32 protein-coding genes and 2 pseudogenes are annotated in these 46782 nt (G+C 65.4%); 10 read left to right on the top strand and 24 right to left on the bottom strand.

The genetic code is table 11. The features are described 5' to 3' along the window. The 4 genes and pseudogenes from QK287_RS16260 to QK287_RS16275 all read right to left on the bottom strand — a co-directional run. A pseudogene (locus QK287_RS16260) lies at window positions 1-769 on the bottom strand (heavy metal translocating P-type ATPase); the annotation flags it as partial. A 264-nt stretch (window positions 770-1033) separates the two neighbouring features. Then, window positions 1034-1606: a sulfocyanin-like copper-binding protein gene (locus QK287_RS16265; RefSeq protein WP_226776034.1), complete on the bottom strand. Its 573-nt coding sequence runs from the start codon at window positions 1604-1606 to the stop codon at window positions 1034-1036. Next, window positions 1603-1860: an SHOCT domain-containing protein gene (locus QK287_RS16270; protein WP_226776035.1), complete on the bottom strand. Its 258-nt coding sequence runs from the start codon at window positions 1858-1860 to the stop codon at window positions 1603-1605. Before QK287_RS16270 ends, QK287_RS16265 begins: the two co-directional genes overlap by 4 nt. A gap of 375 nt (window positions 1861-2235) precedes the next feature. Then, a complete protein-coding gene (locus QK287_RS16275) occupies window positions 2236-2664 on the bottom strand; it encodes an ester cyclase (protein WP_226776036.1) in 429 nt (142 codons plus the stop codon). Between the two features lie 431 nt (window positions 2665-3095). On the opposite strand from QK287_RS16275, the gene QK287_RS16280 reads away from it, so the two are divergent. After that, window positions 3096-3827, top strand: coding sequence for an FCD domain-containing protein (locus QK287_RS16280; protein WP_226776037.1), 732 nt, complete (start codon window positions 3096-3098; stop codon window positions 3825-3827). A 151-nt stretch (window positions 3828-3978) separates the two neighbouring features. On the opposite strand, the gene QK287_RS16285 is transcribed toward QK287_RS16280, so the two are convergent. The 7 genes from QK287_RS16285 to QK287_RS16315 form a co-directional block, all read right to left on the bottom strand. Further along, entirely contained in the window at window positions 3979-4665 is a 687-nt protein-coding gene (locus QK287_RS16285) for an N-acetylmannosamine-6-phosphate 2-epimerase (protein ID WP_226776038.1), read from the bottom strand. A 45-nt stretch (window positions 4666-4710) separates the two neighbouring features. Beyond that, window positions 4711-5649: an ROK family protein gene (locus QK287_RS16290; protein ID WP_226776039.1), complete on the bottom strand. Its 939-nt coding sequence runs from the start codon at window positions 5647-5649 to the stop codon at window positions 4711-4713. Between the two features lie 44 nt (window positions 5650-5693). Next, window positions 5694-6611 carry a dihydrodipicolinate synthase family protein gene (locus QK287_RS16295; RefSeq protein WP_226776040.1) on the bottom strand — a complete coding sequence of 306 codons (918 nt, stop codon included), beginning with the start codon at window positions 6609-6611 and terminating at the stop codon, window positions 5694-5696. 46 nt (window positions 6612-6657) lie between these two features. Beyond that, a complete protein-coding gene (locus QK287_RS16300) occupies window positions 6658-7464 on the bottom strand; it encodes an ABC transporter ATP-binding protein (RefSeq protein WP_226776041.1) in 807 nt (268 codons plus the stop codon). Further along, window positions 7461-9551, bottom strand: a complete 2091-nt coding sequence (locus QK287_RS16305) for a dipeptide/oligopeptide/nickel ABC transporter permease/ATP-binding protein (protein ID WP_282360791.1) — start codon at window positions 9549-9551, stop codon at window positions 7461-7463. The genes QK287_RS16300 and QK287_RS16305 overlap by 4 nt, the downstream gene beginning before the upstream one ends. 3 nt (window positions 9552-9554) lie before the next feature. Beyond that, window positions 9555-10511 carry an ABC transporter permease gene (locus QK287_RS16310; protein WP_226776043.1) on the bottom strand — a complete coding sequence of 319 codons (957 nt, stop codon included), beginning with the start codon at window positions 10509-10511 and terminating at the stop codon, window positions 9555-9557. A gap of 114 nt (window positions 10512-10625) precedes the next feature. Further along, a complete protein-coding gene (locus QK287_RS16315; RefSeq protein ID WP_226776044.1) occupies window positions 10626-12269 on the bottom strand; it encodes an ABC transporter substrate-binding protein in 1644 nt (547 codons plus the stop codon). 110 nt (window positions 12270-12379) lie between these two features. On the opposite strand from QK287_RS16315, the gene QK287_RS16320 reads away from it, so the two are divergent. Further along, the gene (locus QK287_RS16320; protein ID WP_226776045.1) at window positions 12380-13333 is read left to right on the top strand and encodes a DUF4862 family protein; all 954 of its coding nucleotides are present in this window, start codon (window positions 12380-12382) and stop codon (window positions 13331-13333) included. A gap of 110 nt (window positions 13334-13443) precedes the next feature. Here QK287_RS16320 and QK287_RS16325 read toward each other — a convergent pair whose 3' ends face one another. The 3 genes from QK287_RS16325 to QK287_RS16335 form a co-directional block, all read right to left on the bottom strand. Further along, window positions 13444-22521, bottom strand: a complete 9078-nt coding sequence (locus QK287_RS16325) for a neuraminidase-like domain-containing protein (protein WP_282360792.1) — start codon at window positions 22519-22521, stop codon at window positions 13444-13446. A 25-nt stretch (window positions 22522-22546) separates the two neighbouring features. Then, on the bottom strand, window positions 22547-30679 hold the full coding sequence (locus QK287_RS16330; protein ID WP_282360793.1) for a SpvB/TcaC N-terminal domain-containing protein: 8133 nt from the start codon (window positions 30677-30679) through the stop codon (window positions 22547-22549). Between the two features lie 132 nt (window positions 30680-30811). Further along, window positions 30812-31165 carry a hypothetical protein gene (locus QK287_RS16335; protein WP_282360794.1) on the bottom strand — a complete coding sequence of 118 codons (354 nt, stop codon included), beginning with the start codon at window positions 31163-31165 and terminating at the stop codon, window positions 30812-30814. A 444-nt stretch (window positions 31166-31609) separates the two neighbouring features. On the opposite strand from QK287_RS16335, the gene QK287_RS16340 reads away from it, so the two are divergent. After that, window positions 31610-32614: a trypsin-like peptidase domain-containing protein gene (locus QK287_RS16340; protein WP_282360795.1), complete on the top strand. Its 1005-nt coding sequence runs from the start codon at window positions 31610-31612 to the stop codon at window positions 32612-32614. Between the two features lie 189 nt (window positions 32615-32803). Here QK287_RS16340 and QK287_RS16345 read toward each other — a convergent pair whose 3' ends face one another. Next, window positions 32804-33625 (bottom strand): MBL fold metallo-hydrolase, encoded by an 822-nt coding sequence (locus QK287_RS16345; RefSeq protein ID WP_282360796.1) that lies wholly within the window; start codon window positions 33623-33625, stop codon window positions 32804-32806. 82 nt (window positions 33626-33707) lie between these two features. Next, window positions 33708-34670, bottom strand: coding sequence for an IS481 family transposase (locus tag QK287_RS16350; protein WP_282360797.1), 963 nt, complete (start codon window positions 34668-34670; stop codon window positions 33708-33710). Between the two features lie 279 nt (window positions 34671-34949). On the opposite strand from QK287_RS16350, the gene QK287_RS16355 reads away from it, so the two are divergent. Both QK287_RS16355 and QK287_RS16360 read left to right on the top strand, forming a co-directional pair. Continuing rightward, on the top strand, window positions 34950-35714 hold the full coding sequence (locus tag QK287_RS16355; RefSeq protein ID WP_226775747.1) for a type 1 glutamine amidotransferase domain-containing protein: 765 nt from the start codon (window positions 34950-34952) through the stop codon (window positions 35712-35714). A gap of 141 nt (window positions 35715-35855) precedes the next feature. Beyond that, window positions 35856-36911, top strand: a complete 1056-nt coding sequence (locus QK287_RS16360; RefSeq protein WP_226775748.1) for a DNA polymerase IV — start codon at window positions 35856-35858, stop codon at window positions 36909-36911. Between the two features lie 34 nt (window positions 36912-36945). Here QK287_RS16360 and QK287_RS16365 read toward each other — a convergent pair whose 3' ends face one another. Then, window positions 36946-37737, bottom strand: coding sequence for an alpha/beta hydrolase (locus tag QK287_RS16365; RefSeq protein ID WP_226775746.1), 792 nt, complete (start codon window positions 37735-37737; stop codon window positions 36946-36948). A 57-nt stretch (window positions 37738-37794) separates the two neighbouring features. Continuing rightward, window positions 37795-38583, bottom strand: a complete 789-nt coding sequence (locus QK287_RS16370; protein WP_282360799.1) for an isocitrate lyase/phosphoenolpyruvate mutase family protein — start codon at window positions 38581-38583, stop codon at window positions 37795-37797. A gap of 137 nt (window positions 38584-38720) precedes the next feature. On the opposite strand from QK287_RS16370, the gene QK287_RS16375 reads away from it, so the two are divergent. Next, on the top strand, window positions 38721-39185 hold the full coding sequence (locus tag QK287_RS16375) for a phage tail protein (protein WP_253032922.1): 465 nt from the start codon (window positions 38721-38723) through the stop codon (window positions 39183-39185). 88 nt (window positions 39186-39273) lie between these two features. On the opposite strand, the gene QK287_RS16380 is transcribed toward QK287_RS16375, so the two are convergent. Next, a complete protein-coding gene (locus QK287_RS16380) occupies window positions 39274-39558 on the bottom strand; it encodes a DUF1905 domain-containing protein (RefSeq protein ID WP_226775743.1) in 285 nt (94 codons plus the stop codon). 73 nt (window positions 39559-39631) lie between these two features. After that, window positions 39632-40075, bottom strand: coding sequence for a YdeI/OmpD-associated family protein (locus QK287_RS16385; protein WP_226775742.1), 444 nt, complete (start codon window positions 40073-40075; stop codon window positions 39632-39634). 706 nt (window positions 40076-40781) lie between these two features. Between QK287_RS16385 and QK287_RS16390 the strand changes: the two genes are divergently transcribed. After that, window positions 40782-41132 carry a hypothetical protein gene (locus QK287_RS16390; RefSeq protein ID WP_226775741.1) on the top strand — a complete coding sequence of 117 codons (351 nt, stop codon included), beginning with the start codon at window positions 40782-40784 and terminating at the stop codon, window positions 41130-41132. A 209-nt stretch (window positions 41133-41341) separates the two neighbouring features. Here the strand turns inward: QK287_RS16390 and QK287_RS16395 are convergent. Further along, window positions 41342-41600, bottom strand: a pseudogene (locus QK287_RS16395) (pyridoxal 5'-phosphate synthase lyase subunit PdxS); the annotation flags it as partial. A gap of 68 nt (window positions 41601-41668) precedes the next feature. Then, the gene (locus QK287_RS16400) at window positions 41669-42064 is read right to left on the bottom strand and encodes an HsmA family protein (protein WP_282360801.1); all 396 of its coding nucleotides are present in this window, start codon (window positions 42062-42064) and stop codon (window positions 41669-41671) included. A gap of 65 nt (window positions 42065-42129) precedes the next feature. Here QK287_RS16400 and QK287_RS16405 point away from each other — a divergent pair, with 65 nt between their 5' ends. Beyond that, window positions 42130-42582: a hypothetical protein gene (locus tag QK287_RS16405; protein WP_226775739.1), complete on the top strand. Its 453-nt coding sequence runs from the start codon at window positions 42130-42132 to the stop codon at window positions 42580-42582. Between the two features lie 143 nt (window positions 42583-42725). Next, complete coding sequence (locus tag QK287_RS16410; RefSeq protein WP_282360802.1) at window positions 42726-43286, top strand: TM2 domain-containing protein; 561 nt, start codon at window positions 42726-42728, stop codon at window positions 43284-43286. Window positions 43287-43628: 342 nt separating this feature from the next. On the opposite strand, the gene QK287_RS16415 is transcribed toward QK287_RS16410, so the two are convergent. Next, a complete protein-coding gene (locus tag QK287_RS16415) occupies window positions 43629-44156 on the bottom strand; it encodes a DUF427 domain-containing protein (RefSeq protein ID WP_226775737.1) in 528 nt (175 codons plus the stop codon). Window positions 44157-44375: 219 nt separating this feature from the next. On the opposite strand from QK287_RS16415, the gene QK287_RS16420 reads away from it, so the two are divergent. Then, window positions 44376-44756, top strand: a complete 381-nt coding sequence (locus QK287_RS16420; RefSeq protein WP_226775736.1) for a bleomycin resistance protein — start codon at window positions 44376-44378, stop codon at window positions 44754-44756. A 109-nt stretch (window positions 44757-44865) separates the two neighbouring features. Here QK287_RS16420 and QK287_RS16425 read toward each other — a convergent pair whose 3' ends face one another. Further along, window positions 44866-46647, bottom strand: coding sequence for a molybdopterin-dependent oxidoreductase (locus tag QK287_RS16425; RefSeq protein ID WP_282360803.1), 1782 nt, complete (start codon window positions 46645-46647; stop codon window positions 44866-44868). Window positions 46648-46782 lie beyond the last annotated feature (135 nt).

A 46782-nucleotide genomic window follows, 5' to 3' on the forward strand; every position in this document is an offset into this window, starting at 1 on the left:
CGGATGAGCGAAGGACGGTCCTGGATTCCCCGGTGATCATCGATTCGTCGAACTCTGCCTGGCCGTCAACAATGGTGCCGTCGGCCGGCATTCGGGCTCCGGAGCGGACCAGGACGGTGTCCCCCGCCGCAAGCTCGCTGACTTTGACGGTTTCCGTACCCTCAGCGGTAATCCGGTCTGCCTCGTCCGGCAACAGAGCCGCAAGAGCGTCCAGGGCACCCCGTGCGGAGCCGAGTGCGCGCATCTCGATCCAGTGCCCCAGCAGCATGATCGCCACCAACAGGGCCAGCTCCCACCAGAAGTCCAGGTCGAACCCGCCGATCCCGAGGCTGGTGATCCAGGAGGCGATGAATGCGACGCTGATCGCCATGGCGATCAGCAGCATCATGGCCGGTTTTCGGCTCTTCAGTTCCTCCAGGCCACCTTTGAGGAAGGGCTGCCCGCCGTAGAAGAAGATCACGGTGCCCAGCGCCGGCGGGATCCAGGCCGAGCCCAGGAAAACCGGGGGTGTATAGCCCAGCAGCCCGCCGAACATGGGGCTGAAGAACACGACAGGCACGGACATGGCCAGCGTCAGCCAGAACCTGTTCTTGAACATCGCGACGCTGTGTCCGGCGTGTTGGCCCTGGCTGTGCACCATGTGCTCATCATCCATGCCGCCGCCATGGCCGGGGTGGGAGTGAGGAGCGTTGCCGACGACGGACCTGCTGAGGGGAACGCCGGACGTGTCCTGCCGGGCGGCACGTCCGTGGTGGTGGTCGTGGTCCATGGGTGTACTCCTTATGTTGTTTCCCCGGCTGCGGGCGGCTCGGACAAAGCACTTCACTGACAACATCCCAAACATACCCCCAGGGGGTATAGCTGACAAGCAGGTCCGGATGTCTGTCCCCTTATCCGATGCGTCGACGATGGGCGAGAGAGTGGATTCTCGCCTGGGGTGGAACCTGCCGTGTTGAGTCGATGGCACGAGCCACGTCTTGCGAACCGAGCACTGGACAGACCGCCGCGTGGTCGCTGGCTGTGGTGCGGGAGCCTAGTTCACCGTAATTTGTGTGTACATCCCGGCGGCGTAATGGCCCGGCAGATTGCAGACCAGCTCATAGCGTCCGGGCGGGAGGGTGACGGTCACCCAGCCTGTGGTTCCGGGCAGGATCCCTTGACCGGTTCCTTCGGCGCAGGTATTGGATGCTTCCCCGAGGCTGTCGGCCTCGTCGATTTGTCCGTCAGCGCCGATCGGGCGGGTGCCGGGGATCTGGTCGGCGGCGAGGGGCAGGATGACCAGTTCGTGGCTGAGGGTGCCGGCATTGGCGGCCAGGAAGGACACCGCGCCGTGCGCAAGCGTGCTGCGGTCTGCCGTCATCCGCATGGCCCCGCCCATCCCGCCGTTGCGCGCGCCCATCATGGGACCGCCCATGTTGGTCAGTGACACGCTGATGACCGGCCCGGGAAGATCCGGGGCGACGCACCGGTTCCGGGCCGGAAAACCGGTGACCCCGGGATTCACCAGTCCGCCGAAGAGTCCAACAGCGACGAGGGACAGTGCCGTTAGAAGAATCGTGGCGGCGATCCCGAGGAACAGCTGCCCGCGGCGGGATATAGCCTTCATTCCTGGCGCCTGAGCGCCGCCCGCCGGGCAGTGAACTCCTGTTCGTCGATTTCCCCGCGGGCAAAGCGCTCATGGAGAATACGCTCGGCGTTGTGGTGCGGCGGCAGGGGCGCGCCTGCACCATCGCCGCCATGGGGTCGCCGGACCAGCAGCACCACCACGGTCACCACGCCGCCCCAGAAAATCAGCATCAATGCGGCCATGGCCACCCATGCGCCGATGCCCCAGCCAGACCCGTACCAGCCATCCATCATGATCAAACCTCCTGCAACAACGCTATGGCCCCGCAGAGCCTTGGAACAGAGGCTTACGCCCCGAGCGCCGCGGGTGCAGACCGGGGGCGTTTGGTCCGTGGAAATGCCTTAAGGATCATTCCTTCCACGTCATTGAGACGGACGAGGGGGTGACGGCTGAGCTGGACTTCGTTATGGTTGGCGCCGGCGTCGATGGGCTCGAGTCGGAACGATGTGCCGCCGCCGTGCGACGGCGTGGGTGAACCGGGAATTGTTGCAAGGTCTGGAACCCAAAGGCTTTGGCAGGTCCTATGCGTGGCGACATGTACTCGGGAGCGGCCCTGACGGCGGATTACCTGGCCGGGATGTTCAACGACTGACCGGTGTGTGCGGAGATCAGTCAGCGTGGAGTTCGACGCGGGCGCCCATCGCAGTGAGCGCTCCATAGAGGTCAGGCACGCCCCACCATTCGACAGCTAGTCCGCCTTCAAAGCGGAGGATGTGAATGGAGGCCACCGTCACGGGTTTATTGCTGGCCGCCAGGCCTAGAAACGGCCCTGTATGCGTCCCCCGCCATGTCATCCGGCCTGCAACTTTATCGCCCTCCGCGACGGTATCCTCGATCGTTCCCGTGAGGCCGGAGAGGCCGGCATGCATTCCCTGCATCCAGTGAATAATTCCAGCCGAGCCTGGAAGCTGGCCTGGATCGGCGCTATGGTCCACGATGTCGGCGCTGACGACCCGGGCCAGCGCATCCTCGTCATTCGCCGTGACGGCGGCGATGAGGCGCCCGTATGCCTGCCGCAGTTCGTCTTTGTTTCCCATCGTTTCTCCCCGGATCGGCTCCTGCAACTAAGTCTGGTCGCCGCAGCGGATGCAGGCAAGGGGGGCGTGACCCCGCTGATAGCTCCGAGCGGGTGGCGTCTTGGAACTTCTCTCCCGGGAGCCGACGCGGGGATAGGAGCGGGGTGCGGTGGCTCTCGCGGCGTTAAGTTGCCGCGGCCGGTACACGGCAGTGAATAACTTACCGGAAGGCGGCGGTTCCGCATTCCGGCGGCCAGGCTTGAGGCCCCTAAACGCACATCCTGGTGGCGGGGGCCGGGCGCCGGTTCCGGCCACCCTGGATCAGCAGTGCATCGGCGCAGGGGTCAGAAATATCTTCGAGTCGTCGCAGGGGAACTGGACATTGGACGTCCCATCTCCTGTAGGCTGACTAATAAGAGTGGTCGATCACAGCCACGGCCAGAAGGAGCGACATGAGCATCGAATCCCAGGTAGTGTCCCCGGCCCGTTTCAGCGCTCAGATCAGGTCCCATGCGCTGCAGACGCGCATCATGGACCTCATCCTAGAACAGGGACTGGACGTTGGGGACGCATTGCCGACTGAAAGTGAGCTTTCGGCGGTGCTGGGTGTCGGGCGTAACACTGTCAGGGAGTCCCTGAAGGTGTTGCAGGCGCTTGGTGTGATAGAGATCCGGCACGGTTTTGGCATGTTCGTGGCACCTAACAACTTCAGTGCACTGACCGACGGGCTGGCGTTCCGCGGCCGTCTGTCGCTGCGGCACCGGGGTGAAGAGGCCATGGAGTTGATTGACGTGCGTCAGGCGCTGGAATCCGGACTCATCGGGTCCGCGATCGACCTCATGACCGAGGAGCACCTCGACGGTCTCCGCACCACCATGGAGCTGATGGACGCTGCCGCGGAAGCAGGCGAGCCGCTGGCCGAACTGGATGCGGAGTTCCACCGCAGGCTCTACGCGCCCCTGAACAACGAGCTTCTCATCAATCTCATGGATGTCTTCTGGAAGGTCTACCGGCAGATCCATCAGGCTTTGGGCTCAGGACCCGTGGATCTGGGCGATCAGGCCCGTGTCCATTGGGAGATCTTCCAGGCCGTGGTCGACAAGGACAAGCCGCTGGCCTCCGAGCGGCTCCAACGCCACTTCGACGGCATCCGCCGGAAGCTCAAGGACGTCGCGGCCAGCTAAAGGCCAAGGCGGGCCAGGCGCGTTCGCATCAATCCGAACCACTGGTCGGGGTCCCGGAGCCATGCCGGGTTTGGCGCGCCGCAGCGGGCGTGCGGGAGGAACGCCCTTCGGAGTTGATGCCCGCGATGAGTCCGTGCCATGGCGCCAGTCCTCAGCAGTGCAGCGCGGCAGTGAACCATCCGGTGATGGTGGCCGGGTGGGTAATGGCGGTGCCGACGACGACGGCGAACGCGCCGGCGCCGAGCGCCTGGCGGGCTTGCTCCGGTGTGTGGATTCGGCCTTCGGCGATGAGCGGTTTCCCGAAGGCTGCAGCGGCGATCCGTTCGAGGAGTTCAAGGTCAGGGCCTTGGGTCTTGGTGCGTTCACTGGTGTAGCCGGCGAGGGTGGTGCCGATCAGGTCGACCCCGGCGTCGACGGCCGCTGCAGCGTCGTCGTAGGAGCCGCAATCGGCCATAACGAGCGCGTGGGAGCCGCCACGGATGCCGGCGACTGTCGCTGCCAGGCTCAACCCGTCCGGGCGCTGCCGGCGGGTGCCGTCGATGGCCACGATATGCGCTCCGGCATTGGCGACTGCTAGGGCATGCCGCAGTGTCGGGGTGATCAGGACGCCGTCGTGGCCATCCTTCCAGAGCCCGATGACCGGGACCTCGACGGCGGCCCTGGTGTGCTGGATATCGGCCAGCCCCTGGACCCGGACGGCTGCGGCACCGCCGATGACGGCGGAGGCCGCGAGCTGCGCGGTGGTGCGGGGATCCCGCATCGGCTCGCCAGGGTAGGCCTGGCACGAAACGATAAGCCTGGAGCGGAGGGACTCGAGGCCGTCGGGGGTCAGGATCATAAGTGCCTTGTTTCTGTGTGGCCCGGTGTTGGCGGACAGGTTCGGTCAGTTGAAGACGAGCTTTGCGGCGCCAACGACTGCCGCGGAGTTTTGCAGTGTGGCGCGGAGGACGGGCATGCGGGCGAGCGGGGCCAGCAGTTCCCGGCGCAGGGCTGCCTCCATGGGCTCCCACCACAGCTCGCCGGCGTCGGCCAGCCCGCCGGAGACTACCAATACCTCGGGGTCCAGGATATTGAGAAGCCCGCCGGCCGCCTGGCCAGCCGCAGCGGCCGCGGTGCTGACGGCCTCTCCCGCCGCAGGATCGCCGTCGTGCGCCAGGGCAAAGACTGCTCGGGTGTCCGGGACTGCAGGGGAGCCGCCCAGCCGCAGGAACGCCGCGTGGATGGCCGGCCCGGAGGCCACGGCCTCCACATGGCCCGAGTTGCCGCAGGAACACGGCAGCGCCTCGCCGCCGGAGTACGCGTACGGGGATGCGAGGTGCCCCACGTGACCGCCCACGAAGCGGTGGCCGAGGACCGGCGTGCCGGCCAGGACCAGGCTTCCTCCCACACCGGTTCCGAACGCGATCAGCAGCGAACTCGCCGTCCCAGCCGCGGCACCGCGCCACGCTTCGCCGAGTGCATGGGCGTGAACGTCGTTCACGGCACGGACCGCGGCCGCGGGAAGCCCCAGCCGCCCTGCAAGGCCCTTGGTCAGCGCCGTCCGCGCCCAACCCCGGATCGCGTCGGTCGCGGAAACCACAACGCCACGCCCTGCGTCGATCACGCCGGCGGAGCCCACCCCGACGCCAATGGTGGTGATGCCGTTGGCTTGGGCCCGGAGCCGTATCCTGGACACCAGCGCCGCGGTGGCGTCCAGGACAGCCTCGCCGCCGGCACGGCTGAGTGTTGGGGTGGTCTCCGAGAACAGCAGCTTGCCGTCTTCCGAGACCAGTCCTGCTGCAGTCTTGGTGCCGCCAAGGTCCACACCGATGGCGTGCGCCATGTTCCTCCTCAATCCAAGTTCCCTAGGTCCGTGAACACTGGAGCCTAGAGCAGGCCGTTGCGTTCAAGGATGACCTTGATGGCGGTGGTTTCGTCCTCGTTCAGGGAAGGCATGGGTGTGCTCATGGTGTTGGACTCGATGACGCCCATAAGCTGCAGGGCCGTCTTGAACGCGCCGAGGCCCGCCGCGCCGCCGGAGACCCGGCCGTTGGGGGTGTAAACGATCTCGAAGAGGTCGGCAATGCGGTCCTGCTCGGCAGCAGCCTTTGCCCACTCGCCGGCTGCTGCGGCGTCCATAAGGCTCCGGTAGCCGCGGGGGTCCACGTTGCCCAGGCCCGGGACGACACCTTGGGCGCCGCCGAGCAGGGCGCCGTCGACGACGACCTCGTGACCGGTGAAGATGTCGAAGTTGGGGATGTCCCGGGCGGCCAGCAGGAGCTGGCGGAAAGCGACGTCGTCGCCGGAGGAGTCCTTGACGCCGGCGATCACGCCGTCGCGGCCGAGCCGGACCAGCAGGTCAGTGGGCAGTTTGAAGTGGGTGCGGACGGGGACGTCATAGGCGAAGATCGGCGCGCTGACGGCGTCGTGTACGGCGCGGAAGTGGGTTTCCGTCTCCTCGGCGTTGCCGATCGCGTAGTACATCGAGGTCACAACGATCGCATCGGCGCCGAGGTCGATGACCTTCCGGGCCTCCTCGATGACGCGGTTGGTGGTCTGTTCGTTGGCGCCGACGATCAACGGCACGCTGCCGGAGTTCGCATCGGCGATGGTGCTGACAACGAGTTCGCGCTCGGCATTTGTCAGGTAGGGGACCTCGCCGGAGGATCCGAGGACGAAGAGGCCGGACACCCCGCCGTCGAGGAGGTGCCGGGTGAGGTTCTTCAGCGAGTCGGTATCGATGCTGCCGTCGGTGTGGCGGGGGGTGACGACCGGGGGAATGACGCCCTGGAATTGGGTAGACAAAGGTATCTCCAATGATGGTTTGGTGAGTTGGGAAAGGATGGGGGGATCAGGGGTGCAGCAGGCTGGGTGCGGCGCCGAGCAGTTTCTTGGTGTAGTCGTTGCCGGGATGGTCGAAGACCTCTCCGGCGGGACCTTGTTCCACGATTTCGCCGAAATACATAACGCAAATCCGGTCCGAGACGTAGCGGACCGTCTGGATATCGTGGGAGATGAAGACCATACCGAGGTTCAGCTGAGTCTTTAGGTCCGAGAGCAGGTTCAGCACCTGGGCCCGGACCGAGACGTCCAGCGCCGAGGTCGGCTCGTCCGCCACAATGATGTCCGGGTCCAGGGCCAGGGCGCGGGCGATGGCAACGCGCTGGCGCTGGCCGCCGGATACCTGCGAAGGCGTGACCTCGGCGGCGGATGACGGCAGCCCGACTAGTGCGAGGAGTTCCTTGACTTTCGCTGCCCGCGTCGCCGCGGTGCCGATCCCGTGGATCTTGAGCGGGTCGGTGAGGATGTCCTGGATGGTCATCCGGGGGTTGAGCGCAGTGGACGGGTCCTGGAAGACCACCGATACTGCGCGGCCAAATTCCCTGCGCAGGGCGGCGTTCCGCTTGATGGCGGGCTTCCCGTGGAACAACACCGCACCTGAGGTGGGGGTCTGCAGTCCCACCAGCACGGAGGCAAGGGTGGATTTGCCGCAGCCGGATTCGCCGACGATCCCCACGGTCTCGCCGCGGCTGATGGTGAAGTCCACTCCGTTGACTGCCTTGACGATGTTGGGCCGGAAGAGGCCGCCGGTTCGGGCCCGGTGGTGAACCTTGACGTTCTTCAGTTCAATCACGGGCTTGCCGGTTGGTGTGCTCACTTGGCATCCTCCTTGAGGTGGCTGGCCCAGTAGTGGTCGCTTTTTTTGTCAACTGGGGTCAGGACGAGCCGCTGGTCCGGGTCGGCGTCGGGCCGCAGCGAACGGGGAGCAAACCTGTCGCCGGTGGAGAACGCCCTCGGTGATGGTACTGTGCCGGGGATCTGGTGCAGGCGGGCGGCGTCGGCCTCAATGGAGAGCACGGCGCCGAGCAGGCCCCGGGTGTATTCGTGCCGCGGGTTCTGGAGCAGGGCGGATGCCTGCGCGGACTCCACGACCTGCCCGGCATACATCACGGTGATGCGGTGCGCGAGTGACGCCACCAGGGCGAGGTCATGGCTGACGAACACCATGGCGAAGCCCAGTTGCTCGCGCAGCTCGTTGAGCAGCTGCACCACCTGGTGCTGGACGGTCACGTCCAGTGCGGTGGTGGGCTCGTCAGCGACGACGATCCGGGGCGAGCGGGACAGTGCCATGGCGATCAGGACACGCTGCCGCTGGCCGCCGGAGAGCTCGTGCGGGTAGCTGGCCAGGGTGCGGACGGGATCCAGCTTGACCATTTTGAGAAGCTCGGCCGGGGTCTTGCGACCGCCGCGGCGGGTGAGTTGCTCCAGCTGGTCCTTGATTTTCATCGAGGGGTTGAGCGAGCTCAGCGCGTCCTGGTAGACCATGGCGATTTGCTGGCCCCGTAGACCTTGGTAGGCCTGGGTGCTGCCGTGGCCGGTTGAGGGGTCCAGCAGTTCCTTGCCGTTGAAGGTGATCGAGCCGGAGATCTTGGCAGTCTTGGGCAGCAGTCCCATGATGGCCAGGGACGTGATGGACTTGCCGCAGCCGGATTCGCCGACGAGCCCCATGGTTTCGCCCTCGCGGACGTTGAAGGAGACGTTGTCCACGATGTCGGTGTCGCCGAAGCGCCCCGGGAAGCGGATGGATAGGTTCTTGACCTCGAGGACCGTGCGCGCGGTGTCGGGGACCTGGGGGAGGCGGTCGGTCCGTCCGGCTTCGACGGTGGCGAGCAGTTTCAGCTCCTGGTCCAGCAGGGCGTGGGGATTGGCCGTTGGGACCTGCCTGTCCTGAGGGCATCCGGCCTCCGGGACAGCATCGGCCACAGCGGCGCGGACGACGTCGAGCTCATGCTGCTCCAGCACGGAGCCTTGGGCTACCGAGGTGCCGATCTCGGCGTCGACGGCCACAGCGGCGGGGGATGACCCGTCGTCGTCCTTGACAACGGGTGCCCGGCGGAGCTTCGGATTGACCATGGCATCCGTGAGGCCCTCGGCCAGGATGTTCAGGGCGAGCACTGTGAGCAGGATGGTGAGGCCGGCGAACGTGGTGGCCCACCAGCCGCCGGACAGGACGAGGTTGCGGCCGTAGGAGATCACATTGCCCCAGGACGGCGCGGGGTCCTGGACGCCGGCGCCGAGGAAAGAGAGCGAAGCCTCCAGGATGATCGCGTCCGCGACCATCACTGTGGCGAACACCAGGACCGGGGCCGCGGTGTTGCGCACGACGTGCTTCAGCAGGAGGTAGAAGCGGCCGGCGCCAATTACCCGCGCGGCGCGGACATAGTCTTCGCCGTATTGGGAGAGGACGTTGGCGCGGACCACCCGGGCGAGCTGGGGCGTGTAGATCACCGCAATGGCCACGATGATGGTGGGCACTGTATTGCCGAATGCCGCCAGCAGCACAGCGGCCAGGGCGATGCCGGGGAACGCCATAAGAATGTCCATAAGCCGCATGATCAGTTCGTTGACCGGTTTGCTGGAGGTCGCGGCCAGGGAGCCGAGCAGCGCGCCGGCAGCCATGGCCAGCGACACGGCGCCCAGGCCGATCATCAGGGAGGACTGCGCGCCATAGAGCAGGCGCGAGAAGATGTCACGTCCCAGCCGGTCGGTGCCGAAGAGGTGCTCCCCGCCGGGCGCCGTCGCCGGGGTGAAGGATTCCAGGGGGTCGTGCGGGGCGATGAGGGGCGCCAAGATGGCGGAAACGGTGATGGCCATCAGGAAGAGGAGCGCGAGCCGGGAGGTCCATGGAAGGGCCTTGAACCGGATTCCGGGGGCGCTGAGGCGTTCAGCGAGTTTGCTGCGCATGGGTCAGACCGTCCTGATTCGGGGGTTGATGAGCAGGTAGAGAAGGTCGACGGCGATGTTCACGATTACGAAGGTCACTGAGATGGTCAGGACCACCCCTTGGACGAGGTTGACGTCGAGGTTGGTGATTCCGTTGAGGATCAACTGGCCCATGCCGGGCAGGGCAAAGATCATTTCGATCACAACGGCGCCTCCGAGTAGATAGCCGATCCGCAGTCCCAGGACCGTCACCGGTGTGACAAGCGCGTTCCGGAGGACGTTTTTTGATACGACTTCCCGGTAGGGGACACCGTTGCCGATTGCTGTCCGGACGTAGTCGCGGTCAAGTTCCTCGACCATCGAGGTGCGGACCACACGGATCAGGGAGGCGGAGACCGGGATGGCGAGGGCAAGGGCCGGGAGCGTCATCGAGTTCAGCCACCCGCCGAAGCCGGATTCGGGTGTTGCGAGGCCGCCCGAGGGGAAGGACGGGCTGGCGCCAAGGGCGAACCACTGGATCAGCAGGATGCCCAGCCAAAATGACGGTGTTGCCACGGCGGCGATGGAGAACACCCGGACCAGTTGGTCCTGCCATTTGTCCCGGTAGAGTGCACCGATGATGCCGAAGGGAAGCGAGAGCAGAACGGCGATCAGCACCCCCAGGAAGGTCAGTTGCAGGGTCAGCGGAAACGCGGCAGCGATCATGTCGGCCACCGACTTTGCCGGCGGCGTGGTGACCCCGAGATCAAACTGGAGCAGCTTCCCGAGGAACCGGAAGTACTGCAGAACCAGGGAATCGTTGAGCCCGTTGTTCTGGCGGTACTGTTCCTTGGCTTCCTCACTGGCACCGTCGCCCAGGGCGCTGCTCGCCTGATCGCCTGGGGCGGCCTGAAGGACCAGGAACACCAGCAGGGTAATGCCAAGGATCATCAGGGGCAGCGCCGCAAGCCTGCGGCCCAGCAGGCGCAATATCGTGACCAAAATTGTCTCCGGAATTCGTGGAAGTTTGTCCCGGCCTCAGCCGGCACCGGGGGGCAGGTCATCCAGGTCCGGGCGGGAGGGGGCCCGCCCGGACCTGGACTTATTCGGCCGGAATCAGGCCGTGCGCCCGACGCCGATGAAGCCGACACCGGTGGTGGGCAGCGGCTTGAAGCCGCTGAGCTTCTTGGCATCCCAGGCGCTCGGAAGCTGGCGGTGGAAGATCGGATACAGCGGGAGCTCTTCGGACACCAGATCCACGATGTCGCCGGTCACCTTTTTCGCTTCAGCCTTGGTGGACCGCCCGGCTTTCGCCATGAGGTCCACAAGTGTCGCGCGTTCCGGGGTGGCGGCCCAATACGCGCGGCCCTTCATCCAGGTGTCGCCGGCGTAGAACCAGCTCAGCAGCAGGTCGGCGTCGTTGCCGAAGACGGACGGGTCGCCCGGGGCGGCGACGACGGAGAAATCTCCCTTGCCCACCCGGTCCGTGTACAACGCACCGGATTGCAGGTTCTTTAGGGTGACCTTGACGCCCGGGATCTTGTTCCAGGATTCCAGCATCAGCGGGGCCACATCCTTGACCCAGGCTGTGTCCGTGGTGAGCAGTTCAAATTCGAGGTTTGTGACGCCGGCCTGCTTCAGCAGATCCTCGGCTTTCCCGGGGTCATAGCCGTAGACATTCTTGGCCTTGACGTAGTCCGGGTGCCCTTCCTGGAAGTAGGAGCTGGCGGCCTTGGCGTTCCCGAACAGTGCCTTCTTAATGATGGAGTCCTTGTCCAAGCCGTAGTGCAAGGCTTGGCGGACCAGCTTGTTGTCGAACGGGGCCCGGGCGCAATTGAACATCATGAAGAGCAGCCCAAAAGACTGGACGGATTCCACCGTCGCCTTCGATTTCAGTCCGTCAATGTCAAGGTACGGGACATCCTCGATCGCCTGCACACGACCGGACTGCATCGCCGTGACGCGGGCGGCGGCGTCGGAGAGCAGGAGCCAGTTCATGCCCTTGGCCAGTGCCGGCATGGGCCCGTTGTAGTCCGGGTTTGCCTCGAAGACAATCTTGTCGTCCTTGACCGCGGACACCAGTTTGTAGGGGCCGGTACCGACGGGCTTGGCGTCGAATGCTTTGAGCTGATCCGATCCGAGCGGGAAGTTGGCCAGGGCCTTGGGAACGACCTTGACGACGGAGATGCGCGGGCCGAAGCCCGGGAACGCATATTTCAGCGTGAACTCGACGGTCTTCGCGTCGATGGCCTTGACGTCCTGGATAAACGGGATGAATTGGGAGAAGAGCGACTTGTTCGCCGGGTCCATCACACGGGTAAAGGAGAAGACCACGTCTTCGGAGGTGACCGGGGTGCCGTTGTGGAACGTCGCGCCATCGCGGAGGGTCACCTGGTACGTGGTGTCGTTGACTTGCTTCGGATCGGCCGCGGCGAGGGCGTTGTACGGCTCGCGGGTGGCGGGATGAAGTTCCACCAGGCCCTCGTAGACATGGAGGTTGGCGGCCAGCGGCGTTGCCCCGGAAGCGGACAGCGGGTCGAACCCGGTAGACAGGGCGTAGGAGATGCCCGCTTCGATGATGAGGTCCTTGTTGATCGGTGCAGTGTTTGCCCCCGGTCCTGCCGTTGTGGTGGCGGCTCCGCCGCAGGCGGCGAGAGAAGTGGTGAAAGCCGCGGCCATGCCCAGGGCGCCCGACAACTTGAGGAAGCTCCGGCGGCTGGCGTCATTGACCAGCGGCAAGTTCATTGATGTCCTGCTCATAATTTGCCTCACCATTCGAGTATATTTATCGGATGTAGGACGTCCGATGCTTGTAGTGAAAACTGTAAGGGGCATCACACGGGCCCGTCAAGCGGGTGTAGAACCGCAAGTTGGCGAACCCCCCGGGCGACGTACGCAGCATCCAGATCGAAGGAGAGAATGTGTCACTGATCGTCGGCGCCTATCCGGCCCAGCCCGAGGGGCTGCTGCAGAGTCAGTTCTTCGAGGAACTCGCAGCACTCGCCGCTATCCGCGGCCTCGAGCTTCCCTACCGCGCCTGGGGCGGCGACCCGTGGCCTGCCGGGGCGAACGCCGACTGGTCAGCGGTGGTCACCGCAATTCCCGGAACCATGCAGAGAGCCGGCGCAGACGCGCGGTTCGGACTCGCCTCCACGGACCGGGAAGGGCGTCGGGCCGCCGTTGACTTCACGGCAGGGATCTTGGGCTATGTCGCAGGCCTTCGGGACCAGGGGCACCGGGTGGAGGCCGTCGCGTTGCATTCTGCTCCGTCCGGGCATGGCACTCCAGCGGCCTTCGCGGAGTCGCTCTGGGAGATCCTAGGGTGGGACTGGCAGGGCACCTCCCTAGTGGTTGAACACTGCGATGCACCGCGTCCCGGACGGGTTCCTGAAAAGGGATTTCTTTCATTCAGCGACGAAACCAACCTCGTCCGGGCGTTTCGGGAGCAGGGCCAGGACATCGGAATGCTCGTGAACTGGGCCCGGTCCGTCATCGAGACAGGTCAGCGGCGCACGGCAGCAGCCCATGTGGCCGAGGCGCGCGAAGCGGGAGTTCTCAACGGCCTGATGTTTTCCGGGTGTTCCCCCGAAGCCACCGAGTTCGGTTACCCGTGGATCGATGCCCATCTGCCTGCCGTCGAGGTCGAAGGAGCTCCGGCCAGTTCCCTGCTTACCACCCGCGAAATCGCCGGATGCCTTCGCGAAGCCGGCAGGCCGCCGATCATTGGTCTCAAGATCGGCCTGCCAGGGGCCGCGGCGTCACCCCTTGAGCGGGCCGCACGGGTGCGTCAAATGTGCGACCTCGTGATGGCCAACGTCGGGTAGATGGAGGTTCCTGAACATCAAAATGGAACACTCGCCCAAGATCCACGTCGGCACTGACGTATGCGGCCTCTTCGACGAAGGCTGCAATCGCCCGGCCCGGACCACAGCCATTAGGCGACCGCCAGTTCCAGCACGAACATCACATCCAACAGCTCGGTCCCATCCAGTGCCGATTGATCACCGGCCACCGGGGCAGCAGGCGCCAGCCCGCCAGCGGCAACAACCCGAACGACGTGTGCGTCCGCGAAACCGTTGGCGAAGGTTCCGGTGACGTCCACGGACGGCAACCCGCCCAGCGTCGGATCCGCGGCAAACGCACCGGTGGGTGTCCCGTCCACCGAGAACTTCAGACCCGCCAACGCTGGCCCGCCCGGCTTGGTCCGCAGCGCCAGCTTCGCCGAGCTCACCGTGACGCCTCGGCCGTTGAGGAAGTACGGCAGGTGTGTGCTCATCAGCGTGAATCCGGCATCGGTAGCGGCAGGGGAGTGCAGCAACGCGTTGAACGTGTTGGAGAACTGGTTCCGCAGCGACACCACGTGCTGCAGCGGATTGTTAGCCAGAACGTTCAGGATGGTGCCCTCGGTGGCGGCCTGCAGCGCCTCGGTCTTGTCCCGCAGCACACCGTCGTACTTCGAGGTGTACGCCAGCCGGAGCACAACATCGTTGATGGTGCCGTAGTCGAACTGCCGGAAGCTCTTCGGTAACGTCAACTGCCAGCTGCTGATGGCGCCCGCCCCCTCGAACGGCATGTACCGCTCGTCCCGGAAGTTCAGTTCGAACACCCCCGGGTCGCTTTGCGCGGTACTGGTGGCGATCAGGGCGGCCCGCGCGTCGGGCATTTGCGTCACATTCGCGGCCCCCAACTTGGCCTCCTTCCGGATCCAGCTCTCATTCAGTTGCAACGTGGCGCTGACGTTCGCGAACGGTCCCGTGACACAGGGAATGGTGATCCGGGCGGACTTGATCCGGCGGAAGTAGTGCCCGGGGTAGACCACATCGAAGAGCACCTCGGGAATGTCGAAGGCACACTCGCCGGTGGTTTTGAGCTGCACCAATGCGGTGGGATCCAGTTGGCTCACCGAGAATGATTGATCGATCTCAAGATCCCGGATATTGGTCTCCACGTAGCGCCGCTCCAGCTGCTGCAGGTCCACCACCAGCTGTGCCCCGGCAGACAGGCCCAAATACTCGCTATCCCAATACGAGCCGCCCAGCCGATAGGAATCCTCGCCCCGCTCAAACCGGAACGCCTGCTCCGCCATCCGCGCCATGGAGAGCGCCGTATTAAACGCCTCGCGGTGGAGCCGCTGCAAGGTGGTGGCCAGGAAGGCATAGAGTCCCACGCCGGTGAAGTGATTTTCGTACAGGTCCAGGACCTCTTCAGCCTGCTCGGCGGCCCTGGTATGGATGGTGATGTTCCGCTCCGCAATGTCCCGGCGCAGCTTCATCCCCGTCAGCTGCAGATCGATCTCGGCCAAGTCATCCGCTGCCGCATCCACCTGTTGCTTCCAGCCCTGCTCCCGCCGGTCGAAGCCGGCCTCGACGGCGGCGCTCGTGGCCAGCGCATCGGCGAAGTCGCCCGTGGCCCGGGTTCCGACCGCGAAGTTGTGGGCGCTCCAGCCGGCCTCCACGCCGCCGTACTTCATGGCGAACGGGGAGCCCAGTTGGGGGATCAGGTGCAGCGCGCCGGAGAGGAAGCCCAGCGTGGCTTCGGTCATCCGTGCGCCACTGGCAATGTGCTTGCTGATCCGCTCCGTCCGCTCGGACGCCGTGAGGCTGCCGTCCACCAGCCCATCGAAATAGGCCTTCCGGTTGGCCACAGTGGTTCGGTGCCGCTCCAGGCTGGCCACCGCGTTTGCCGCCGCGTCCCGTTCCTGTTCGCGCGTGCGGGTGGTGAGGTCCAGGATCTGCTGCTGATGCTGGGCCCGCAGCAGGTTCAGCTGTTCGCCGTCGCGCCTTTCCACCGCCGCCTGCAGTGCGTTGCCGAAACCCTGCACCGCGGTGGCTTGGCTCTTGGCCTTCTCCAACAGGAACGAGAACCGATACTGCGGCACGTCACCATTGAGGCTGGTCAGCGCGTCCTGCAAGGACATGCCCTCCGCCCGTGCCCGGACCAATGCCATCGGATCGATCTCCGCGGCGAACAGCGAGAGCTTGCGAACCGCGCCGCTGATGTCGCGGCAGTTGCGCAGCTTCCACAGCCTGTCCTCGAGCCGGTCCCAGTAGGCCAGCAGGTCCTTGTTCGGCGGGATGCAAAACACCGGGTTGACCTGGCGAATGAACGCCACCCCAAACCTTCCCGGCCGCCGCTTGTCCGGCCGCACCCGGGTGGGCCGGTCCTTCCCGTCCGGCCGCAGCCGGTTTTTGCCCTCGTAGGCGCCCAGCCGCTTCCAATCCGGCCCGGCGCTGACGGCGGCTGTGTCCGGTTCGAATTCCCGCAGCCCCTTCCGAGGCGGCACGGCAAGTACCCGGGTCCCGGCATCGACCGATCCCACGGACTTCACAAACACCTTGTCGATGTCCGCCCGCTCGGTCTCGCGCTCCTTGATCGCCTCGGGGTACAGATCGTCCGTCCCGGTGCGGCCCAGCCCGGCCAGACCCGCGGGCGAGTCAATGTCGGCGGTCTCGAATCGTGGAATTCGGTTGGCCATCAGCCTGGCCCGGATCGCCAGCCCGGCCACCGGCAGTTCCGCGCGCCGTTCGAACAGCCGCCGCGGGTCCGCCGGCTGCCGGCCCGGCGGCGCCGGGGCGGGAGCGGCGACGGCGGCAGCGTCCTCCACCAGCATGGCCGCGGCATTGCTGGCGGCGAAGACAGCCTTGGTTGAGTCGGGTGCCACCCGGCCCGCGTCCTCGATACTGAACACACCAGCAGCCTTCAGCCGCTCCGACGAGAGCGCCCGCTTGGTGATCCGCTCAAAGGACACTGAATCCAGCACATACTTGTGCCGGCTGCCCATCTCCTTGGTGCGCTTTCCCTGGATCACCAGGTGCTCGGCCTCGACCAGGAACTCCGAGCCCTTACTGATCAGCGGCTGGATCTTCTCGTAGGTGCGGGGGTCCACCGCGTCTGGGCCGCACGAGCCCAACTGCGCCGGCCGGTCGCCCAGGATGTCCGCAACGGTGGCGTAGTGGATGAGCGCCTCGTTGACCGTCTCCATCTGGAACTGCTCGAACAGGGAATCGGCGAGGTCCAGCTTGTTGTCGATGTACCGCATCACGATCGACTTTTGGTAAGCGCTCAGCCGCAGCCGGGCAATGGCATGCGGGTTGAACGGATCCTTGTGGTAGGCCGCGATCGCCGAGGAATCCGTGAGGATGGCGCGCATGGTTGGCAACGTCAGGCCGCGGAATTCCAGGTAGCGCCAGTTCCGGTCCCGGCGCCGGGCTTCATTGGCCGATGCGGAGAGCACCGGGTCAGGCGTGACCACCTCAGAGGTGGTGGGGTCGAAGATGTGCTGGTACCAGCGCTCGGCCTGCGCGTACTTGCCCTGGCTGTTGCAGTGGTTGCCGATCAGCGACGGGATGTGATGGAAAATCTCCCGGTAGTACGTGCCAAACGGCCCGGTGAAGTCCAGCCTCCCGGACACCACCCGGTTGACGATCCGGTTCCCGGACAAACCAAATGCCAGCGGCGCCTCGGCAAGCGCTCGCTGGGTGTCCAGGTCCAGCAGGTGTTCCACGCCGCCGGTGAACAGTTCGCGGGCCACCCGCCGCGCCAGCGTGGTGCCCAACCTGCGCAGCGCCCAGCTGGCCGCGTTCGAGGCGGTGGCCTGCAGCAGGTACAGGTCCCCGCCGGCGTCGATGATCCCGTCCGACAGCGAACCGTTGATGGGCATCAGCCGGCCCGCGCCGATATTCGCCAGCGCACCGACGTACAGGTTCTTGGTGATGATGTTCTTCACCGGCGTGGACCAGTCCACCAACACGCGGTCCAGCCGGATCTTGTCGGCGGCAAGCCCGGCGAGGGCGTAGTTATCGAACAAGGAGGCCGACGGCGTCCCGTAGTACAGCGTCCCGTTCTTCTTGGTGAGAATGGGCGAGTGCGGGGTCAGGTTCCACGTCACTGCCTGCCGGCTCAGGTGCAGGCTGGCGGCCGTGGACGTGGACTTGTCGAACGTGTCGATGTAGGCGCGCATCTGGTAACCGGCACCGGCCACAAACAGCGAGTTGCCCTGCACCTCCGGGTACAGCTGGGTCCACTCCAGACCGCGCAGGGTGTACCCGTCGCGGGCCTTGACGTGGACGTCGTCGTCATATCTGGGCGTGATCAGGCGTTTTTGGGCGGCCGTCAAACTGGCCACCGACGAGGAACCACCGAACAGACCCCAGCCCAACAGCCCGCCAATGGCGCTCAGGAAGTCCTGCCACTCCTCGGGCTCGGCCAGCGGATCCTCGATGACGCCGTCGCTCTCGCCAAATGGATCGGTGCCGTACAGACGCACCCGCTGTGGCGCGGTCCACCTGCCATCCAGGCGGAGGGTGGTGAACTTGATGATCAGCTTGTGGTTGTACCCGGCGAAGCGGGATCCGGCGTCGGCCACTTCATTGACCGGTGAAGTTGTGATCTCCGCCCACAGCAAGTGCAGCCGGCCGTTGTGAACCACCGGGGATACTTCCCGGACCGGGATGGCAACGTCCACCTTTTGCCACGGACCCCAGACGGTGCCACCGGACTTCCGGCCCTGCGGCGCAGCATTTTCGACGCGCCGGTAGTAGAAGGTAGCCGGGTCGCCGGGGGTGACCCCGAAGAGGTGCAATACATCGGAATCGGCGCGGGGATCCACCTCTTGGTAGGACCCGGCGATGGTCAAGCTGGCCAGTTCCTGAAAACCGTCCAGGTACGTGCCGTAGGCATCCAGTACCGCCTGCTCGTCGATGTCGGTTTGCAGCAGTTCCTTCTCGAGGTCCTCGAACAAGGGGGTCTTGTCATCCCGCAGGTCCGGGAAGAGGTAGTTTTCCGGCCACAGGAACACCTTGCGATTGGCTTCCCAGACCCGGTAATGCATCCGCCATTCCCACTCGTCGCGCGGCACCTGGGTGGGCTGGACGTGCACGTTTCCGGCCCGGTCCTGCTCGAGGTTCATCAGCACCCGGTGGACGTACATCTGCGCGCTTGAAATGGCGGACACCACGCGCGAGGTGAGGAAGCAGCCCTCCACCTCGGGATCGATCAGGAAGTACCGGAACAGGTCTTCCAGCCGTTCAAATTCGGGGTGCAGCGCGTGCACCAGGTAGTTCGCCAGCGCGTCCCGGCAGCGCTCCAGGAGCCGGGCCCGGAACGGTCCGTACGCCTTCTGCCACGCGGTTTCGTCCGCATACTTGGCGCGGAAAACGGCGAAGAGGGCATCGGCGCCTTGGCTGAGGAGGTCGTAGTCGTCCTCGGCTACCAGGGCGAACGCTTCGCCGCCGATGCCTACCGCGGTGGCCACAGCGGCGGCCTCGGCGAGTAGGTCCAGCGCGTCCAGCGCGTCGGCGGGCAACGCCAGGTTGGCTTGCAGGGAGACGGAAACAGCACGTTCGGCGGCGAGGAGTGCCGCGAGGGTGTCCTGATCGGCAGCGCCGAAGTGGGCGGCATTGGTGAACGCGCCGGCCACTGCCGTCAGTGCCGCGGTGCCCGCGGGATCCGTGCCAAGATGCCGCCGGAACTGGTCCACCTTGCGGGCCGCCTCGATGGTCAGCGCGTTGGGTGCCTGCAGCGCAAACATGGATGCATGGGCAGCAGCAAACTCCACCGCCTCCGCACCGAGGGCTTTGGCGTTGAACAGCGTCACCAGCGGCAGGATGGGCCCGACGGCGGCACTCAGGGCGGCGATGGAGCCGTTGCCCAGCGCTTCGGGAACGATCGCCGCTGCGTCCAGGTCGGCACCGGCAAGGGCGGCGATAGCGGCCAGCTTGGCCACCGGCACCTTGAGCAGGGCAGCCAAGGCCGGCTTCAGCAGCGTGCCCGCGTGGTGGGTGAGGAGGACCGCTCGAAGCTCCGGCTCCGCAACGGTGACGGCGGCTGGCACCGTGAGGACAGTGGTCGGGGTGAACGCGGCGCTCAACGCCAGCTGGCCAGCCGAGGCATCGAAGGCGGCGGGGTTGGCCGCCACCAGTGCGCGCGAGCCGGCCTCGGATACGCCGGCCAGCGTAAACACTGTGTCGGTGAAGGTCAGGCTGCGGTCGGCGGCGAGCCGGTCCAGGGCACCCTTGGCCAGCGCGTCGGCGGCGGGATAGGCTGCGGCGTTGGTTACCGCCGCGCCGGTGATGCTGGCAAGATCGTCAACTGAGCGCTTGGCGCCCCTGGCCCAGGCGGCAGTTGCCAGCAGCACGCGAAGGTCGTTGAGGCCGCCCACGTGGGTCAGCGGTCCGCTGGGCAGCAGGGCCAAGAGCCGGAACAGGTCCGGCAGCCTCATCTTGAGGAGTTTTGCGAGCCGGGCGTGCCGGACCAAGAGCGCCAAGTTGCTGGCGGTCAGGGCAAAGCCACGGGCCGCCTCTGCTGCGGCGGCGGGGTTTGCGCCCAATGGAACGGCTAGGCCCGCGATGAGCTCGAACAGTCCGCTGGCATCGGTGCGGGTGGCGGCGAGCAGCCGGTGCAGCATGTGATCCGAGGCGGCCACTGTGGGATCATCCCGCAGTGCAGGATGGACAAACCGGGTGCCCGGCAACGGCAGCGGGCCGTCCATGGCCACCAGGTCGGGAAGGTTGAACAGCCGGTCAAAGAGGCCAGGTGCCGAGCTGCTGACGGGGCTGGTGGGTACCTCGGTGAACAGCGGGAGCAGGTCCTCCACCGACCCGCCGAGGCTCTGTTGCAGGGCTTGGAGTTCGGCAATCACGCGCACGGCCGCGGCGTCGATCCCGGCAGCCAAGCCGGCATCCGTGAGCGCTCCCACCACGAGGTCGAGCTCGCGAATGGACCAGCCCGGGCAGGCCCGCCACAGCCGGGTGAACCGGTGCATCCTGTCCAGCGATTCAGGCTTCAGCCCGGTGACCCGTTCAATATCGTTCTGCACGCTGGCAGCGCTGAGCTTGCCGCCCACGATCGTGACCGGCTCGGCGCCGCTAGCCGAGACGAACCGGGTGGACACAAGTTGGGCCAGATCGGTCTGCGCGATGGACATTGGCCGGAGCAGGGTCTGTGCATCGAACGGTGTGACTCCTGCCGGTTTGTAGTCGAAACCCTGCCCGTACATGGTGTCCAGGAAGGCGTGGGCAGTGTTGGCCGTGGTGATCAGGGTGGCCTCTTCTAAGCTGAGCCCCAACCCGGCTATGGCCACTTGGTCGGGGGTGCCACCGCTGAGCCGGACAAACGTGGAGCGTGGCACGCCGAAGTGTTCCAGATACGTCTGCGTGCGGTAGAGCGGCCGAGAGAAGGGGAGCCCAAAGCAGACCTTGGCGGACGCCAGTTTGTCCCGGTATACGGCGCGCTCCACCGCGATCCGGTCCGCGGTGTCCCCGGCGAAGCCCGTCCGCTTGGCCAGGTACGTCTCCAGGATCTCGTTGACGATCACCAGCTGCGGTATCTCATTAGTGGTGTTATCGCAGGTCAGCGGCAGGGTCCACAGCTCTGGCCGGCGGGTCTTCAGGTTCAGGACATGATCCGCCAAGGCTCCGGTGAAGACGCGGCTGAGCAGGTGTTCCTCGATGAAGTGCATTAGGTCCACAAAGTAGGCAGCGGGTCCGGTGATGGACTTGCAGTTTTGGCAGGCGCAAAAGGCTTGGCTGCCAAACAGGTCCTCATAGCCATCGATCTGTTTGAAGTAGTCCTCGATGCTGGGATCGGCGTTGGCCACAGTCAAGAGCCCGAAGCCGCCGTGCTTCATATCGATGATCGAGCCCACCAAAGCCGAGGCCGTACCCACTGTCATGGTCACGGTGTCGTAGTAGCGGGAGGCTACGGCCTCGCTCAGCCCGGTCCGGGTGATCACATCGGCGAGCTGCGCCGACGCCAACGCGGTGGCCGAATCGAAGCCTGCGCTCATCAGTTTGGCCGCGTCAGTAGCGTCTCCGGTGATGGCGAAGACGCGCTGCATCACCTTGGCGTGCCGCAGCATCAACGGCCGCTCCGCTTGCGCAACCCCGCCAAAGTCCAACGCGGCGACGTCGGCGCTCTCGGGGGTGAGGTCGAGGTCGACAAGTTCCACGTCGGCGTTCTTCGCCAAGAAGCTGTCGAACTGTGAGACCCGCTGGCCCACCTTCTTGGCACGCTCGCCGGCGGAGAGGGTCGCGTCAGCCATGATGGCTTCGAGTCCCAGCCCGCGGTGCGCTCCCGCCAAGCCGGCCAGGCTGCCTAACGCCGCTTGGACGTTGGGCAGCGATTGGGCGGAGACCCCGGAAAGGTCAGGGGTACCCAAAACATCAGCGCCGACGTCTAGCACTGCTTTCGCCGTGGTGATCGCGGCGGAGACGTCGTTCGTTACCGGAGCCGCCAGCCGGGCCCGGACCGCGCCGGTGGGGTAGGTGGCCTCCACCCTTGCCGCGAGCAACAGCGCGTATTGATCTGCGTCCATGCCGCCCGGCGGGGTGATGCCCGCCGTCGCAATGGCCGCTTTCCAGCCCTCCGTGTTCAAATCGACGAGATCGCGCACTGTCGCCACGGCGCCGCCGGCCGCACCAGTCTTGAGGATGGTGCCGGCCAAGGCGGTGTCCTCGTCCACCAGCCGGTAAATGCTGGTGGCCAAACCAATTGACGTCGCCTCGGCGACGGTGAGCAGCCGGTGGCCCACCAGGTCATCGAGCTGGGTATCGTCGATGTTGCTCAGCCGCAGCCCGCCCTCCACCAGTTTGGTGGCACGGTCTGGATCAAACACGGCGATCTCGGCCAGGCGATGCATGCGGGCAGCGGCCACATCGTCGCGGACCAGCGGCCCCGCACCCAACGGGAGGTTTGCCAGCGCCAAACCGGCGGACTCCACCGCGTCGATCTGTGCTTTGGCCTGGGCGATCAACTCAGGCGGGGCCTGCCGGGCCAGCAGTCCCTTCATTAGCGCCGCACCCGGGCCTTCCGCGCCGGAAAGATCGATATCCTTGGCCGTTTCCCACAAGCGCGGCGGCCCGGAATTCTGCATCTGGTCCGCCAAGGCGGCACCGAGCGCCGCCCGCTGGGCGTCCTGGACCGCAGCCACCACCTCGAGGTCCTTGGCGTCCACCACCTCGCCCGGGGCGAGACCCGCAATCCGGTCAAGGCGCAGCAATTCGTCTCGGTTCATAGCTCCTCCTAAGGGTGGAAAATGCTCATGGCGCGGCTGCAGGGGCTGGGGCCGGTGCGGTTCCGGGTGGATCTCGTAGGGGTTCCAGGGCGTAGTCCCACAACTTGTAGAGGCCGTAGCCGCCACCGGCATAGGTCCCGTAGTTGAAGACCGCCGAGACGGCTTTGTTGTTGTAGAGCCACGTGTTGAACCAGCCTTTGATGGGCACCACGTTCCAGCCAGCGTCGCCGAGGCCTTGCATGATCCGGTTCATTCGTGTGCCGTAGCGGAAGAAGGGCGGTTTCTTCCCGACGGTGCGGTACCAGCGCTGTTTGATGATCATGTGCTCCATGGACCAGCCGGAGCCCTTCGCGATGCTCCAGCGCTTCCGGAAGTCCTTCCACATCCCGAAGCTGCGCCGGTCCTCCCAGAAGAACCGCCCCAGGCGGCGCAGCAGCGGGGTGCGTTGTCCCGGAGCCGCGCGCCGGAACAGTCCCAGCAGCGCCGTCCCCATACCGCGAAGCCCGCGGCTCACCACACCCTTTAGCGAGGTCATCCCCGCCTTGAGCGCATTCTTGAGGCCCACCATGGCGGCCTTGAACTCGCCAAGTGTCAAGACTGTAAGCACAATGTCGACCACAGTCAGGGCCAGGAAGGCTACCTGTGCGCCCCAGCCGGACAGGAACCCCATGCCGCCGGGAATGCCGCCGGAGACGCCATCGGCGCTGCCGCTGAACTCGAGATGCCAGTAACCGGCGATCTTGGTGATCTTGTCCAGCGTGGTGGGTTCTTGATTGCTGCCTGCAGGGCCGCTGCCCGAGGTTCCCGTCCCGGTGCCCGTATCCGCGGGCTCGCTGTCCCCGGTCTTGGTGCCCGCGCCCGTCCCGCCGCCCGGACCGGACTTTTCCGTGCCGTGCTTAGTGGGGTCCTTCGAGGGGCCGTCCCCCTGGCCGGTGGCACCGCCGTCGGCCGTTCCATCTGCCGACCCGGTGGGGCTGCCGCCTTCGGCCGGGGTGGTGCCATCGCCCGTGGTGTTGCCATCGAGTTTTCCGTCAACGCTGCCGGTGGGGCTGCCATTGACGTTTCCGCCCACCTGGCCGCCAGGAGCGCCGCCTTCGGTGCCGCCGTCCACGCCACCCTGCGCGCCGCCGGGGCTGGTGCCCTTGCCGCCCGTGCCCGATCCGCCTGCCTTGCCGCCGCCGGTGCCCGGCGTGGTGCCACCGCCGGTGCCGCCCGGCTCGGTGGGGGTCTTGCCGTTGCCCGGTCCGGTGTCCGTCCCCGGCCCGGTGCCTGGGCCGTTGCCATTGCCCGGACCCGCGCTGGGGCCGGTGGCCGCCTCGCCCATACCGCCGCCGCCGGGACCCGTGCCCTTGGTGCCGGAACCGCTGCCGGTGCTACCGGGCGCGCCGGGTTGGGTGGCCGTGCCCGAGCCGCCGTCCTTGCTGCTGTTCGAACCGTCGGCACTGTGCGCATTCCCGGTGGCCTGATCCCCGGTTGGCGCCGTCTGGGCACTCGTGGCGCCACCGCCGTTGCCGGCACCAGTGGCGGGCGGGGCCGGCGTCGTGGGCGGATCTCCCGCCGGCGCGTCAGAAGCTGGCACGGCTGGTTCGTCCAGTTTGAGCTCGTCAAACATCTTTTCGATGTCGTAGAGGGCCCCGGCCTTTTCCACGTTGCCGCCGTTTTCGGCGATCATTTGCTGCAACCGCGGCGTGTAGTTCTCCTGCCGGACAATCATCCAGTTGTTGCCGCTGCGCTTGACTTCCAGGGCCCGGATGCCCAGCTCCCTGCCGCGGCCATTGTTGAAATGGCGCATGGCTTGGGCGCCGGTGTAATTGGCGGGCACGCTGTCCAGTCGGCTCATGGTGCCGGTGGCCTGCAAGCCGTTCGGATCCACCAGGTTCACCGGGTTGTTCTGGACGAACTCGTAGAGGTTCAAGGATGCGGCATTGCCCAGCGGGTCCGGGCTGAGCCAGCCGCCAATCCAGGACGCGTAGTACCGGTAGCCGAAGTAGTAGAGGCCGGTAGCGTCGTCGCGCTCCTTGCCCGTGTAGCGCCGGTCCCGCAGTTTAGTGCGGCGCAGCGCGGCCCCTGCGATGAAGCAGGAGCCGCCGTAGCTGAAGTGTTCCTCGTAGCTGAGGACCACGCCGTTGGAGTCCAGTTCCATGGCCGTGGATCCCAGGTCATCGGGGATGAGGAAGCGGACTTCGGCGGTGCCCACGGTGTCCGTTTCGGCGGCGCTGGTATCGGCACTCCAACGGTAGACGGTGGCCAGGCAGCGATCGTCGTCCTCAATCAGCGCCACGGTGCGTTGGATTGCGGTGATGCCGGCGCGGGTATGGAGGAACAGTTCGCAGCCTTCGAGGTAGATTTTCTCGGTGCGTTCCAGCCCACCTGCCGTGAGCCGTTCAGTGACTTTCCGGACGCGGCGGCCTTCGGCGTCGTAGGCGTAATGTTCGACGTCGTTCGGTTGGCCTTGGGCGCTCCGGTCAATGATGGTGGCGGAGCGGAGGCGGTTGCGGTGGTCCCAGACGATCGCGGCCAGGTGCGGCAGCGAGTTCGTGTTTCCGGCGGCGTCGAACCGCCCTTCCGGTGCGGCGATGGGAACGCCGTTCGTGTCCAGGGCCGGGAGACGCCGGTTGGAGGTGGCCGAAACCCAGATGTCCTGTGTCCACGACCGGGTGGTCCCAGTGTGCTTGATCTGGTCCAGGTTGCCGGCGACGTCGTAGTGGAAGCGCTGCGTGAAGCGCTCCACCGCAGCGCCGTTGGCCAGGCTGAGGTGCCGGGTGCCCTGTACCACGCCTGCCGCGCCGGACCAGGCGTCGGTGGGCAGCAGAGCCTGGTGCACGCGGCCGGTGGCCTCCACCACCTGGTAGTAGGGGTCGTAGCGGTACTCTCGGGCCGGCGTCACCGTGAGCCCCTGCAGGACCGGGGTGGGGTGCGCCGGTTCCTGGGCGTGATCCAGCAGCCAGGTGATGTTGCCTGCCGGGTCCCGGACCACCTCCACGTCCCGCAGTGTCTGCGCGGCGGCGCCAGCGGAGGCAGTTGTGGAGCGGGTGAGCTGTCCGGTGGCGCGGTCGTAGCCGTTGATCGTGGTGACGCCGTTGCCCAGCTCGACGCGTTCCTGCTGGCCGCGGGCGTTGGCGCTGCTGCCCGCCAAGATGGACCGGTTGCTGAGCTGACCGTCAGAAGTGGAGACGGTGATGGTGTCCATCCCGCCGGCGCGGCGGTACTCGAACATGCGGGTGGTGCCGTCCGGGGAGGTTCGCCGCAACGGCCTGCTGAAGGCGTCATAGGCGGAGACGGCGGTGTAGGTGGTGGCGTCCAGGGCCTCGCCGCCGGGAGCGGCCCAGTCAGGTTCGCGGTCCACCACTGTTCGCAGCCGATGCGAAACCTCCAGCGGGTTGCCGTCCGGGGTGAAGCGCAGGGCCTCATGCCGCCCGGCCGAGTCCTCGTGGACCACCAACAGCCCGCGCGCGTTGCGGGCCACGGCCGCCGGCACCGCAGGATCCTCGCCGTAGGTGAGCCGTTCCACCATGTGGTTCAGGCCGTTGCCGGACACGCGGATTTCCGTGGGCCGGCCCGCGGCGTCGTAACTGGATTGGATCCGGTACGCCCGCGGATCCCAGCGCTGCACCTCCCGGTCCAGCGCGTCGAGGAAGAAAACCGTCTCGCCAGCGTCCACGCTGCGTTGGCGCAGCAGCCGGCCAGCCATGTCCAGGTCCACCTGGGTGATCATCACCCCGCGGGCATCCACGACGGCGGTGACGTTGCCGTCGTCGTCCAACGTCCGGCGGCAGCGGCGTTCCTCGGCCGCGGCACCGCGGCGCACCTCCAGGACGGTGCGGCCCATCGGGTCCACGTGCACGGTGGTGGGAGTGCCAGCGTGGGCTCTCGCGCGCTCGAGCGCGCGGCGTTCGGGATCGCCGGCGGGCAGGGCTTGGCGTTGCAGTTCATAGTCCGAGCCGGTCACGGTGTCATTGGGGTCCGCGGAGGTGGTGGACCAGGCGTCGGTGGTGACTTGCGTGCGGGTGCCGTTGGGCAGACTGACTCCAATTTCCCGGCCCAGCGCATCGTAGCGGTGGCGCACGGCGGTTCCGAACGACTGCAATTCGGGATCCGGCTCGTAGCGGGGCGTGGTGGTGTGGAAGGGCTCGAACTCGAGGACAGCCTGCTGCTTGGAATCGAACACCACGTGCCCGGATGCCCGCCAGCGTTGGGCGGCGGGGGCCTCCACCGGCACCCCCTGGGCATCCACGTCGATACTGCCGTCCGGGCGGCGGACCACCGCGGGGCCCGCGTCCACGCGCTGCTTACCTTGGATGGGCCGGCCGAACCCGTCGAAGTACTGCACGGCCACCTGCAACTCGCCGTTTTGGGCCGGGCCGCCCGCGCCGTCGTCCACCAGCGACTCGCGCGCCACGTCAACGCTGCAGATCGGCTCACCCCGGTCCCGGAAAGCGGCGAGGTCGCAGAAGGCAAAGGTGCTGGCCTGTTCGACGGCGCCAGCCGGGTTGGCGAGGGCCGCCGTCACGGTGCCGGGGAGCCCGCCCGGGTGGGCACTCAACGGCCGGGCCCCGTGTGCCTGGGAGGTGCCGCCGTCGTCCAATGCCGTGCCGTGCCCGGACGTGAGAACGGTGAACCCGAAGGCGTCATAGCGCGCCTCGAAGGTGGCCTGGTTGGCGTCGGTGATCCGCCACGGGGCCATGACCTGGTAGTCGAGGTCCGCGGTGGTGGTGTTGCCCACCTCGTCCGTGAAGCTGAGCCGTGACAGCGCGGCCGGGTCCCACACCCACGCGGTTTGTGCGCCGTCGGCTTCCAGGGAGCCTTCCGGCAGGCTGAAACGGGCGGCGGGGAGCAGTGCGGCCACGGGTCCGCGGGCCCACCAGTAGCCATCCGCCGCTACATAGTGGGCGGCGGTGAGTGCCGCGGCGTTGACCCGGGCAGCATAGATGCGGGCCACCTCGGAGGCCGCGAAGCAGGCGTGCTCCTCGTGGTGGACCAAGCCCTCAGCCCCCGGATCGCCGAGCGGCCGGGTGCCGGTTCGGGCGGCGTCGCGGTACAGCGTGCGGTCCCAGGACACGCGGCGCAGCTCCGTGCCGGCGGTGAAGGCCGCGCCGTTCTCAAGCGGGGCGGCCAGCGCGGCGGTGGCTGCGGCGCGCGCTGCGGTGAAGCTGAGCGTGCCGGCGTCGCCTAATCCTCTGCCCTCGAATGCTTCCTCCTCGACGGGGATCGCCAGCAAATAGCTATCCTCGGTGTCCACGTGCGTGACCCGGCGGCGGGTGACCTGGGAGATGGGCACACCCTGGCTGGGATCGGCCGCAGGCTGGCCGGGGCGGCGCGGGCAGCCCAGGTCCAAGGTGAGCAGTTCGCAGCCCACCACGTCCCGGGCCAGGACCACGCGCTGCTCCACCCGGGGATCTGCGGGTTGCTCCTCGTAGCTGGCTTCGAGGGTCTCTCGTTCGCGCACGGTATAGGCGGCAGGGCGCCCGCCCAGCGCGGGCTGGAGTTGGTGCACGGCGTAGCCGGTGGTGGAGACGCTGAGGGGGTGCGGGTTGCGTTGGCCGGTGCGGTTGACGGCGAACAGTTCGTCCCGCAGCGGCCAACCGGCCAGGGCGCGGTGGGCGTCGGGGTCTTCGGTGGGCGCGTCAGGGCCGCTGGGCGGGGTGGGCGCGTCCGGGTCTGCGGCCCAGCAGCGGGTGCGGAGCCGGGCGTCGACGTCGGGGTCCCCAGAGGCGTGCCAGAGCCGGTGGCAGGAGGCAGCGCCGAGGTCGTCAGGGGGCAGCTCATCGGGGCGGAGGGGCCGGATTTCGGCCACGCCGGGGGCGCCCCAGCCGGGCCGGTGGAAGGAGCCGGAATCATGGATGTCCACGTGCAGGAAGCCGCGGAAGACGCGCTCGACGGAGTCGAAGTAGCCGCAGTGGTATTCGTAGCGTGCCACGGAGCGGGTGTTGGCTATGTGGTCAATGAGGAAAACACGGTCCACCACGGTCACGTGCTGGGGGAGCCGGGTCAGCCAGGGTTCGTCCCCGGCTTCGTCGCGGCGGTAGTGCACGGCGGAGGAAGAATATTCGACGACGGTCTCCGCACCGGCGTCGCTGGCGACGGACACGAGGCGGCGGGGTGGGCCGTCCGCCATCAACCGGACGTAGCGCAGGGGAGCGGAGCTGTCTCCGGCGAGGACGGAGGACCAGACAATGCTGAGGGTGCCGTCGCCCAGGAGGTCCAGGACCTGGGCGCTGCAGAGGTCATCCGCAGCGGGCAGGCCGAGGACCTGGCCGCCGGAGACAAAGCCGTTGCCGGCGGCGTTCCGCCACCACAGCAGGTAGTCCACGCCCACGTAGACCAGGTCCGCGGTGCCGGTGGAGTCCAGGTCCGCAAACCGGATCCGACGGGTGTCCAGTGTGGTGCCGTCCGGGAGGCTGGGCGGGTTGAGCATACTGATGGGGTTGCCTAAATCGCCGCCGGGCAGTCCGGGCCAGTATTCGATCCGGCCTTCCTGGACCTGGACCAAGTCCAGGAGGCCGTCGCCGGTCATGTCCGCCATAAAAACGCCCACCTCCGGACGCTCGGCAAGGAGCGGGACGGAGGTCGCTGCGTGCTGGGGGAGATTGGTGGGGGCGCCGTAACCGATCTTGCCCAGGGCGGGAAAGCACAGGGAACTTTCGCCCAAGGCGAGGATCGTCTCCGGCAGCCCGTCGCCGTCGACGTCGACCCAGTCCTGCCGGCCGGGCCCGGCGAAGACAGGGACCTGGCCAAAGGGCTGGAAGGCATGCCAGCTGCGTTCGTCCCTGTTGTATTCGCTGAAGCCGGCGTGGCGGCCGTCCAGGACGGCCACGTTGAAGTTGCCGTCGCGGTCGAAGTCCGCCAGCAACGACCCGGCGGTGCGGTCCGAGGGGGTTTCGGCGAGCCGTTCTTGCGGGCCGAAGATACCGCCGCCCAAGTTTGGTTTGTAGTACCAGGCGCCGTCCGCCACGGTGAGGACACCGGGCAGGCCCTCGCCGCGGACGTCCGCGAATCGGTAGTCGGAGCCGTGTAGGCCCTGGGGTAGGTTTTCGAGACTGGCGGAGTCCAGGGTGCGGAGCCGCTGTTCCACCACGCTGTCGCTATAGCGGAAGGTAACGCCGGGGAGGGATTGGACGGTGACGGTGGCATCATGCCGGAAGCCTTGGACTTCGATCCGGTGCAGGAATGTCCCGGTGGGTGCCTGGTCGTGGATGAGGTTGACGGCGCGGGTGAGGACGGGGGCGGGGCCCAATGCGGCGAAGCGGTGGAACACGAGGATGCGGCGGCACAGCCGGTAGGTGCGGACTTCGAAGCCGGGGCGGCGGCTGGAATAGGGATCTTGCCGGACCAGCCAGTCTTGGTCTGGTGCCGGAGTGGCAGCCTGGCCGGGGGCGTGGTCGCCGTAGTCGAGGACCACCTCCAGATGCCAGTTGGCGGCAGCACCGTCGTCGTTCGCGTCCAGCGGATCCTGGTTGAGGTACCGGACGCGCTTGAGGAGGCGTTGGGCGTGACCCGCGGGGTTGAGGCGCGGGAATTCGGCGGGGGAGCTCCAGTCCACGGCGGCGCCGTCCTCGGCCGCGTAGTCATAGCGGATGGCGTTGCCGAAGCGGTCGTACTGCGCCTCGAGGAGCCACTCGTAGATCCGGGACGGACGTTCGGGGTCCCGGATCCGGCCGGATCCATCAGTGCGGCGGCCGAAAATGGCCACGCTGCCGTCTGGTCGTCGCACCCGCCAGTGCACGTCGCCATCCGCCGTCGCGGTCCATTGTTCCACCCGGGCGAAGGTGGACTCGTGCCGGCTGCGGAAACGGCGGACGTGGTGGGCGGGGGCATCCCATTCCAGGGCCGTCTGCCCGCTCGGACCTGATGTGAGGGCGGGCACAAGCTCTTCCCCGGCGAGGGAATAGCGGTCCGTGGCGTCATAGCGGGGCACATCACGCCGGTCAAAGACGCTCACCGAGGCCATTCCGCCGAGCGCCCAGCCGAACCCGAACGGCGAGTTCCCCGCTGCGTCCTGGTAGTTGAATGCCAAACCGGGGCCGAAGCCCAGGCGCCCGGACGGCAACGGCAGCGGGTAGGAGTACGACGCGGAGCCGGTGGAGGCATCCACGGCCACATCGAAGGGCGGCAGCAGGTCCGCCACCTCAACCAGGGCCGGGGTAATGGGGCCGTTCACGGCCGGTCATTCACCCCGACGGGACGGTGTAAAAGCATAACCTCATACAGCACGGGTGCCCCCAATTTCTCGAGGTGAGAGTCATATGCCCTTGGTCTAGCACTTGGAAGTGGTTTCGTCGAGGGGAAAACTTTAGCGACAGGTCAGGGCGGGCCCTGAGGCGGCGGGTATCAGCCGTATGTCCCTAGAAATGGGCTGACTGTTCCGCAGGAAGATGAGCCTGGCCGCTATTCCTGGCGACGGAAGATGCCAGGCCGCTGCCGGGTCAAAGAAGTCGACGACCGAGGGCTCCTGGGTCGTATCGACCTGCAGGACGAGGGCGCGTTTACCCGTGTGCCGCTCATGGTCGGCGATCTTTTCGGCAGCGTCCCGGTCCCGAACGTGGGTGATGACGCCGTCGTGTTCCTCCGTCGCCAGCCGGCGACTGATTGCAGCGCCGATTCCGCGGCGCCACCGGTGACCACCGCTCGAAAACCGCCAATCCATTGGCTTTCCTGATCGACGCTGACAATTGGCCACCCGCCGCAGGGTTGCCGGACAAGGAAGCGCATGCACCCGAACCCGCCGGTGCGAGCCGAAACGATCGCAATAATTGAATGGCTGAACCATGGGATATCACCGCCGTGAGGACTAGCTTGAAGGCAGCCGCTTTCCGCGGCTGCCTGCTGAGCGTCAGGAAAAAATTCAATGGCGAATGAGAAGCTTCCAACCCGCCCATACCTCCGGACCGCAATTGGTGCGTCCGTGCTTGGACTCCTGCTCGCAGGGTGCAGTGGCCCAATGGCACCGCCGCCTACGAGCGACCCGCAGAAGGCACCGGACACGGCAGGGCAACAGCAGCCACCGGTTTCCCCGCCCATTTCCACTCCACCGCCGATATCCAAGGGGCCCACTCCGTCAGCGTCACCTGCCCTTAAGACTTGGCCGGAAATGGTGGCCGAGGTTCAGTCCGGGGTGGGGCAACTCAGTGTCACCCGCTGTGACGGCAGCCCAACAGGCACCGGATTCCTGGTGGCGCCGGATTTGGTGGTGACGGCGGCGCACGTGGTTGACCGGGCTTCAGCCATTACGGTCTCCTTCGACGGAACTGCCGTCCGGGGTGTGGTCCTGGGCTTCAACAAATTGGCAGACCTGGCCTTGGTCCGGACAGATACCGCTGTCAGCGGGCACCAGTTCACCTTCCAGACGACGGAACCGCTCCTGGGCACCGATGTGGCCGCTTTAGGCTATCCGGACGGAAAAACTCTCACACTTACCCGAGGAGTCGTGAGCGGTCTGGATCGGGACATTGACTTCGGAATCGGTTTCATTGGCGACATGATTCAAACGGACGCAGCCATCAACCCGGGCAATAGCGGGGGTCCCCTTATGGGACAGGACGGACTGGTTTCAGGGGTAGTAAGCGCATACCGGGCCCGTGCCCAATCAACTGCCTATGCCGTCACCGCATCGCGGGTGGCAAAAGCAGTGGAGGAGTGGCGGGCCCGGGGCGTGCCACTGGCGCCGGTTGATTGCGGCGGGGCGCCTGCGCCGGATTCAGGGATCGTTTCCATGAAAGTCAGTTCCAACCATGATCAGGCGAACAACGTTGGCCAGGCCTTGCTGCTGCACGGCCAAGGCATCAACCGAGGCGCCTACGCTGCGGCCTTCAAGCAGTTCACCCCGGAGCTTGGAGCGAGTTTCGGAGGCGAAGCCGAGTGGAGCCACGGCCTTGGGTCGTCCTACTGGACCAAACTTGATGTCGTAAATGTGACAGGGACGGGCAATTCGCTGGAGGCCAGCGTCCTCCTGCAGACCCGCCAGGATGCCAGTCACGGGGTGGCGGGTCAGACCTGTTCCGATTGGCGGATCGCCTACACCATGGTGTGGGACGGAGCAGCCTGGCGCATAGCCGGGACAGCTCTGCCGCACGGCGACCCAAAGGCCTGCACCTGAACTCTGCCGGTGGGCGGTCCGAATCACCGAACCGGGTGCCCCGGCCGCTGGGACTTGAGTTGCCGTGAGCAACAAACTGCAGACTGCCCCCGACCCTGGACACCGATCACAGGGCCGACGTCGGGCGGGGTGAAATCAACGCTTCTTGTGCAGCTGCGGAAATCGGTGGGGTCGCCCGCTGGGCGGCCGCTATTGTGGCGTCTCGTTCTTTGCCCTGTGGGCGAGCCGCCCTAGTTGCCATCGGTGCACGTCGGGCAGCCAATCCAACGGGGCCGACGGTCCGACCCGGGGATCCTCGGAAAACCCGCCGTCCCGCAGAGCCTCTACGTACACGCGATCCTGTTTTATTCGAGCTCGAAGCTGCTCAGCCCCGCAACCCGAGCCGTGACCGGGGATCACGGCAGCAACTTCGTCGGCCACACCCTCAAACAGCAGGAGCGCGGCGAGGTAGTCCTCGACCGGATTCACAGCCTCAAGATCGAGAAACGGCATCAGGATGTCGGAAAGCATGTCGCCGGCGACGAGGACGCCGTGCTCCTCGATCAGCAGCGCCGCATGGCCTGGCGCATGGGCCTGGTGCTCGATGATCCGGACTTTCGGTCCATCCCAGGGAATCTGCGCTGCTCCGGCGGGCAGACCGGTCATAAGACCGAGCAGATCCATCGGGATCTCCCCGGCGAGCTCCGGCGGTAGCGCCCCGGCCACGCGGGCCTTCCAGTCCGAGTGCGACAGCAGGTCTTGGATGGACGCCGCGCAGCGGCCCGTACCGTAACGGGGCACGTCGCCGAACATCGCGTGCCAGAGCACGTGGTCCCAATGCGGATGCGTCGAGAACCCCGCCACGACTTGCTGGCCCAACCCTCGAAGGTCGTTTGCTAGGTCGGCCATTTCCTCGCTCGTGATACCGGGATCGATGAGCAACACACCTGTCAGGCCCTGCACCGCAACGGAGTTACTTTGGATGAACTTGCTCTTATGGACGTAAACGCCCTTAGCCACTTGCTTCAGCATCAAACGCCTTCCGCTTGTGGTTTGCGACCGCTTGCCGCGACGGTACTACCTGGCGGTAAGAGTTTTCAAGCACTAGTTGTACTCAGCCAGCAGGTTGGTTACATCTGCTGATGGGTGCTCGTCCTCCGAGGGCTGCGTGGTTTCGGCGGTGGTTGTAGAAGTCTAGCCAGCCGGTGAGGGCTTGTGCGCGGTGGTCACTGGAGTCGTAGGCGTTCTTGTAGGCCCAGCCTTCCTGCAGGGTCCAGTTGAACCGTTCGGCTTTGCCGTTCTGCCACGGGCTGCGGGGTTTTGTGCGCCGGTGCTTGGCGCCGAGGTCCTCCATGACTTTGGAGAAGGCCGCGGACCGGATGTAGGCCAGGGCGTTGTCCGTCATGACCTCTTGCACGGGGGCTCCGTTGGCGGCCATGAACGCTGCGGCGTTGGCCAGGAACGCCGCGCAGGTGGGGCCCTTCTCATCGGGCAGGACCTCGACATAGGCCAGGCGGGAGTGGTCATCGACGGCCACGTGGACATAGTCATAGCCCAGTCCGCGGCCTCTGACGGCTTCGGACCGGCCGTGGACCCGCCAGCCTCCGCCGTCCGGGATTTTCCCGAGTTTCTTCACGTCAATGTGCAGTAGTTCTCCGGCGGTGTCGCGTTCGTAGCGGTGGTCGGTTGCCCGGCCGGCGCGGATGCGTTCGCCGCTGATCGGGTCCAGTTCCCATAACCGGGGCAGCCCGGCCCGGGCGATGATCCGGGAGACCGTGCGGGCCGGGACGTTGCAGCGTTCGGCCAGTTCGACCGGGCCCTCGCGGTGCTTTACCCGCGCCTCGAGGACCTCGTCGATTTTCGCCGAGGGGGTGGCATGCGGGCACGAACGCGGGCGGGACGAGCGATCCTCCATACCGTCCGAGCCGTGCTCCAGATATCGCCGGAACCACCGGTGGGCGCAGGCACGGGAAACACCCATTTCCTTCGCCACATGCGCCACGGGACGGCCGCCCAGAACACGCTGGACAAGGATGCTTCTACCGGCAGGAGTCAGACGGGCATTACGGTGGACCATGAAGACCTCTTAGTCGTTTGGTGTGTGTGGTAACCACCAACCTAAGAGGTCTTCACCCTTTCAACATGTAACCAACGTCCTGGCTGAGTACACCTAGTGGCAGAAGGCTGAGCGGCGGTCGGGATGCCCGATCGAGGCAGCGGTCACCGCGTTAGGCGATCGCTGGGCCCTGGCCGTGATCCGTGCGGAATCCGCAGAGTTGCCAGGCAGCCGACTGCCACCTGCGTCGGGCGTGAATTAGGCTTGGCGTAGGCTGGAATTCGACGATAGGAGCATTTTATGAAGAAGATTCTTATGGTACTGACAAGCGTTTCGGAGATCCCCGGTACGGGCGAGAAGACCGGCTACAACGTGGCCGAGGCTGCACATCCCTGGAAGGTCTTCAAGGATTCCGGGCATTTCGTCGACTTCGCGTCCATCCAAGGCGGCCAGCCCCCACGTGACGAGGTGGACTCAGAAGATCCCATCCAGGTTGCCTTCACGGAGGACGAGGCAACGCGCGCCGGTCTCTACAACACCGCCCGAGTCGACGTCGTTGATCCCGAACAGTACGACGCCGTCTACCTCGTGGGCGGCCACGGCACCATGTGGGACTTCCCGGACAGCGAAGGCTTGCAGAACCTCGTCGCCAGCGTCTACAACGCCGGCGGCTTGGTGGGCGCGGTCTGCCACGGACCGGCCGGCCTGCTGAACGTGGAATTGGAGAACGGGCTTCGCCTCGTCGAGGGCCGGAAGGTGGCGGCCTTCACCAACGACGAGGAGGTTGCCGCGGGAAAAGACAAGGTCATCCCGTTCTTTTTGGCCGACCGGCTTGAGGAACAGGGCGCCACCCACGTCTCCGCTGATGTCTTTGAGGAGAAGGTTGTGGTTGACGACCGGCTGGTCACTGGCCAGAATCCGGCTTCAGCCGCCGGCGTGGCCAAGGAGATGGAGAAGCTCTTCGCAGAGGTCATCCACCGGGAAAAAGCCGAGGAACGGCACGAAACGGAGGCTCTGCGTGCCGAGAAGGACGCCGAGAAGGCTGCCGCAGAAGCGGAACACTAAGACCGCGCACTGAAACTGACGGCCGCCCCGGCAACGGGGCGGCCGTCAGTTGTCTTGGGGCGCTCTGCTCACCACCCGATGGGAGCGGGCGCTTGCCAGGGATGTTTAGGGCAGACTGGTGGCGTGAACGGAATCCGGTGGGTGCTGCACGTCGATCTCGACCAGTTCATCGCGGCAGTCGAAGTCCTGCGGCGGCCGGAGCTTGCGGGCAAACCGATCATTGTCGGCGGCCGGGGCGACCCCACGGAACGGGCCGTGGTGTCGACCGCATCCTACGAAGCCAGGGCGTTCGGTGTGGGTTCCGGAATGCCGCTACGCATTGCGGCCCGGAAAGTGCCCGACGCCGTGATCCTGCCCGTCGATCAGGAGGCCTACCTAGCGGCGTCTGAAACGGTGATGGCTACCTTGCGCGGGCAGCCCGGTGCCACCGTGCAGGTGCTGGGTTGGGACGAAGCCTTTGTTGGCATTGAGACTGACAGCCCGGAAGCTTATGCCCGGCACGTGCAGGCCGCTGTCCTGGAACGAACGCTGTTGCATTGCAGCGTGGGCATCGGCGACACCTTGGTCCGCGCCAAGGTCGCCACCGGTTTCGGCAAGCCGGCCGGCGTCTTCCGTCTCACTGCCGGGAACTGGCTCGACGTTATGGGCAGCCGGCCCACCAAGGACCTGTGGGGCGTCGGAACCAAAGTGTCGGGCAGGCTGGCGAAACTCGGCTTCAAAACAGTCGCGGAGCTCGCCGCGGCCGACCCCCAGGACCTGGTCCCGGAGTTCGGCCCCAGGATGGGTCCCTGGTACGCGGAGCTCGGACGCGGGGACGGCGCCGGCGTTGTGGACGCCACCCCGTGGGTTGCCCGCGGTCATAGCCGGGAAACAACCTTCCAGCGGGATCTGACCGAGCCCGCCCAGGTGGACGCCGCCGTGCGGGAGCTGACAGCGCGCGTGCTTGAGGATGTTGGGGCGGAAGGACGGCCCGTGGTGGGGCTGACCCTGAAGGTTAGGTACGCGCCGTTCATCACCAAGACCCATGCGCGGAGGATTCCCGAAACTTCCGACCAGGATGAGATCCTCGCGCGGGCCTTGGACCTCGCAGCCGGAATCGAAGTTGGCCGTCCGGTCCGGCTCCTGGGCCTGCGGGCCGAAATGGCAATGCCCGACGACGCCCGACAGGGACATACGCCCACGCGCGGCGGCTGGTAACGACGCCTTTGCCCTCGTCTTCTGGCGAAGGCGATCACTTTTCGTCCGGCCGGGCCCGGTCAAGCCAATCACCGAGCAACGCGGCGAGGAGCTCGGGCCGTTCGTGCATGAGTGCATGGCCCGCGCCCTCTACTACTGCCAGGCTGGCATGCGGATAGCGCTCGAGCAGATCCATGGCGTCGGTGTAACCAACGATCGCATCGCTCCGTCCGGCCGCGATTAGGGTCGGCCCCGTGAAGGTGCCAGACCCGACGTCGACCGTCCATTCGGCGAAGATACGGCCCAGTCCCTTGGCGTCGACGAGCGTTGTACCCGGCACGACATGGCTGCGGTAACGGCGTGCGGTGGCCGGTGTGCGCACGACGAAGTACTCATCGAACCCCTGCCGTTGCTCAGGTTCGAGTTCGTCGTAGGCGTCATCGTCCTGATAGATCACCCGATGGTCCGGCACATTTTGAGACCGCTCGGCGCCGGGGCATAGCAAGGCCAAAGCGCGCACGATGTCCGGCCGCTGTGCGGCCACTCCGCGCGCAAGATATGCGCCGTAGGAATGCCCCAGCAGCATCACCGGTCCGGCCTCCAGCCGATCAATGAAGTCAGCGAGGAGCGCGACTACATCGTCGTTGCAACCCAGGTCCCCGGTCGTGGAATGACCCATCCCCGGCAGATCCGGGTAGATCCGCTGGAATCCCGGGCCGGGGACGACGGCCTCTATCGCCGCCTCGATCTCGCGGTGATCCACACCGGCGCCATGAAGCGCAATAAGCGGCATGCCGACACCGTGCTCGACGTAATGAATCAGGACATCGTTGATCCGTCGCTCCATGTCAACATCGTATTGATCGATTCGGGGCAGCAACACCACCCATATCCAGGTGGCCTCCTACGGCTCCGTGGGGCGCTGGCTGAATGCTACGAGGCGCGATTGCATCTCCCAGTACGGGGTGGCGACCGGCGCCTGCCGGCCGCCACGAAGGGCCGTGACCACCATCACCGCCGCGTCAACAGCTGCCCGGTACGGTAGGGAGCCGGAGCTTACGCGCCGGACCCCCAGCTCACCCAGCTCGGCAACAGTCAGCGAGGGATGTGCCAGCACGTTGACCGGCAGCCCGATGCCGGCGGTGATGGCCCGGATGTCCTCCGGAACCACAAGTCCGGGCACAAAGATGCCATCCGCCCCGGCATCGGCGTAGGCCGAGGCGCGGAGCAGGACGGCATCCACAGTGGCCTGTTCGCCGAACCAAATGTTGTCCACCCGGGCGTTGACAAACATTTCCGGGCTGCGTCGCTTGACGGCGGCAACCTTCTCGGCAAAGGCTGGGGGATCGACCAGGTGCCCGGCTGTGCTGTCCTCCAGGTTGATCCCGGCCACGCCCAGGGCAGCCAGTCGGGCCACAGTCTCCGCAACCTCGGCAGGATCATCGGAGTAGCCGTCTTCGATGTCCGCCGTGACGTGGACAGGCAGGCGGCACAGCTGCGCCGCCAGTGCGAAGGTTTCCGCCTTGCTGGACCGTCCTCCGTCGGGCAGGCCGGCACTTGCCGCAATACCAAAGCTGGTGGTGCCGACGGCCGGGAATCCTGCTGTCGCAAATGCCAAGGCAGACCCTATGTCCCAGGCATTGGGGAGCAGCAGCGGCGACGCAGTGTTGTGGAGATCCCGAAAAGCCGCCATTTTCATTCCCAACTTCGGCCAACCGCATATGTGAATACCTTTGCAGTCTACAAACATGGCTGGGCGGTGCAAGGGAGGGACGCCACTCGAGACAAGGCCCGTTATCGTTGGTCCAACACATCTAGTCAGGAGGGCGCATGCCATACGTTGTTGACTTCGCGAACGTTTCTACTGTCGGCCTGGAATCGTCTCCGGTCGCCGGGGCGCTCGCTGGGTTACGCGCCAACGAGGGACGCTACTACCGCAACAAATACGACCACGTCTTCACCGTTAGCCCCGCAAGCGAGGTTCCGGAAGTAGTCGATAGGGTGAGCCGCATTCTTAAGGACGAGCGCGACCTCGTCATCGGCTCCCGCCCGCTCGAGGCGACCGCGTTTGAAGTCGGCGGTTTACGGATGGATTACGTTTTCTACGAATCCGGGCTGTCGATCAACGTTATGTACAGCATCGAGGACGGCGGGAAACGGGCGGTTGGATTCAAACTGGCCGAAGGCATGGAGATTCCAGCGGAACTGGAGTCACGTTTCAAGTTCGCCCGCCAGAAGTCAAAACTGGCAGGCGTTATCCGCGGCTCCTACTTTGTGATCAAGGGCAAATACTGATCCGCTTGGCAGCTGATGTTAAGCCTGTTACGCCCGCGTTCGGGGGTGCGTAGAGGCAACCCTCGCCGGGACGTCGTGGAGCTGAGGTTTAGTTCAACCGCTGGGTGAGTCTTACCTCGACGCTATCGCCATCAGCCTTGCCGATGGCTTTGCGCACGGGCGCAGCGACCGGTAACTTGTGTGTGCCATCGCCCAGCGCCATAAACGCTCCGGTAAACGGGTACCCGTCAATGGTGCCGGCTACTTTGACAAGCCCCCTGGTGCCAAAGATCTGAGCCGAATCCGGAAGCTGGACGCAGGTCCACGTGTCTCCCGGACGCACCCTGCCCAGAAGCGCGGTAAAGGTGATGTTCAGCGGTTGCTTAGCGGCCATGGTCGTTGTTCCTTAGTGCGGGTCGAGGAAACTGCGGCCGCACTCTGGGTGAAGGTGCTCCAGGGAACGCCCACTATTTCAGACCGGCCTTGAGATCAGTTACCACCTTGGCGACTCGGCGGGAGCGGGTTTCTGCAGTTTTTGCATTCGCGATTGGCTCCACGTAGCGCCGCTGGCTACTGTAGTTCAGCGTCGCGTAGAAGGCCTTCGCCTCGGGTTCCGTCGCAAGGGCAGCGGCGAGGTCCTCAGGAACATCGATGATTCGCGGCTCGGTGTCCACCTCGACGTCCACCTCCACAGTGTCCCCTGCAGAGACCCCCGTCAGTTCACGGTTGACCGCGCTGACGCCAACCATGTTCTGGCCGCCCATCACTGCGATGCTGCTGCGATAGCTTTTGCCGTTGACTGTCACAACCACCGGGGGCCGCCTCCCGGCACCAAGCGCAACTACGATGTCCTCTGGGACCTCGATGCCGACTTTGTTTCCGCTGCCCAGGATGGTCGTGGTGAATTTCATCCTCACAGTATGCGCCGGAGCCCCCATCAGGTCCACGGCGGTGGAGGGCTGACTGTGTCGACCCTTTGTGGCCACGGTATGACAGCTACTTGCCCCCCCTCGTTCGACCGTGTCATAGCCGCAAAAATTCACCCCGGGTGTGGGCTTTCAGCCGGAAGCGAAGTGGCAGTCACAGAATGACCGGCAGCGGCAGCGGCAGCGGCAACGGGAGGTCAGGCATGGTTCACTTCACGGCCAACATGGCAGTCCTGAGCGGAACAACTACGTCCTTCCACGGGCAATAGCCGGCCCGGTCAAAGGTAAATATTTCTGGCCCAACCTTCGTCCATAACCAGTCAATATTGGCAGGCAACTCGGGGACTGGCATTAAAAATATAAGCGGGTATGGTTGTCGATAGATAGCGTTTAGAAAGGCGTGATTCCATTGTCAGGAAAGTCCCCTAGAAATATCGGTACCAAAAAAGCGGGAAAGTCGATTCTTGAAAAGAGGGCCGACAAAAGAGAAAAAGGCGCAACCAGCCCGAGTCTGTACATAAAGCCTCGCAAAAACCAGCGTTGACGCATCGGTAGAAGACCGCGCAGGTCATACGATCGGCAGCCGCGCGCTGGGCTATAGGACCCCACCAGCGGCTTGCGGTCGCTGTCACGCGACATGCAGGCTCTGTAATTCACCAACGAACAAAGGGTTGCGAAGAAGGGATTTCGAATGCGCTCGCAACGTAACGCCCTGATCATCCCGGCTCGCCTCGGCCAAGCCGTTCGCATGGAAATGATCGACACAACGCCGGCCGCACGCCAAGCCTTGATTGACGGAAATGTTGAAGCGTTCACTTGCGGGGATTGGCATGTCTATTTGAACGACGAAGCAGACTTTATTCCCCTGCCCCAGAACGTCCGGGCCGAAGTGCTGATGCGCGAAGCAGGTTTACATTTCGAGGAGACAGTCAGCGGTACGGCCGTGTTTCTTGGACACGGCGACAAAGGCGACGAAACAGATGCGCCCGCACACTTGCTCCGGTTGGCCGAACACCTGTTTGGCACCGCGTGGGCCGCCTAGCGGCAACGGAATGGTCCATCGCGTGCGTGGTTCGTTCTCTGCTAGTCCGGGACCTGGGCTAACCAGAGGATGTTGGAGTCTTCGGTGGCGTGACCAACCCACCCCACGCAGCCCAACTGACTCGCAGGTGGGGTCGTTTTGAGCCCTCAAAACGACCCCACCTGCGAGTCAGTTGGGCGTTGGTGCAGTTACCAGCCACGGCCAGGCTAGATGACCTGGGTCTCGACGAAGTGGCCGATTCGGACCTTCGCCATGACCCGAATGGACACTGCGGCGATGTTCGCCTCAATCATGTCCGGATCGGACATGCGGGCCGCCCTGGGCCCGGACGTCGGCCGGACTGCGTTCCAGCGCTATGACTGCCACGGCTCCGGCATCCTGGGCAATGAGGACCTGGTCGACGTTAACTACGTCGATGATGACGCCCGCCCATGTCCCGGACGTTTCAACGGATTCGATCCTGGTCATCCACTTGACGCTTTTTGACGCCGACCTCGTTCACATGGAGTCCGCCCCCTTACCGGTCCCGCGCCAGGTCAGCGCAGATTGCTGCCGATGGCTCCGGCCAGATACGGGACGAGCCATATGGCCCAGACGAGGAGGGAAAACTTGTGGAAGCGCTTCTTTTCAGCGTCGCGGTCGCGCAGAAGCACGATGCCCGCCCATGCCAGGTGGACCAGCATAAGCAGCAACGCCGCAGGACCGGTTATGGCCATGATGGTATTGAGTCCTGCACCGATTCCACCTGCACGGGCCGCCCCGGATGCCGCGAGTTGGGTCATCAGGTAGGTTCCGGTGCCGTCGCAGATCAGCCCCAGGCCAAAGAACCCCGCATGCCACCACTTGAGAACGCGCTGGCGATGTTCGGCCCACACACCAACAGAGTAGAAGGCCAGGGCCGCGGTGATGAGAATGATTGCAGCCGTGAGCATGCCCTGAGACTACAGGTCCTGCGCTCACCAATAGGTCGGACGAAACCGGACACGATCGGCTGGGCATGCCCCGCGACGAGGTGGAAGCGCTGCTGGGGAATCTGGACCGGGCCTTGGCTCTGGCGATGTGCTCGGGCTTCGGCATCCGCACCCTGGACACAGGCAACGAGGGATACTGGCCGCTGCGTGACGATGCCGGTTCCGTCTGGTCCCACGACACGGTCGTGATCCTGCAGGGCACGGCCAGGGCCGGCCACGGAGCGAAGCCGCGCAGGTCGCCGCAGCGTGGACGTGGACTCCGACGGTCGATTCACTGTGTACCCGGAACATCCTGCTCCCAGCGCCAACTGACCACCGGCTGTCGATGCGTGCCCGGCGGAGTCGTGGACAGCGAGTCCCATGGTGCCTTCGGGCTCTTGGTGTTGTGCGGGCACGAGAGCCGCTGTGTGAGCCGCAGCGAACGGCAGGCAATTGCGCTTAAATTCAACGGCGAGTCGGTTACGCGGGCCTTTGGCTAGGACATTCAATGTGTCGTGTCGCGCTGACGGATTTGTTCCGTCAGAATGATGACGGCACGTGGATTCTTGGGGGAAGCAGTCTTTGACGGTGCTGCCGCCTGGACTGCCGTGACTGCATCATCACTCCATTGAAAGGCACCACCATGACCCAGCCCAATTTTGACTCCAATGCTGTTCCGCCGGAAGGTTACGGGCCGCCCACTGTACCGCCCTCCCCGGGCCAGCAGTACCCGTCCGGCGCCCAGCCGCAGCCTCCCTACCAGGGTCAGCAGTACCCCTATGCCGGGCAGCCGCAGCCCCAGCCCCAGCCGGGCTATTCGGCCGGCCCGCAGCAGCCATATGCCGGGCAGCCGCAGTACCAGGGCCAGCAGTACCCATATGCGGGGCAGCCGCAGTACCCGGGCCACGCCCCGCAGCCGCAGTACCAGGGACAGCCGCCAATGCCGAACCCCGCGTACGGTTACGCGCAGCCCAAGTCCAAGGTCGTCGCCGGACTCCTGGGCATCTTCCTCGGCGGCTTGGGCATCCACCGCTTCTACCTCGGCTTCACCAAGATCGCGGTCATCCAGCTCGTCCTGACGCTCGTCCTGGGTGTTTTTACCTTTGGCATCGTCGGTCTGTGGGGCGTCGTTGAGGGCATCATGATCATCGCCGGCTCGGCCTACTTCCGCACCGATTCCAACGGTGTCCCGCTCCGCGACTGACCTTCGTGAACCGCATAATCCATCAGCGAACACCAGGGGGACGCCTTGACCCAGATCATCCACGCCAGGGCCGAACAGTTTGAACAGATCAAAGCCGATCGCAGTTCCAAACCACCAGGTTGTGTCCGCGGCGCTGGGATTTTCAGACTCGCATCTATCCGACGTCCACGGCAGTGACGGTCGGACCGGCACGGCGGTCTAAGGTCAGCTGGAAATGGCGGTGTTCTTCGTTTCAGGGGCATCCCGCAGGACCTGCAGCGGCGGGAGTTGCTGTACTGGTTCTACTGTGCCGCCAGAGACGAAGTCACGGACGAGTGTTGCCGGCGGGAAAGGCCGATGTGCTCACCAGCCGGCCGTACCGGGGCCGCCCTTGAACGGACCAACGATCTGCGTGGTGATCCAACCGCCGTAGAAGTCACCGTCCTGGAACGTCACCTGCTCGCCGTTGACCTCGCAGGATTCCATGCGACCGGGGTAGAGCGCTACCCGGGTACTGAGCGCCTCGAAGCCCCGGGCGGGTTCCGGGTAAATCCACCCGGCCCTGGCAGCAGAGACTCCGCCGGCAACGACGTCGAAGTAGTGCGCTTCTCCCTTGAACTCGCAGAAGCTGGTGCCCTCGACCGGGACGAGTACACCGGCCGGGAATGATTCCAATGGCAAGTAGTAGACGGGCGGATGACTGGTCTCCAGGACGCGCACTGAATCGGTGGTGTCGGCAATCACCTCCCCGCCAAGCCGCACGATGACCCGGTCCGGTCGCGGTTCGACCCTTGGCGGCCGCGGGTAGTCCCACACCGATTCTTGACCGGCCCTGGGTTTGATGGGTTGGGGACGCCGGAAGATGCCGGAAAAACCGTGAGCAGGAGTCATGCCCCCATGCTGCCATCTTCCGCTGGGAGGCTACCGTTAAACGCCGGGGGATCTCGATTGGCACAGTTGGCGGCTGGTTCCGGCAGTCATTTAGACTGCAGCGTTTTCAATCACGGCAAAGAGATTAGCTCGAAGCGGCTCACAGTCACGAGTGCAAGCACTAATGCCGAGGCAAAGTTGACAACGTCGAAGAGGTACGTCCTCTGCCATTATTGGTTTATGGTCTCGAATCCCGTCATCGACCGCGCTGTGCCGAATCTTCCGTCCCGAAACTTCGACCGGACTGAAGCCTTTTACGGCGGCTTTGGTTTCCAGCGAGTGTTTCGCGACGAGGGTTGGATGATTCTGGCCCGAGGTGGCTTGCAGCTGGAATTCTTCCCAGCCCCCGACCTTGACCCTCTAGTGAGCAGCTTTATGTGCTGCCTGCGCGTCATCGACGTCGACGAGCTGCACGAGGCAATCCGCCGATTCGGGGTGCCCGACGTCCCTACCGGGATGCCGCGACTGCGCCCTGTCCGTATGCAGGGGTGGGGTCTTCGGGCCGGGTTTCTCGTGGACCCCGACGGCACCCAACTCACCCTCATCGAGCAGCGGGCCTAACGGACATGGCCAGTGGTTTCGGCCGGGCTGCGGCCGCGAATGAAAAAGGTTACGGCGGCGAGTTCCAGTGCGAAAGCAAGATTCCCAGGCTCCGGGGGCGGACGTTGGGCTAGATCGATTGCCGGTAGCCAAAGAATTCGTGGTCGTTGTTGTATCCGCCAAGACCACCGCCGATAGCTGCGAAGGATTCGACGAACTCGATTCCTTCGATCCACTTGACCATTTTGAAGCCAAGCTCGGACTCGTTCCGGAGCCGCACAGGTGCCCCATGGCCAAACGACAAGGGGGCGCCATTCATGTCATAGGCCAGCATGGTCAGGTGGTGGTCCATCTGTTCGATGGCGTGGGCATCGTAATACAGGCCGCCTTCGGGGCCGGGCGCAAAGGAGTAGAAGATTACCCACTTTGCTTCCGCGCTCGGCTTCACCATGTCGAGGATGGTACGCATGGAAACGCCGCCCCATTTGGCGACACCGGACCAGCCTTGGATGCAGAAGTGCTGAGTGATTTGCTCGTGATGCTCCAACGCCCGCAACTGTGCCAGGTCCAGCTCCAACGGGTTCTCAACGAGCCCGTTGACGCGGAGTTTGTAGTTGGTGAAGTGGCCGGCGGACAGTTGTAGGTATTGCTCGGTGTCCGGATAGTTGCCGTTGTGCCAGAAGTATGGGGAGATGTCCTTTTCCGTGTATTGGCCAGGCTTGGCGTCGAGGTGCTCGAACAGGCGTTCCGCCGGTCCGGTCAAAGCGAATCCGACCTTCTGAACAACCCGTGGATGCCTGTAGGTGAATGGGGTGGCTGCCACCCAGGCGGCGATCAGGACGATCATGGCGAGAGCAAAAATCCAGAACCCCGTCCAGGATTCGTTGTTCTGGGCCGCGAACATGTGGTTGAGGTTTTGGAGGACTCCGGTGGTCATTACGAGGGCAATGTGAAGGACGATGAACATCAGGAACCAGCACAGGACCAGGAAATGCAGCGACCGGGCAGCTTGGATGCTGAAAATGGAGCTGATGCGCCGGAACCGGGTGGAGAGTGCCGGCGACATTCCAAGCCCCGAAATAAGGGCGAACGGTGCAGCGATGAAAACCGTGATGAAGTAAGCGATCAGTTGAAGGCTGTTGTAATTGCTCCACCCGCTCTCTGTCGGCCAGTCCAGCGACAAATACTGGATCGTCACGGAGAGCGCGTTGGGGATGACGTCCCAGTGCAGCGGGACCAGGCGCATCCATTGTCCGGTTGTGAAAAGCAGCACGAAGAAGACGGCGCCGTTGGCCAACCAGAGGGTGTTGATGCCCAGATGCCACCATCGGGCCAAGCCGATGGAGTGCCGGCGCCCCGGCAGGCCGACTCCGTCCGGCAGTGTGATCGAATCCTCCTTCGCCGTGTAGAGCGGGTTGGGCGGTACGGGTTTCTGGACCCGGAACCAGTCGCGGCCGGGGGTGGAGTGCCGGGTCCAGTAGAGCCGCGGGTGGTCGGCGATGATTGTGATCCCGGACCGGATGATGAAGATCATCAAGAACATATTCAGGAAATGCTGCCAGCCGACCCACACAGGGAACCCGACGGGCGCACTACCGGGCAATGCCGAGATGCCCGGATAGCGGACGAGAAAATCCTGCACCGACGGGAGCCCCCGGAGGCCCTTGGCGACCGCGACAGCTACCAGCAGCAGCAAGAGACCGATCGGGATCAGCCACAGCAGGTTGAACCATCTGTTTTGACCGATCCGCACCCGGGGAGCCACACCGTATTGGGCGGGCAGGCCACCGGCCCAATCCGCATTAACTGCGGTGTATCTCTGACGGTCGAGCTCCGACCGGAAACTGCGGTCTTTGCCGCCCGCAGCAATATCGGGAGCACGAATGGGAAGATCTTCCGAAGAAGGAGTCATGATCCGAAGCCTAGCTGTTTCTCCCGGGATTCTTGCCGGCCCGGTTGACCGTCAGGCACTTTAGCGATGCTGCCTGCCCGGGTGGGGTTTAGATGCCGCCGCGGCGCAGGAGGGTGCCGTGGGGGGTGTGGTTGT

Origin of the sequence: Arthrobacter sp. AL05, assembly GCF_029960715.1 — a bacterium.
GTDB lineage: Bacteria > Actinomycetota > Actinomycetes > Actinomycetales > Micrococcaceae > Arthrobacter.

Coding starts and splice junctions, on each gene's coding strand:
- QK287_RS16400 (WP_282360801.1), bottom strand. CDS start 42,064: ATGCTCACGGCTGCAATCATTCTCATCACCGCGGCCCTGGCCTTCTAC.
- QK287_RS16270 (WP_226776035.1), bottom strand. CDS start 1,860: ATGATGGATGGCTGGTACGGGTCTGGCTGGGGCATCGGCGCATGGGTG.
- QK287_RS16420 (WP_226775736.1), top strand. CDS start 44,376: ATGGTCTCGAATCCCGTCATCGACCGCGCTGTGCCGAATCTTCCGTCC.
- QK287_RS16405 (WP_226775739.1), top strand. CDS start 42,130: ATGCCCCGCGACGAGGTGGAAGCGCTGCTGGGGAATCTGGACCGGGCC.
- QK287_RS16280 (WP_226776037.1), top strand. CDS start 3,096: ATGAGCATCGAATCCCAGGTAGTGTCCCCGGCCCGTTTCAGCGCTCAG.
- QK287_RS16355 (WP_226775747.1), top strand. CDS start 34,950: ATGAAGAAGATTCTTATGGTACTGACAAGCGTTTCGGAGATCCCCGGT.
- QK287_RS16265 (WP_226776034.1), bottom strand. CDS start 1,606: ATGAAGGCTATATCCCGCCGCGGGCAGCTGTTCCTCGGGATCGCCGCC.
- QK287_RS16290 (WP_226776039.1), bottom strand. CDS start 5,649: ATGGCGCACGCCATCGGTGTGGACCTTGGCGGCACCAAGACTGCAGCA.
- QK287_RS16335 (WP_282360794.1), bottom strand. CDS start 31,165: ATGGATTGGCGGTTTTCGAGCGGTGGTCACCGGTGGCGCCGCGGAATC.
- QK287_RS16340 (WP_282360795.1), top strand. CDS start 31,610: ATGGTGGCCGAGGTTCAGTCCGGGGTGGGGCAACTCAGTGTCACCCGC.
- QK287_RS16285 (WP_226776038.1), bottom strand. CDS start 4,665: ATGATCCTGACCCCCGACGGCCTCGAGTCCCTCCGCTCCAGGCTTATC.
- QK287_RS16415 (WP_226775737.1), bottom strand. CDS start 44,156: ATGACTCCTGCTCACGGTTTTTCCGGCATCTTCCGGCGTCCCCAACCC.
- QK287_RS16345 (WP_282360796.1), bottom strand. CDS start 33,625: ATGCTGAAGCAAGTGGCTAAGGGCGTTTACGTCCATAAGAGCAAGTTC.
- QK287_RS16410 (WP_282360802.1), top strand. CDS start 42,726: ATGACCCAGCCCAATTTTGACTCCAATGCTGTTCCGCCGGAAGGTTAC.
- QK287_RS16425 (WP_282360803.1), bottom strand. CDS start 46,647: ATGACTCCTTCTTCGGAAGATCTTCCCATTCGTGCTCCCGATATTGCT.
- QK287_RS16370 (WP_282360799.1), bottom strand. CDS start 38,583: ATGGCGGCTTTTCGGGATCTCCACAACACTGCGTCGCCGCTGCTGCTC.
- QK287_RS16350 (WP_282360797.1), bottom strand. CDS start 34,670: ATGGTCCACCGTAATGCCCGTCTGACTCCTGCCGGTAGAAGCATCCTT.
- QK287_RS16315 (WP_226776044.1), bottom strand. CDS start 12,269: ATGAGCAGGACATCAATGAACTTGCCGCTGGTCAATGACGCCAGCCGC.
- QK287_RS16385 (WP_226775742.1), bottom strand. CDS start 40,075: ATGAAATTCACCACGACCATCCTGGGCAGCGGAAACAAAGTCGGCATC.
- QK287_RS16380 (WP_226775743.1), bottom strand. CDS start 39,558: ATGGCCGCTAAGCAACCGCTGAACATCACCTTTACCGCGCTTCTGGGC.
- QK287_RS16275 (WP_226776036.1), bottom strand. CDS start 2,664: ATGGGAAACAAAGACGAACTGCGGCAGGCATACGGGCGCCTCATCGCC.
- QK287_RS16390 (WP_226775741.1), top strand. CDS start 40,782: ATGCGCTCGCAACGTAACGCCCTGATCATCCCGGCTCGCCTCGGCCAA.
- QK287_RS16305 (WP_282360791.1), bottom strand. CDS start 9,551: ATGCGCAGCAAACTCGCTGAACGCCTCAGCGCCCCCGGAATCCGGTTC.
- QK287_RS16365 (WP_226775746.1), bottom strand. CDS start 37,737: ATGGAGCGACGGATCAACGATGTCCTGATTCATTACGTCGAGCACGGT.
- QK287_RS16325 (WP_282360792.1), bottom strand. CDS start 22,521: ATGAACCGAGACGAATTGCTGCGCCTTGACCGGATTGCGGGTCTCGCC.
- QK287_RS16375 (WP_253032922.1), top strand. CDS start 38,721: ATGCCATACGTTGTTGACTTCGCGAACGTTTCTACTGTCGGCCTGGAA.